We start from the raw sequence: 57,671 nt of genomic DNA, 5'->3' as shown, positions 1-57,671 counted from the left end.
GTTTCAACAACCGCATCCAGGACGCGCATCGCCACCGCCATATCGCTGGGATGTGTGGCGATGCAGTGGCTACTTGTGCCGACGACCGCTAACTGACGGCTGTAGCCGTCAAGCGCCGAGCAGCCGCTGCCAGGTTCACGTTTATTACACGGCTGATTGGGATCGTAAAAATAGGGGCAGCGGGTACGCTGAAGCAGATTGCCCGCCGTGGTGGCCTGGTTGCGCAACTGGCCGGAGGCTCCCGCCAGCAGGGCGCGGGTCAACACCGCATAATCACGCCGGATGCGCAGGTCGGCAGCCAGATCGGTATTGCGCACCAGCGCACCTATCCGCAGGCCGCCCTCTGGCGTCGATTCAATCTGGTCCAGCGGCAGACCATTAACGTCGATCAGATGACCCGGCGTTTCGATTTCCAGCTTCATTAAATCCAGCAGGTTGGTGCCACCGGCGATAAACCGTGCGCCAGCATGCTGGGCTGCACTTGCCGCCGCCTGGCTAAGCGTAGTGGCGCGCTCATAGGTGAACGATTTCATTTTTGTTCACCCCCGGCAACGTCGCCAATGGCGGCCAGAATGTTACTGTACGCACCGCAGCGGCAGATATTACCGCTCATCCGTTCGCGAACCTCGTCAGCTGTCAGGCTGGAGGGGGCCAGGAGGTCATCGGTAACGTGGCTCGGGATGCCCGCTTCAATCTCTTTCAGCATCGCCACCGACGAACAAATTTGTCCCGAGGTGCAGTAGCCGCACTGGAAACCATCATGTTTGACAAATGCCGCCTGCATTGGATGTAAATCGTCCGGCGTGCCGAGACCTTCAATGGTGGTGATGTCGGCATCCTGATGCATTACCGCAAGCGTCAGACAGGCATTGATCCGCCGTCCGTTAACGATTGTGGTGCAGGCACCGCACTGACCGTGATCGCAGCCTTTTTTGCTGCCGGTCAGATGGAGATGTTCACGCAGGGCGTCGAGCAGGGTGGTGCGGGTATCAAGATCCAGTTCGTATCTTTCACCATTGACGGTGAATTTCAGATGCGCCGTTTCTACTGGCGACAGACAGCCAGTGGCGCTGGACGATTGCTTACACATAAAGATTCTCCAGTATTCAGGGAGCAAAAAACCAACAACTCAAGGGCGCGGTGCGCTATTTTTGGAATATCTTTAAGCGTAGTCGGCTTTTCCGGCTTGTGAGGCGGAGAAGGTAATGAGGGCGCGCCAGCGTCAATCAGGCGGCCCCGGTAGCGTTAGCGCTGTTCTTTTTTGCGCCGTAAGGTGAGCAGGGGCGTCACCGTAATGCCATGCACCAGGACGCTGATGGTGACAATGGTGATGGCGGTATCGGTCACCAGGCTCGCGCCATCCCCCTTAAATCCATGCATATACGCGAAGGCGATATAGTTCAGGCTGCCGATACCCCTGATCCCCAGCCAGCCGAGGCTAAGGCGGTGCAGCCACGCGCTTTTTGAGCGCAGGGTCACCAGTAATACGGCCAGCGGCCGGATGAGGAAGAAAATAATAAAGGCCAGCGGTAACGCGGCGCTGCTCCAGTGTTGCGCCAGGGTGACGCCAAGAATGATGATGAGCGCCGCGGCAAACAGGCGTTCCACGGTATCGCCAAAAGAGAGCGCATCGCCGATGATAAGCCCCACCGATTTGATCGGATTCTGCATGTTAAGACCGTGGCGGGTATGCGGATTCACCAGCATTTCAGCCGGTAAATCATCCTCGTCTTCCTTCTGATCGGCATGTCTTTTTTGTACGCTGATTTCGGTGCTGCGCAGCCCGACGCCGGCGGCAAACGCGGCCAAAAAACCGGATGCACTGACCCACTGCGCCAGCGCAAAACTCAGACAGATTAATGCCAGCGCGACAAAATCACTCGGCGCAACTTCGCCCTGCGCATGGCGTGAACGGGTTGCCATCATGCCGATGAAGCGTCCGAGCAGAAAACCAATCGCTAAACCGCCGACCAGCGCCCATACCAGATCGACGCTAAACCATTTCAGCAACTCTTCACCGCTTAGCGCGGACCCGGCGTTATTCCAGAGCAGCGCGAGGATCAGAAAGGGCAGGGCCGTGCCGTCATTAAGTCCCGCCTCGCTGGATAACGAAATTCGCAGCCGGTCGCCGTCCTGCGCATCGTTAATCGCCACCAGGCTCGCCAGTACCGGATCGGTGGGCGCCAGGATTGCGGCAAGCGCCAGCGACAGCGGCCATGAGATGCCGGTCAGGAAGTGCGAGACCACCATAATGCCGCCAATGGTGAGTAGCATCCCTGGCAGCGCCAGCATAATGCCGGTTTTCCAGAAGGCGAACCTCAGCGGCAGGCGGATTTTCAGCCCGGTAATAAATAACGACGCCGCCATCGCAATTTCCGTGATGCGGCTGGTTAACGACGCATGTTCAACAATATCAATCCGCAGTATCCCCAGTCCCCACGGGCCGCAGGCGATACCCACCAGTAAATACAGCCCGAAGACCGGAACCGCAAAACGGCTGATCCAGCCATAGGACAGGGACATTAAGAGTAATAAGACGCCCGTCGCCGCTGTCCACCCCAGATACCCCATACTTCACCTCTAAACGAACAGCTCAATCAATAGGTTATAGTTGGTAACGGAGGGATGTACCAGAAAGAGAGGACATTGCGGGGAGGAAGCCATAAGGCTGGCGTTGATCCGCCAGCCGTGCGGGAGGGATTACTGCTCTTTTCGGGCCATAAACAGCGCCAGATCAACCAGTCGATTAGAGAATCCCCATTCATTGTCATACCAGGCAAGGATTTTCACCATGTTACCGCCGATGACCAGCGTGGAGAGACCATCAATAATCGATGAGCGGGGGTCGCCCTGATAATCGCTGGAAACGAGCGGTTCATCGCTGTAGCCCAGAATGCCCTGTAACGGACCGGAGGTCGCCGCCTCACGAAACGCCGCATTGACCTCCTCCGGCGTGACATCGCGCTTGAGCGTGACGGTAAGATCGACAATCGACACCACCGGCACCGGGACGCGTAGCGAATAGCCCGTCAGGCGGCCATCCAGTTCCGGGATCACTTTCCCCAGCGCTTTAGCGGCACCGCTGGAATACGGCACGATGGACAGCGCTGCCGCACGCGCGCCGCGCAGATCTTTCTCCGGCTGATCGTGTAGTACCTGGCTATTGGTGTAGGCGTGAGTGGTGTTCATCAGCCCGTGTTCAATACCAAAATGTTGATGAAGCACCTGCGCCGCCGGAGCCAGTCCGTTGGTGGTGCAGCTACCGTTGCTGACCACGGAATGTTTGGCCGGATCGTAGTGTTGATGATTAACGCCCATGACGATCGTTAAGTCATCATTTTTGCCCGGCGCAGAGATAATCACCCGCTTCGCGCCACCGCTGTGAATATGCACGGCAGCCTGCTCACGTCCGGTAAAGAAGCCGGTGGCCTCAATAACAATATCCACATTCACGTCGCGCCACGGGATGTTGGCCGGATCGCGTTCGCTGAAAACGCGGATCCGCTGGCCGTCGACCAGCAGTGCATCATCAGCCGCCTCAACCGGGACGGGGAGCGTGCCGAGCAGCGAGTCGTATTTCAGCAAATGCGCCAGCGTCTTGCTGTCCGTCAGATCGTTGATTGCCGCGATCTGAATATTCGGGTTGCCCACTGCCGCGCGTAAGACGTTGCGTCCAATCCTGCCGAAACCGTTAATACCGACCTTAACCATAATCAATTCCTTCTCTCAGATGTCTGGAATTAATGTAGGACGCAGGTGATGTGGCGTAAATGACAAAAATAGATCACTTTACGCCATTTTACGGCAGTGGAAGCGCTGGCGGTAGTCACCGGGCGTCAGGTGAAGCTGCTTTTCGAAAATCCGGCGCAGGTTAATGCTGGTGCCAAAACCGGTTTGTTCGGCGATGCGATCCAGCGATTCCGTGGTTTGCTCAAGCTGTTGCCGGGCCGCGGCCAGACGCGCTTCCGCCACGTAACGAGCCGGGGAAACGCCGGTCTCTCTGGTGAAGACGCGGGTAAAATTCCGCGGACTCATTGACACCTGCTCAGCCAGCTTTTCAACGCACAGATCCGCCGCGATGTGCTGTAAAATCCAGCCCTGCAACTCGCTGATCGGGCCTGAGGTACTGGCCTGTTTGAGATTAAAGCGGCTGAACTGGAGTTGACCACCGGGACGGCGCAGGTACATCACTAAATCCTGAGCCACGTCGCGTGCGAGGGTAAAACCGTAATCCTCTTCAATCAGGGCGAGGGTTAAATCAAAGCCCGAACTGACGCCGCCAGAGGTCCATATCGGACCATCCTGAATATAGAGCGGCCCGCCTTCAACGTTCACCGCAGGGTAGGTCTTCTGCATCGTCTCCAGCAGCCGCCAGTGGGTCGTCGCACGCCGCCCATCCAGCAGGCCGCTTTGTGCCAGCAGCATCGCACCGCCGCAGATAGACGCCACGCGCCGGGCGTGGGGAGCGGCGAGGTTGAGCCAGTCAACGACCGCCGTGCCTTCCTGAGCATTTAAACCGCGCCCGGTGATGATGATGGTGTCGAGGGGTTCTCGCGGATCAATATCCGGCAGGCGATGGTCGGCCAGCAGATTTAATCCGGATTGACCGTGGATCACCTGATGCGGCTGGGGAGTGGCAAGGGTGATGCTGTAGCGCGGGCGTGCAAACTCATCCTGATGCAGACGATTGGCCTGCATCAGGATGTCAGCGATACCGGCGGCTTCGAACAGCATCCCGCCATCGGGAACAATAATCAGTATTTTCTTCATGTCCTGAAAAGTACATCCTGTATAAAATAAGTCAACTCTGGTTGCGTAAATTTTGGCGCATTAGCCGGGTAAATTCGTTACCATACCGGTCAACCTTAATGCACCTCCGGGTTTCAAGCAGGAGAACGCCAGTGCAGCAAACGATTTCACTGCCAATGTACAGATCGCAAAGCCACGAGACACGCGCATTGCTTCAGACTATTCAGCAGTTGTTAGCGAAACGAAACATCATCGCCAGCCTGGCTTTTCCGGCATCTGATTTACTCACCCACTGGCGTGGTAGCGATGTGTTGTTAAGTCAGACCTGTGGATTTCCGTTAATGACCGCGCTGCCGGACGTGCAGGTAGTGGGCGGGTTTCATTATTCCGCGCCAGGGTGCGACGGCGTTCATTATCGTAGTGCGCTGGTGGCTCGTCGCGAAGACCAGAATAAGACGCTGGCGGATTTTTTCGGCAGGCGCGCAGCCTGTAATGCCGTTGATTCGCAGTCTGGTTTTAACGCATTGAGGAAAATGGTCACGCCGCTGTCGCAGGAGGGCGCTTTTTTCTCCCGGGTCGTGATAAGCGGCAGTCACCAGCAGTCGCTGGTGGAGATCGTCGACCAGCGTGCGGATCTCGCGGCCATCGACTGCGTGACGCTGGCGCTGTTACGGCGCGCTGAACCGCAACGAATGCGTGAACTGGCGGTGATTGGCTATACACCCTCTACGCCGGGACTGCCGCTGATTACCGCGGCGCAGACGCCACGCGAAACCGTACAGAGCTTACGCGAGGTCCTGCATACTCTGGTCACCTCTGCCCGCTACGCTGAAATATGTGCCTCGACGTTGATTGCCGGATTCAGCGAACTGCCGCGCGATGCGTACAGGGTATTGCTGAACTGACCCGGCGGATATACGCCGGGAATAACCGGCAACAGAGCATTGGCTATTTCTCAAATAAAACTTTTCTTTGCCGGTTTTTGCATTTCAGCATTATTGTATACATTGGTATTCTTTTTCGGTTCCTTATTCATCGCTGACAAAAGGCTTCCGTCGAACGCAGTATTTAACCGCCTGTGAAGCCGCTATTTTATGAGCCGGAGCCGTATTACCTATGTTGAATCTGATAATCAAACGCCTGTTGCAGGCATGCCTGGTGGTTTGGTTAATGGCGACGCTGGTCTTTTTCGCCCTGCACGTTATTGGTAGTCCGGTCGATATTTTATTGTCTCCCGATGCCACCGAGCGGGATCGGCAACAGCTGATTGCCGAACTTGGGTTGAATCTTCCGCTGTGGCAACAGTACGGGCTTTTTTTACACGGCCTGCTGCACGGTGATTTGGGGAGCAGCTACGTCTTTAATCAGCCTGCGCTTACGCTGATCCTGCAGCGCTTCCCGGCCACGCTGGAACTGGCGGTCAGCGCGACGCTGCTGGCGATTATTATCGCGTTGCCGCTCGGTCTTTATGCGGGATTAAAGCCTGATAGCTGGCTGTCAAAAACCATTATGGCGGGCAGTATTCTGGGCTTTTCTCTGCCGACATTCTGGGCCGGTTTGCTGCTGATTATGTTTTTCTCGGTCGGCATGGGATGGCTGCCCAGCGGTGGACGCGGCGAGATGAAAACCTTCCTCGGCGTTCAGTGGTCTTTCCTGACCAGCGACGGATTACGCCACTTATTACTCCCGGCCATTAATCTGGCCTTATTTAAAACCTCGCTGTTATTGCGTCTTACCCGCGCGGGCGTGCGGGAGGAGATGTCGGCGAATTATATGCGGCTGGCTAAAGCGCGGGGTTTATCTGGCCTGAGAATAACGTTTATTCACCTATTAAAAAATATCGTGATCCCGTTGATTACCGTGGTGGGAATGGAATTTGGTTCGATTATCTCATTTTCAGTCGTCACCGAGACCATATTTGCCTGGCCCGGTATGGGAAAACTGATTATCGACAGTATTAATATGCTCGACCGGCCGGTTATCGTCGCGTATCTGATGATCATCGTCACCCTTATTGTCGTCATCAATCTCGTTGTGGATATTCTTTCATCGCTGCTTAATCCGCGGATCAGGTTAAATGCAGGAGAAAACGCGCATGGCTGAGGCAAATATGGTAATACCGTCAACGCCGCAGCGCAGCCTGGGCTTACGGCAATTTCTGCAGCTATACGCCCGTTCAAAAAGCGCGCTGGTCGCTGCGCTGCTGGTAGGGCTGATTATTATCGTTGCCTTTGCCGCGCCGCTGCTGGCCCCGCAAAATCCTTACGATCTTCAGCAACTCAGCATTATTGACGGGCAACTGGCACCGGGCGCGCAGAGCAGCACCGGCATCCCGTTCTGGCTGGGGAGCGACGATCAGGGACGGGATATGTTATCGGCGATACTGTACGGATTGCGTATTTCGCTGGGCGTCGGTTTTGTTTCCGTTTTTTGCGCGGCCATTATCGGCGGGTCGCTGGGGCTGCTGGCCGCCTACCGCGGCGGTAAAACCGATGCGCTTATTATGCGGCTGGTGGATTTACAGCTCTCCTTTCCGGCCATCCTGGTGGCCTTGATGCTGCTGGCATTCCTCGGCAAAGGCATCGGCAATGTGGTGCTGGCGCTGGTCATCGTGGAGTGGGCGACTTACGCCCGGGCTACGCGCAGCACCGCGCTTGTTGAAAGTAAGAAAGGCTATATCGAAGCCGTGGTTTGCCTTGGCTTGCCCTTACACCGCATTCTGTTTCGCCATTTGCTGCCGCAGTGTATGCCGCCGCTGATTGTCATTTCCACCGTACAGATCGCGCGTGCGATTGCGCTGGAAGCGACCCTCTCTTTTCTGGGCTTAGGCGTGCCGGTAACGGAGCCGAGTCTCGGCATGCTTATCGCCAACGGATATCAATATATGTTATCGGGTGAATACTGGATCTGCTTTTACCCTGGCATTGCGCTGATGGTGACCATCGTCGCTATTAATATGGCAGGGGATCGCCTGCGGGATGTGCTCAATCCATGGACACGATAAACGGTTTAGCCCGGCGGGGAGAAGCATGATGAGGCCAGTTCTTGAAGTTGAAAATCTGAGCGTGGACATTCAGTCCGACGGCGAGTGGCGGTCTGTCGTCAGGCATATTTCCTTCACGCTGGACGCCGGGCAAACGCTGGCGTTGGTCGGCGAGTCGGGATCGGGGAAAAGTGTTACCGCGGCGGCGATCATGCGCATCTTACCGGCGCATAACGTCCGCGTTACCGGCAGCGTTTTGCTGAACGGGCAGGCGCTGTTGCCGCTGAGCGAAAAACAGATGCGTGCGGTGCGCGGCGGTGATATCAGTATCGTTTTTCAGGAAGATTGTCTGAACCCGGTTTTCACCATTGGCTATCAGCTTACGGAACATCTGATTCAGCACCAGCAGCTGAGCCGCCGTCAGGCGCGGCAGGAAGCCATCGCCCTGCTGAAGAAAGTCCGGCTGTCGGCTGCGGAAAAGCGGATGGATGACTATCCGCATCAGCTCTCCGGCGGGATGCGCCAGCGGGTGATGATTGCGCTGGCGCTGGCGGGACGCCCGAAAGTGCTGATTGCCGACGAGCCCACGACCGCACTGGATGTCACCATCCAGGCGCAAATTATGGCGCTGCTTAAGCTATTGCAGCGTGAAGAGGGAATGGCTGTGCTGTTTATCACTCACGATATGGGTGTGGTGGCAGAAATGGCCGACAGAACCCTCGTGATGCAGGCGGGGGAAGTAAAAGAAACGAATTCCACCGCTGCGCTGTTTGCCCGGCCGCAGGATCCCTATACGGCGCGGTTGCTGGCGGCTGCCCGTCATGACGCGCGTCCTCCCACCGCGCCCGCTGCCGCAAACCCGCTGCTGGAAATTGAGGGACTGTCCTGCCGTTTTAACCTCCGTGGCGGCCTGCTGGGACGAGTGAAACAGCGCGTGCATGCCGTTGAGCAAATCTCCTTACAGCTCAGGCGCGGTGAAACGCTGGCACTGGTGGGCGAGTCGGGTAGCGGCAAATCCACGCTGGGACGTGCGCTGGTGGGGCTGGTTGCGCCGCAGGCTGGTCGCGTCCTCCTTAATGGCGAACCGATCGTTGCACCAGGACTGCCGTTACGAACCGATCTTGCGCGCCGCGTGCAGATGATCTTCCAGGATCCGTGGTCCAGCCTGAATGCCCGCATGACGGTCGGCGAGGCGATTGCCGAACCGTGGATTTATCACCGGCTCGGCGATCGGCGTCAGGCGCGTGAAAGAGTGGCCGGGCTGCTACAGCTGGTGGGGCTTACGCCGGACATGGCGACGCGGTATCCCAATGAATTTTCCGGCGGCCAGCGCCAGCGTATTTGCATCGCCCGGGCGCTGATACTGGAGCCGGAGGTGATTATTGCCGACGAATCAGTTTCCGCGCTTGACGCATTAGTGAAAATGCAGGTCATGCAGTTGCTGAGCGAGCTACAGCAGAAGCTCGGTACGGCCTTTCTTTTTATCTCCCATGATATGTCGGTGGTCAGACAGTTCAGCCACCGTGTCGCCGTCATGCAACGCGGCGTTATTGTCGAAACGGGGCGTAACGAGGATATTTTTCAGCGGGCGCAGCACCCCTATACCCGCCGTTTACTCAGTGCGGTTCCCGTCGCCGATCCGTCCCGACGCAGCCGGGCACCTGAACTGGATAACAGCGAGGTAGCGCATGCCGTCATGCCGGTAAATACCGCCGTTCCGCCGTTAGTCTATCGGCAAATTGCGCTGGAGCATCAGGTCGTGGTGAACCGCTGATATGACGATGATGCTGACCCGCGAACTGGGCGATATGATTGCGTCCGCCCGCCAGATACCACCCGGCGACGATGCTTTGCATTACGCCAGACGTGACCTGATCGATACGCTGGCGGTGATGCTGGCGGGCAGAAACGAGGATACCGTCATCCGGCTGACGCAAACGCAGCGCCTGCTGGCGGACGCGGCGTCGCCGGATATTCTGGCCTTCGCGCTACAGGCGGGCACGGCGGCGCACGTGCTGGATTATGACAACGTCGCGCTGGGCGGGCATCCGGCCGCCGTGCTGATCCCGGCCCTGCTGGCGCTGGCGCGCCGCTTTCCGCTGTCCGGGCGTGCATTCCTGATTGCTTATGCCACCGGCTATGAAGTGTGGGGCGAATTACGGCGGCGGCATCCGGTGCTGGCGCACGCGGCGGGCTGGCATCCCAGCGGGTTAATCGGACCCATAGCGGCCGCCGCGGCCTGCGCCTCGGCGTTTGAACTTGATGCGGTTAAGGCCCGGCACGCGCTGGCGATTGCGGCGTCGCAAAGTGCGGGACTGATGGCGAATTTCGGCACGCCCGTTAAGGCGTTGCATATCGGCTTCGCCGCCAAAGCCGGTCTGTTTGCCGCACTGCTGGCGCGCCAGGGCATCACCGGCAATGACGCTATTCTGGAGCAGGACAACGGCTGGCTGACGACCTGGTCGCCGCATCATCCCGCCGACAGGACGACGGCGCTGGCATTACGCCAGCAGGACTGGCTGCTGGCGCGCCAACCCGCGGCAATTAAATATTACCCGGTGTGCTATGCCGCTCACCGGATCGTGGATGCTGCCCGCCAGCTCTATTCGCAGACCGCCGAACGCCATGCGGATATCGTGCGCATCCGCCTGATGACCAGCCAGCGTCACAGCGATATTTTGCGTTTTCGTGAGCCGACGGACCGCACCCAGAGTGCCTTTAGCCTGGAGTTTGTGGCCGCAAGCGCCCTCATCGATGGCGAGCTGACGCTGCGTTCTTTACAGGATGAAAAACGTGAACGTGCAGAGGTAGGGCGGCTGATGGCCTGTTGCGAACGTATTGCCATTGCAGAAAGCGATCCCGGTCGCGAAGGCTTCGCGCCAGAGGATCGGATCGAGATTGGTTTTCGTCAGGGAGATACGCTTTTCAGCCCGCCGGTGCGTTATGCCACGGGCGATACACGATCGCCGTTAAGCGCGGAGCAACTGCGTGAGAAATTTATTGAGTGTCTGCACTGGGGAGGCGTAACAGAAAATACCCACACGCTGTGGACGTCCTTACAAAATATAGCGCAGTTATCCTGCATCGATGAATTAGATATTTATCGGCTGTTGCCGTGTTGTAAATAATAACGACTAATCAATATTACACATATTTATAGCGATATTGGTTATTAAAATATTTCAGCCTGATGATTTAGTCTGTAACCGGTACGGGAAAGAAATTTTTATCTTGCTGATTAAATCAAATCAATAAATACAATTTGCTAAAAGTAAACCACCAGGAGACAGTCATGAGTATTAACAGAAGACAATTTCTCTTCCGTACCGGCGCGCTGGCGGCGGCGTCGTTTATTCCCGCTGCTGTCACCTGGCCGGTGACAGGCTGGGCCGCCCAGTCGGTAGACAGCCTGGTGCTGGGGTTCAGTAATGAACCGTCGTCGCTCGATCCGCACTGGCATATTGTCAGCGCTAACGCGGCGCTGACCACCTATTTATTCGACCGGCTGGTAAGATCGGATAATAAACAGCGCCCGCAGCCGGGGCTGGCAAAATCATGGAAGGTCATTGATGACACGACCTGGGAGTTCGAATTACAGCCGAACGTGAAGTTTCATAACGGTGCACCGTTAACCGTCGATGATGTTATTTTCTCTTTTGATCGCGCCAGTCATATTGTTGGTTCGCCTTTTGCGTTACGAACTTATTTACATGATAAAACCGTCATTAAAGTCAGTGACACGGTATTAAGAATAAAAACTCTGGCACCAAATCCGATTGTCCCTAATGAGCTGGCGACAGTCGCCATTATTAGCCGCAGCATCGGCGAGGCGACTACCGCCGACTATAACAGTGGCAAAGCCGTCATCGGCACCGGCCCTTATAAGCTGGTCAATTATATTCCCGGTAACCGGATTGTGCTGACCCGCAATGATGACTACTGGGGCGACAAGCCGCAGTGGAAGGAAATTACCATCCGCCCGATTAGCGCGGATGGTGCGCGCGTGGCGGCGCTCCTCTCAGGGGACGTCAGCGTCATTGAAAAAGTCGCACCCACTGATATCGCCCGTCTGAAAACCAACGGCACGATTAATTTAACCCGCAGCGTGACCAACCGGGCTATTTTTCTCAGCTTCGATCACGGGCGTAAACGTTCGCCGTTTATTCGCGACAACGCCGGTAAGCCGATTGATAACCCGCTGCTGGATTTGCGGGTGCGCCAGGCGTTTCAACTGGCGATTGATACGCGACTGATCGTTAAACACATTCTCACCGACGCCGCGGAAGTGGCCGATCAACTGGTGCCGGAAGGCATTTTCGGCCACAGCAACGCCATTAAACCCGTCACCGCGGATGCGGAAAAAGCCAGGGCGCTGCTTAAAGCCGCTGGGTATCCGCAGGGCTTTCGCATTACGCTGCATTCGCCGAACGATCGGTTTATTCGCGACAGCGCCGTTGCTCAGGCTGTGGCGCAGATGCTGACGCGGGTCGGCATCAAAACCGAGGTGGAGACCATGCCCAGCAGCGTATTTTACAAGCGGGTTACCGGCGACGCGCAGGGTAGCGAATTCAGCTTCTTTCTCGTCGGTTACGGGAGCGCCACCGGTGAATCTTCCTCGCCGCTGCGCTCGTTGCTGCACACCATCGACAAAGAGAAAGGCTACGGCTCAAGCAACCGCTCTTTCTACAGCAACAAAAAAGTGGATGAGATTATCGAGCAGGGGCTGGTGACCCTTGACGATGCCAAACGCGAAGCGCTTTTCGCTTCGGCCATTGAACTTGCCATCGCGGATGTGGCGTTGCTGCCGCTTTATCATCCCATCAATGTCTGGGGACTGCGTAAACCGCTGAGCTATCCAGGACGCAGCGATGAGCAAACTATTGCCATGGAGATCGGCGCAGGGGCGCAAACATGAAACCAGGCATCGCTGTGGGCGTTATTACAGGCGCTTGATGTGAAGTCTCGCAGAGCGGCGGGCCGCCTGCTGTCAGTGCATGAATGAGCTAACTATACGGAAACAGGTTATGTCGCAAAGAGGAACCCGAATTGCTGTCGATATCGGCGGCACATTCACCGATATTGTATTGCAGCGCGCCGACGGCACGCTGGTGTCGGCCAAACGTCTGACGACCCATGGCGCGCCGGAAGAGGCGGTATTAGTGGGCATTGATAATTTGCTCAATGAGACGGCGACGGCGGCGACGGAAGTCCGCGCTGTCGTGCATGGCACCACGCTTGCCACTAACGCGCTCATTGAGCGCAAAGGCGCACAAACGGCGTTGATCACCACCCAGGGGTTTCGCGACACGCTGGAAATCGCCCACGAACATCGGTTTGACGTTTCCGACCTGTACATGAAACGCCCGGAGCCGCTGGTGCCGCGCGCGCTGCGCTTTGAGGTTGTTGAGCGGCTGGCCGCCGACGGCAGCGTGCTGACGCCGCTGGACCTGCACTCGCTGGAAGCTCTGCTGCCGCAGCTCGATGCTCAGGGGATCACCTCGGTGGCGATAGGTTTTCTGCACAGCTATGTCAACGGTGAGCACGAACGCCAGGCCGCGGAATTTCTCCGCCGGGCGCGCCCGGGTCTTTCGATCACCCTGTCGCATGAGGTCTGTCCGGAGATCCGCGAATACGAGCGACTCTCCACCGCCTGCGCTAACGCTTATGTGCAACCGACCATTGCCCGCTATCTGCAACGACTGGATCACGGGCTGTGTCAGCGCGGCATCGCCGGGCAGACGCTGCTGATGATGTCGAATGGCGGTCTGACCTCGCTTGAGCAGGCCTGCCGTTTCCCGATACTACTGGTGGAGTCAGGCCCGGCCGGCGGGGCGGTGTTTGCCGCGCATATCGCCCGTGAAGCAGGGATCGCCGAAGCCATTGCCTTCGATATGGGTGGCACCACGGCGAAAGTGGTGTTTATTGATGACGGTGTGCCGCAATACGGCCGCGAGCTTGAGGTGGCGCGGGCGTATCGCTTTCTGAAAGGCAGCGGTATGCCGCTGCGTATCCCGGTGGTGGATATGGTTGAAATCGGCGCTGGCGGCGGCTCGCTGGCGAAGCGTAACGCGCTCGGTCTGATCGACGTGGGTCCGGAAAGCAGTGGCTCAGAGCCGGGGCCCGCCTGCTATGGTCGCGGTGGCGAGTTGCCGGCGATTACCGATGCCGACCTGCTGCTGGGCAAAATCGATGCCTCGCGCTTTGCCGGCGGCAAAATCGCCCTGTCGCGGGACAATGCCGTTCACGCTTTACAGACGCATCTCAGCGATGAAACCGACCGCGACGGACAGCAGGCGGCGATGGCGATGGTCGAAGTAGTTGATGAGAATATGACCAACGCCGCGCGGGTGCATGCGACCGACCGGGGCTTAACCATTGAAGGCCGGACGCTCATCGCTTTTGGCGGCGCGGCACCAATGCATGCGGCGCGCGTCGCGCAAAAGCTCGGCATCGATCGAGTGATTATTCCCAAAGGCGCGGGCGTCGGTTCGGCGCACGGCTTTTTACTGGCTCCGCTGGCCTGCGAAGTAGTGAAGACGCAGCTTCTGGCGCTGAAGGCGTTTGATGCAGTGCAGGTGAATGCCATTTTCGGCCAGCTGTACCAGCAGGCGAAGACTACGCTGGCGGTCGGCCCACAGGATGAGGCGGCGCTGCATCAGGAACATACCGTCTATATGCGCTACCGCGGGCAGGGGCATGAAATCCCGGTCCGCCTGAGCGGAAAAACGCGCTATCAAGAACACGACGCCGCCTGGCTTACTACTCGCTTCGAAGAGGAGTACGCCCGCCACTTTCACCGCATCATTCCCGGCATGCAGATCGAGTGTCTGACGTGGGGCTTAAGGCTGAGCCGTGAAACCGACGCGCCACCGGTGCCCATAGCTACGGACCGCGAGGCGTATACGCCTGTGCCGCAGCGCGAGCAGACGCTGGTCGACCTGGCCACGCTGTCGGTGCAGCAGGCAGGGGTCTATCCGCGCGAAGATTTACGCATCGGCGCACAACTTGCAGGCCCGGCGATTATCGCAGAGAGCGAAACGAACACCGTTGTCCCACAGGGGTTCAGCGTCACCCTCAGCCGCCAGCAACATCTTATTTTGCAAGCCAACCGGGAGGGAAAATGAGCGCTGCTATCTCCGACATTCAGCTACAGGTCATCTGGAGCCGCCTTATCGCGGCGGTAGAGGAGCAGGCCAGAAGTCTGATCCGCGCCGGTTTCAGCACCTCGACACGGGAAGCGGGCGATGTTTCCGCGGGTGTATTCTCCCGCGAGGGCGAAATGCTGGCCCAGGCGGTGACCGGCACGCCCGGACATGTGAATTCGATGGCCCGTTCGGTGAAACACTTTCTGGCCGCTTATCCGCTGGACACCCTGGCACCAGGCGACGTGCTCATCACTAACGATCCGTGGAAAGCGACGGGGCACCTGTCCGATATTTCAGTGGTCACGCCGGTCTTTCGTCATGGACGCGCCGTGGCGCTGTTCGCCTGTACCACGCACGTGGTGGATATCGGCGGCAACGGACCGTCACCAGAATCACGCCAGGTGTTCGGTGAAGGGCTGTTTATTCCCATTATGAAGCTGGCCGCGGGAGGCGTGGTTAACGAAAGCCTGCTGCAAATCGTCCGTGCCAACGTCAGGGAGCCGGTGCAGGTCGAGGGCGATATTTTTGCTCTGATGGCCTGTAATGACGTGGGTAATCGACGCCTGCAAAAGGTCATGGATGAGTACGCGCTGGATGACTTTTCCGCTATCGGCACGCGCATTCTGGCCTTCAGCCAGCGGGCGATGATGGCGGCCATCAGGGAACTGCCCCACGGTACGTGGCGCAACAGCATGCGCGTCGACGGCTATGAACAGCCGATCGATCTGGTGGCCGCTGTCACCATTGACGACAGCGGCATTCATATCGATATGGAAGGTACCTCCGGGCCGTCGCGCTACGGCATCAACTGCCCGCTGTGCTACACCGAAGCCTACGCGGCATTTGGCATTAAAAGTCTGATTGCGCCCGCGCTGCCAAACAACGCGGCGACGCTGGGCTGCATTACGCTACGTGCGCCGGAAGATTGCATCGCCAACGCCCACTGGCCGCGCCCGGTGGTGGCCCGTTCTCTGGTCGGCATGTTTCTGCCGGATCTGATTTTCGGCTGCCTGCGCCAAATCCTCGCCGATAAAACCCCGGCGGAAAGCACCGGCAGCCTGTGGAACGTGCGGCTGGCCGCGCCTGCTTCCGAATGGGGAAACGCCTATATGACCACCAGTTTCCACAGCGGCGGCGCGGGAGCGAGGCCGCAGAGCGACGGGCTTTCCGCCACGCCGTTTCCCTCCGGCGTGAAAAATGTGCCGGTGGAGATCACCGAAGCCATGACAAGTATTGTGGTATGGGAGAAATCTCTGCTTCAGGATTCCGGCGGCGCGGGACGGTACCGTGGTGGACTGGGACAAAAAATGGTGATCGGCAATCGTTTTCCGGTGCCGCTGGCGCTCTACGCCCGCTTTGATCGGGTCATCCATCCCGCGCGCGGCAGTGAAGGCGGATTGCCGGGCCGCACGGGACGACTTTATCTGGCTTCGGGTAGGGCGCTGAACGCCAAAGGCATCCAGGAGATCCCCGTTGAGGATCGGCTGGTGCTGGAAATGCCCGGCGGCGGCGGGTGGGGTGATCCGCAGCAGCGGGCAGAGAGCGAGATCCTTGCTGACATTGAAGCGGGATATATTAGTCAGGAACAGGCCATCGCCGTTTATGGCATTGACGCGCAGCGCCTGAAATAAGTTATTAACGTTGTTAGTAGACTGTCTCATTCAGATGAATGGGACGGTAATTTTATGACCTAAACTCTGGGAAAGTTAATGAAAAAAATAATTCTTATGGCGTTATTTGTCAGCGCCTCCTCTGCCCACGCGGCGGAAATCTTTAATAAGGACAAAAATAAACTGGATCTGTATGGCAGCGTCCGGGCCAGACATTATTTCAGCGATAGCGACAGCGTTGATGGCGATGCGTCTTATGTCCGGTTGGGATTTAAAGGCCAGAGTCAAATTAACGACAGCCTGACCGGATTTGGCCAGTGGGAATATAATTTCCAGGCCAATAACTCCGAGGGCAGCGACGCGCAGGACGGTAATAAAACGCGTCTGGCTTTTGCCGGTCTGAAGTTTAGCCGCTTCGGCTCCATCGATTATGGACGTAACTGGGGCGTGACGTATGATGTGGCGTCGATCACCGATAAAGCGCCGATCTTCGACGAGCTGACCTACAGCACCGCGGATAACTTTATGACCGGGCGTTCTACCGGCTTACTGACCTGGCGTAACAGCGACCTGTTCGGTGCCGTTGATGGACTGGACGTGACCGCGCAGTATCAGGGGCGCAATTCAGACCGGTCGGCTACCGCCACTAACGGCGATGGCTACGGTTTCTCGCTGAGTTATGAGCTGGTCGATAATCTTACCGTTCTCGGGACGTACAGCGCATCGAAAAGAACCTCGGCTCAGCAACAGCTGCGATGGGGCGAAGGCGACCGCGCCGAGATTTGGGCCGCCGGCATTAAATACGACGATAACGATTTATATCTGGCCGCACTCTATTCCAACAGCCATAACCTGAACAAAATCAGTTCATCCGGTTATGCTAACGAAGCGAACAGTTTTGAAGCGGTTGCCTCATACCTGTTCTCTTCCGGCATCAAACCGTTCGCGGGTTATTTCCAGTCGCGCGGTGAAGATATTGAAGGAGTAGGGAAGGCGGATATCGTTAAATATGTTGATGTCGCGCTCTCCTGGTTCATTAATAAAAACATGCTGGCCTATGCCGATTATAAAATCAACCTGCTGGACGATGATAATCCGCTGGGGGTGAGTAGCGATGATAAATTTGGTGTCGGGTTAACGTACCAGTTCTGATATCACTGTTATCAACTGACATAACGCAGGCGTTAATAAAAGGGTGGCGGCATGAATAATGAAAAAATGCATAGCTCGCACTGGGGCGTTTTTCGCGTCTCCGAGGAGAAACACGGGCTAAACGTGAAAGCCTGGGATGACGATCCTGACCCCAGTCCGCTATTAGCGAATTTTATTGATTCTGCCGACCACCCGGTGCGAATTACGAAGCCCGCTGTACGACGCGGCTGGCTTGAGAATGGTCCTGGTCCTGACAATCGCCGGGGTGCGGATGAATATATTGAGATGGAATGGGAGCAGGTCCTTGACCTTGCCGCCGATGAACTGGCGCGGGTCAATCGCCAGTTCGGGCCAGAGGCGGTTTTTGGCGGCTCCTACGGCTGGTCGAGCGCCGGGCGCTTTCATCACGCGCAAAGCCAGGTGCATCGCTTTCTGAACACCACCATCGGCGGCTACGTGCGTTCGGTCAACAGCTACAGTTCAGGGGCAGCGGCGGTGATCCTGCCGCATATTATCGGCGAGTTAAACGAGGTGGCGCGGCGCGGCGTTAGCTGGGACGATATCGCCGCACATAGCGATATCATTCTCTCTTTTGGCGGTATGGCGCTGAAAAATTCGCAGGTAGCCAGCGGTGGCATCAGCCGACATACCGAACGGGAGTTTATGCGTCAGGCCGCCGCAAGAGGGGCCCGTTTTATCAATTTCAGCCCGCTGCGAACGGATATGCCGTCAGAGGCCCGCGCCGAATGGTGGTCGGTTGCCCCCGGCAGCGATGCGGCGCTGATGCTGGCGCTGATCCACGAGATTGTCGTCAGCGGTAATGCCGACCGGGCGTTTCTCGAACGTTACTGCGAGGGCTGGCCGCTATTCGAAGCCTATATACTGGGTAATGCCGACGGCCAGGCAAAAACGCCACGCTGGGCGGCGGAGATTTGCCGGATCCCTAAAGACGAGATTGCCTCGCTGGCCCGTGACCTTGCCGGGAGGCGGGTGCTGGTGACGGTCTCGCACTCCTTACAGCGCGCAGAGCATGGGGAGCAGCCTGTATGGCTGGGGCTGGCGCTGGCGGCGGTATTAGGCCAGCCCGGATTACCCGGCGGCGGCTACGCCTATGCGCTGGGAGCGATTGGGCATTACGGTAAACATCATAATGTGGTTGCCTTCCCGCCGTTTCCGCAGGGGGTGAATAAGGTGAGTACCTTTATTCCGGTGGCCAGAATCGCCGATATGCTGCTTAACCCCGGCGAGCGCTATGATTTTAACGGTCAGCGACTGACCTATCCGTACATTAAGCTGGCATGGTGGGCGGGCGGCAATCCGTTCCACCACCATCAGGATCTGGGCAGGCTGCGTCGCGCCTTCAGCCGTCTGGATACGCTTATCGTCCATGAACCGTTCTGGACCGCCACGGCGCGTCATGCCGATATTGTTCTGCCTGCCACAATGACCCTTGAGCGTGACGATATCGGCGGCACGCCGACCGATCCTCTGCTGGTGGCGATGCAGAAAGTAAGAGCGCCGCAGGGCGAGGCGCGGGATGACTATGCGATTTTTACGACACTGGCGCGACGTTTGGGCGCGGAACTCGCCTTTACTGAAGGGCGCAGCAGCCAGCAATGGCTGCATCATCTTTACGGCCAGATGCAGGAAAAACTGCGTGGGCACGGTATTAACGTGCCGGACTTCGACGCCTTCTGGCAGGCAGGAACGCTGCTGTTACCGCAGATCCAGGACGGCGATCGCCTGATGCGGGACTTTCGCGCCGATCCGACCGCCGCGCCGCTGCCCACGCCCAGCGGGAAAATCGAACTCTTTTCCCGCACCATTGCGCGTTTCGGTTATACGGATTGTCCGGGGCATCCGGCGTGGCTACCGCCGACGCAGCAACCCGACGCGCATCATTCTCTGTGGCTTATCGCGAATCAGCCAGCCACGCGTCTGCACAGCCAGCTTGATTTTGGACAGTGGAGCGCGCGGCACAAGCAAAAAGATCGAGAAATATGCCAGATGCATCCGCTGGACGCCGCGAAGAGAGCGATCCACACGGGCGATATCGTGAAGATTTTTAATCAGCGTGGGGCGCTGCTGGCCTGCGCAAAGGTGACAGAGGACATCATGCCGGGCGTGATTCAGGTTCCAACCGGGGCCTGGTTCGATCCGCTGGAGCCGCTGGCTGACGCACCGTTTTGCGTCCATGGTAACCCGAATGTCGTCACCCTCGATGAAGGTACGTCATCGCTGGCGCAGGGATGTACCGGGCAGATCGCCACCGTAGAGATGGTAAAATATGAAGGCGTTGCGCCACCGATAAAGGCGTTTATTCCGCCGCGGCTGTCCTGAAACTTTTCACACCATGTCACGCCAGTAAGTTATCAGTAAGGATCTCGCCTTCATGATGCTATTTTCCCTACTCTCAGGAAATCATCATGCGCTGTCGTTCCCTTTTTCCCTCTGGTTGCGCCGCCGGGCGCGGGATTGCTGTTACATTGTTGATTAACGGAACGTTAATGTTCTTACCGGCAACCCAGGCCAGTGAAACAGATCCACAAAAAGCGACTGTCTGGGGACTGGGGGTTGGCATTACCAGTAGTCAGAAGCCCTATATTGACGTTGATCGTGATACTTCCGTCCTGCCTTTGCTGCATGTTGAAAACCGCTATGTCAAATTCTTTGGCACAACCCTTGAGGCCAAACTTCCAGTCATTACTCTGAGCGAAACGAATACCCTTCATTTTGGCATTGTCGGCAGATGGGACGGTGCCGGATACGAATCCGATGACTCATGGATGCTGGAAGGGATGGAAAAGCGAAAGGGCGGGTTTTGGGCTGGCGGAAAAATAGAATGGCAAACCAGCCTGCTTAATATGAATGCTGACTGGACACACGATGTTTCAGGCAACAGCAAAGGACAACAACTTTCGCTTGTCCTGGACAGATCCTGGCAAATCGGGGACCATTTATCGATAACGCCTCGCATTGGCGCAACATGGTACGACAGCAAATACGTGGATTATTATTATGGTATACGTTCGCATGAAGTCAGAGCCGGGCGCCCCGAGTATCACGGCGGGGCAGGGATCGGCGCTGAAGCCGGCCTGCAGAGCGTCTACAGCTTCAATACTCACCATTCTTTAATACTGGATGCACAAATGAGTCGTTTTTCCTCTGACGTTAAAGACAGTCCGCTGGTGGATCGTTCCAGTAGTCATCGCCTCTCCCTTGGTTATGTGTACTATTTCTGATGGCAAGGATCCTGCTTGTTGAAGACCACGACCCTATTGCCCGGCTCATTATCAAAGGCCTGGCGAAGGCCGGTATCATGGCAGATGTGGTCGAGCGTGGCGACGCAGCGTGGAGCGCGGTCAATCAGATAACCTATCAAGGACTGTTGCTGGACCGCGGATTGCCCGATGGTGATGGCCTGGCGCTGCTGCAAAAATTGCGGCGGGCCGGAGTGACAATACCTTGCCTGATGTTGACCGGCCGAGATGCTTTGCACGATCGGGTCGAGGGGCTGGAGGCCGGGGCTGACGACTATTTAACCAAACCTTTTGCGATGGCTGAACTGGTCGCACGCGTGAAGGCGCTGCTTCGACGCCCTTTAGTCAGTCATCCGCCGCACCCTTTTTTCGGCGATTTAATGCTTTCTCCGGAGTCAGGTATGGCCTGCCGCGGCGATGAAAAGATCTTACTCGCGCCTGCGGAAATGCAAATTTTGCTGGCGCTGGTACGTAAGCAGGGCGGTATCGTTCGTCGCAGCACGCTGGAATCGGCAGCCTGGGGATTTAGTGAGGCGGTAACGCCAAATGCGCTGGATGTCGCGTTGCATCGGATACGCCGTAAGCTGGCGATAATAGCGTCGGAACTGCAACTGGTAAATATAAGGTCACAAGGCTATGCCCTGCAAAAAAGGCAGCTGGTTTAACACTCTGGCGCTAAAAATCTTAGCCGCTTATATTGCGGGCGCGCTGCTCAGTATTGGTTTAATGCTGGCGTTTGGGGCCATAGTACAGGATCGCCTGCCGGGAATGTCAATGATGGATCGGGCGCATAATTTTGCTAGCCAGTTGCGATTTGACAATAACGGTATGCCCGTAGGTTTTAAGGGTAATACTGAACATCCCTCCTGGCTTTACGACAGCCTGAGTAATGAAACGGCGTATAGGGTGCTTGATGCGTCAAGTCATGTGGTTCTGGCGTCTGCCGGTGCAAAAAACTGGCCGCCTCAGACCGAACTTACACAACGGCGTTTTGCGCTACGGCTGAACGGCGTGCTTTACGACGGCGCGTCGGTACCGGTGCAAAAAGAGGGGAAAACCTGGTTTGTTCAGCTCACCGTAAGCTCGCAAATAATCGAATTTCTTCATCAGGGCTTTGCACTTCCTTTTATCAAACAGGGTGTTATTACATTTAGTCTGGTCCTCCTTGTTGTCTTCGGCGCATGCGCATACATTACGTTGGCGTATTCGCTGCGCCCTTTAAGAAAAGCCTCCGTGGCAGCGGCTCATATCACGCCGCAATCGCTCGACGGACGGCTGGATGTTGATCGGGTGCCCGCAGAAATTATGCCGCTCATCTACAGCTTTAATCAGACACTGAACAGACTTGAAACAGGGTTCAAAGCCCAACAGGCGTTTCTGGCAAAAGCGGCGCATGAGCTAAAAACTCCGCTTACCCTTATTCGTGCAGAAGTTGAATTGTTTGAGGGTGATATATCCTTTCAGGAACAATTGCTGGCCCATATAAACCATCTGAGCCGTCATGTTCAGCAACTTCTTATACTGGCTGAAGTCAGCGAACCTCTGGGTTATAAACCCGCTGGCGTTAATGTGAATGAGGCCGTTCAGGATGCCATCGCTTACCTTGAGAAAATCGCTATGGAGGCGGATGTTGACATCGTGATTAACAGCAAACATGACATGATAATATGGCGATCAGATCGCGGCGCCTTCTTCACGTTATTAAAGAATATTATTGAAAATGCGATTCAGCATGCGCCGCCGGGCACGCCTGTTTTTATTGACATCGATCGCGACAACATTAGCGTGCGGGACTTTGGCCCTGGCGTCGCACATGAGCAGCTCGACATTTTGTTTACCCGCTTCTGGCGGGGGGCGCATCGTCGGGATCATGGTGCCGGGCTGGGACTCGCCATTTGTCAGGAAATAGCTAATGCGCATGGATGGACTATTGTCGCTGAAAATGCGCTGCCCGGGTTAATGATCACGGTCCGACGACCGGATCTTACCGAACACGAATCCGCGGTTATCCGGAATTGACGCCTGTGAGGTGCGGCTGAACGCAATTCTGGCGTCGCCGCTCTCTCAACGGTATCCTTCTCTGTGACCGAATTACCCCGGCGCTAACAAGTCATATATTCGTCACTCTGGGCCATTAACTCATCAGGCAGCGATATACTGCAAAATCATTTGCTTGACCAAATGGAATGCTTCATTCTCATTATCTTTACGGTAAATGATATAAAGATAATTAGATAAATTTTGTGTCGTATCTAAAGGAATATATTTCACATTATCAAATTTAAATGTAGCGGCGCTTTGCGGGACCAGGGCCAGCCCAAACCCTACATTCACCAGCGAAAGAATATTAACGGTATTGGATTCATATTGCACATAATTGGGTTTGACCTGTTCAACGTCAAACGCGTGGGTCAGCAAATCATAAATCGGCTTCCAGGCGACGGAGTACATAATCGCTGGTTGATTATCAAAATCCTTTAATTGCAGAGACTCACCTGTTGCCAGCGGATGCTGGCGCGGTACTGCGGCGACAAAAGTTTCATCTACGCAGAGTACGCTTTCCAGCGCGTCATTATCTGGTACGACACGCACGATCCCCAGATCTATCTGGTGGTTAATAACAGCTTCAACCTGCTGGAATGTAGTTGATTGTTGCAGCGAAATATTAATAAAAGGGAATGCCTCTTTTAACAGGGAAAGCAGCTCAGGCAAGAAGTGATAAAAGGCATTGGCGACAAAACCGATGGTAACTGACCCCACTTCACCGCTGGCGACCCGTTTTGTATATTGCTCGATTCGATGAATATGTTCGATCAACTCAAGCGCTTCCTGATAAAACGCCTTTCCGGCGGCGGTCAGGGTTACGCTGCGCTTATCCCGGTTCAGCAATATAGTCTCTAAATGTTGTTCCAGAAGCTGTATTTGTCGGGTTAATGGCGGCTGGCTCATATGTAATGACTGAGCAGCGCGGCGGAAACTTAACTCAGTCGCCACCGCAATAAAACATCTTACCTGATTTAAGTTTAACATCTGCTGCTCCGATTAAATTGCCTTTCTCGACGGTCAATATCTTGCTGAATTACTAAAAAATTTCCACGCATTTTTGCCAGGCATAAAAAGAAAAGCATAATAATGTGACTGGCATCATAAAAAATCTTCAAGGAAATTTATGTTTTGAGGACGCCTTTGTTTTTATTAATCCATTGATTTTAAATGATTTTTCACAATCTATGATAATTTAGGATTAGAGGTTTATGTGAGCCAGGTATAATTTTTGGCGTAAAGGCCATTGCGGTTGATATCTTTTTTATATCAGGCAATGCTTTATCTAAAATTGACTCTTAATTTAATCAGAATCATTCTACATCATAGCTGGCGAATAAACGTATTTGCTTAAGGGTGAAGCCATATTTTTATCAGGGGGAAGTTGCTATGCCTGTAATTGAACGAGTAGAAGTTATTGACTTTAAATACGATGTAAAAGATATGGGGTCGTCTTTTACTAATGCGCATAATCACGTTGGATATGTGGAAGGATCTACGCTTTCATTATCGAAATATGCCATTGTGGTTGAATGTTCTGACGGTTCCCGCGGCGAATATGTCGCATTATGGGGCGGCACCCGACCGGCGTTGGCGCAGACATTAATGCTGGCAGGCGATTTACCCGGTCGCGATTCCGATCGGCGCGAAGCTTTTTATACTGAGTGGAACCGCAGGTTATGCCATATGGATCATATGGGGCAGGGACCGGTAGATATCGTTCTTTGGGATCTGGCCGGTAAGCAGGCGGGTAAATCCATTTCCAGGATGATCGGTCAATATCGCAACAAATTACCCACCTATGCCAGCACCTATCATGGTGATGAAGGCATGCTGAATGATAATAAAGCCTTTACCGACTTCGCGCTGCAATGCTATGAAATGGGCTATCGCGCCTTTAAGCATCACGGCTGGTTTGATGGCGATGCGCAAAAAGAAGCTTCGCTGATCCTGGCCCTGGGGGAAGCGGTAGGCGATAAAATGAAGTTAATGTATGACGCCGCTTCCGATCTCAAAACGTTTGCGGATGCCCTGTACGTTGGACGTGCGTGTGATGATGCTAATTTCTTCTGGTACGAAGATCCTTACCGGGATAATTCGCTTTCCGCATTTTCGCATAAAAAACTGCGCTCCATGATCAAGACGCCGTTGCTGATTACCGAGCATGTTCGTGCGCTGGAAGCAAAATGCGATTTCATCATGGCGGGGGGAACGGATTTTGTGCGCGTCGATCCGGAATACGATATGGGCATTACCGGCGCATTAAAAACGGCGCATATGGCGGAAGCATTTGGACTGGATGTTGAAATCCATGCGCCTGGACCCGCGCATCGTCAACTTATGGCCAGCATCAGGAATACCAATTTTTATGAAATGGCCGAAGTGGGACCGAAACTGGGGAATATTTTGCCGCATTGCTATGCCTGTGGTTACAAAGATGAGCTGGATTCGATTGATGAAAACGGCTGCGTCACCGTCCCTGACGGCCCGGGTCTGGGCGTGACCTATGACTGGGACTGGATTAATTACCACGCCACCGATCGCTTCGTGTTTGGTAAGAAATAAATATCGCGGCTTCTACGTTTTAGCTCACTCCGCCAGAATAAAGTTATTCTGGCGGCGAGGAACATCACATGCAGAATGCTTTATATGCTGGCGTTAATGCCGCGGCATTAACCTCATTTAACAGCGATTTGACGCTGAATTACGATAAAACTATCGCGCATTGCCATTATTTACTCAATAACGGTTGCAACAGCCTGGCAGTCTTAGGGACCACATCGGAAACCAATTCACTCAGCGTGCAGGAGCGTGAAACGCTGTTAGAACGTCTCGCCAGCAGCGGGATTGCGCCAACTAAGATGCTGCCCGGCACCGGCGCTTGCGATATTCCCACCGTTGTTCGGCTTTCGCGTCATGCGGCAAAAGTAGGGTGCCCAGGAGTCCTGGTGCTACCACCATTTTATTATAAATCCCCTTCTGAAGAGGGCTTGTATCAGTTTTATAGCGCTCTGGCCGAGCAATTAGGCGATGTGGTGAAGCTTTATTTCTACAACTTTCCGCAGCAGACAACCATTCCGTTAAGCACCGTTCTGATTGGACGACTGTTGAAAAATTACCCCGGCGTGTTTCAGGGCATTAAGGACAGCAGCGGTGATTTTGCCAATTCGCTGTCCTATATCGAGGCGTTTGCTAACCAGGGATTTGAAGTCTATTCCGGCGCGGATGCTACCTTCGCCCGTTTTATGCAGGCGGGCGGAGCAGGTTGTATTACCGCAACCACCAATATCGCCTCGTCGCTTACCGCGTCTATCTACCGCAACTATGCCAACGACCAGGGGATCGCCGCGCAGGAAAAGCTCAGCCGTCTACGCAGCATCGTAGCGATGGGAGATACGATTCCGGTGGTGAAAACCCTGCTGGCTTACCATACTCAGGACCCTTCATGGGAAACGCTGCGCCCGCCGCTGTGCGTGCTTTCTTCAGACTCCCGGCAAGCGCTCATTGAGGAATACCGCGCCCTTTTGCTGCAGTAATCAATCGATTTCTGGAGAATATGAAATGAAAAATACAGATAAAAAAACAAACGTCCGGTATCTGATGTTGGTTTTTATGGGTGTGGCGATGCTCGTTAATTTTATCGATCGTGCAACGTTGTCGGTTGCCGCCCCGGTGATGAGTAAAGAACTTAATTTTAACGCAGCGGATATGGGGTGGGCATTTTCTGCATTTGGCTGGGCGTATATGATTTTTCAGATCCCCGGCGGAATTTTACTGGATAAATTCGGGTCCCGGCTGGTGTATGGCCTGGCAATGATTGTATGGTCAGTTTTCACTTTTCTTCAGGGCGGTGTTTATCTTTTTCCCTCCGTCTTTGTTGCGCTTTTTATTCTCCGCTTCCTGATGGGAATGGCGGAGGCGCCCGCCACGCCCGCCAGCAGCCGCCTGTCCGTGCAGTGGTTTCCTGACCGGGAACGGGGTTTCGCCACCTCCATCTATCAGACGGCACCTTACGTGGCGCTGGGCGTCTTCACACCGGTGCTCTCCTGGGTCATCAGCATCTATAGCTGGCATTACGTTTTCTACAGCGCGGGTTTATTAGGTATTGTCTTTGGCGCGTTCTGGTTGATGTTCGTGCGCGATCCGCTGAAGCATAAATCGATTAATACGCAGGAGCTTGACTACATTCGTAATGGCGGAGGCATCCCGGAACTGGGGTCTGCGGAGCGTAAATCACAGCAGAAAGTGAGCTGGGGACAAGTGAAAAGTATGTGTTCAAACAGAATGATGATTGGCGTTTATATCGGTCAGTTCTGCCTCACGTCGATCACGTGGTTTTTCTTTACCTGGTTCCCGACCTATCTGTACCAGGAAAAGGGGTTGTCGATTATCAAAGTAGGGCTGGTGGCTGCGATCCCGGCTATCGCCGGCTTCGTGGGTGGGATTATTGGCGGTATGCTTTCCGATTATTTATTGAGGAAAGGCTACAGCTTGACCTTCTCGCGCAAGTTGCCGATTGTCTCGGGCATGTTGCTATCCTGCTCGATCATCGTGGCAAACTATACCCAGTCAATTCCAGTAGTTATCTTCGTGATGAGTCTGGCGTTCTTCGCTAAAGGATTCAGCAACCTGGGCTGGTGCGTATTGAGTGATACCTCACCAAAAGAAGTTCTCGGTCTTGCCGGCGGGATATTTAATACCTTTGGCAATGTGGCAGGGATTCTCACGCCGCTGGTGATCGGTTTTATTATTCAGGCGACCGGATCGTTTGACTGGGCCATTATTTACGTGGGATCGATGGGGATAGTTGGTGTTATTTCCTATCTCTTTATTGTCGGCAAATTGCAGAGAATGACGCTGGGGCCAGCGTCTGAAGTCTCCGTCAGCAAAACAGCAGTACATAACTAACTCCTGAAGCACTTGGGAAGATTTTCCTGAGCCAGCCATGTTGACGCCTTACAACATGGCTTTTTTATTAACGGCCAAAAAAAGCGCGCGATTTTACATAAATTAGCGACGCCGCCGTCAACCAGCAACTCGGTGCCCACCATAAAGCGTGATTCAGCAGACGTAAAAAAATCCACGCAATTGCGTGGATTTTATAGTTTTTTCGATTCTTCTAAGATTATCTGAAACCTCAGGAGAAAACAGATTTTATTTAGACGTTGAACAGGAAGTTCATCACATCGCCATCTTTAACGATATAGTCTTTGCCTTCCGCACGCATTTTGCCGGCTTCTTTCGCGCCCTGTTCACCTTTATAGGTGATGAAATCTTCAAAGGCGATGGTCTGTGCGCGGATAAAGCCTTTTTCAAAATCGGTGTGGATTTTACCGGCGGCCTGCGGTGCGGTAGCGCCGACAGGGATGGTCCACGCACGTACTTCTTTCACGCCTGCGGTGAAGTAGGTTTGCAGGTTCAGCAGCTCGTAGCCCGCACGGATCACGCGGTTCAGGCCCGGTTCTTCAATGCCCAGTTCAGCCATGAATTCGTCGCGGTCGGCGTCGTCCAGTTCGGCGATGTCAGATTCGACGGCGGCACATACGGCAACGACCACAGAACCTTCTTTCGCGGCGATTTCGCGGACTTTATCCAGATACGGATTATTTTCAAAACCGTCTTCGTTGACGTTGGCGATGTACATGGTCGGCTTCAGGGTCAGGAAGCTCAGGTAGCGGATAGCGGCTTTATCTTCATCCGTTAACGCCAGCGCGCGCAGCATACCGGCGTTTTCCAGCTGCGGCAGGCATTTTTCCAGCGCCGCTTGCTCAGCTTTAGCGTCTTTATCGCCGCCTTTCGCTTTTTTCGACACGCGGTGCAGGGCGCGTTCGCAGGTATCGAGATCCGCCAGCGCCAGTTCGGTGTTGATGGTGTCGATGTCTTCTGCCGGATCGACTTTACCCGCCACGTGGATGATGTTGTCGTTTTCAAAGCAGCGCACAACGTGCCCAATGGCTTCGGTTTCGCGGATGTTGGTCAGGAACTGGTTACCCAGACCTTCGCCTTTGGACGCGCCTTTTACCAGACCGGCGATGTCCACAAACTCCATGGTGGTCGGCAGAATGCGCTGTGGTTTAACGATTTCGGCCAGCTTATCCAGACGCGGATCGGGCATCGGAACCACACCGGTGTTCGGCTCAATAGTACAGAACGGAAAGTTTGCCGCTTCAATACCGGCTTTGGTGAGCGCATTGAACAGAGTGGATTTTCCGACGTTAGGTAAGCCGACGATACCGCATTTGAATCCCATGATGTAAATCACCTTAATATCTTGATAATCAATCTGTTATCAATAACAGATTGTAGAAAAGTAAATAACTTAGCCTATTATACACGGAGCCAGACAAAAATACCGCACATCGCGGCCTATTGCGCCCGGAAAGCGTGTAAGCGATTCGTGGCTTTGGTCAGACCTTCTTTAAGCCACACCTCAGTACAGCGCGCCGCTTCGTCAATCGCATCATCAATCAGCTTTTGCTCCGCTGCCTGCGGCTTGCCGAGCACAAAACCGACAACTTTGTTTTTATCGCCCGGATGACCGATACCGAGGCGTAAACGGTGAAAACCAGGGTTATTGCCTAACTTGCTGATAATGTCTTTCAGGCCGTTATGGCCGCCATGCCCGCCGCCGAGTTTAAATTTTGCCACTCCTGGTGGCAGATCCAGCTCGTCATGCGCCACCAGAATTTCATCAGGATTAATGCGATAAAAGGTCGCCATCGCGGCGACGGCTTTACCGCTCAGGTTCATAAACGTGGTGGGGACCAGCAGACGCACATCTTCCCCCGCCAGAGTAAGGCGCGAGGTATAGCCGAAAAATTTGCCCTCTTCACGCAGCGGGGCGCGATGACGCTCTGCCAGCAGATCCACATACCAGGCACCCGCGTTATGGCGCGTTGCCGCATATTCCGCACCGGGGTTAGCCAGGCCGACAATCAGTTTTATGCTCACGTAATTCTTCCTGAAGGGTCGATATTTTGCGCGTAGTGTACTGTCTGTGCGGGGCAATGACAAAATTACGCGACGGTGAAGTGAAAAGAGCATTAATTGCCAAAATGAACTATTAGAATTTGATGTGATTCAATAGCTTATTTGTAAATTTATGTTGACTTTATGTTCATTAATGTGATCCGTTACGCAATCCTTGCCGGGGTGGGTGGCTATACTTTATCCACAAGGAAAAGGGGTTTTCCCTTCCACCCAACGATCCGGAGGTTCATATGAAACGTAAAAACGCTTCGTTATGCGGTAATACTCTTATGGTGTTGGGCCTGGTTGTGATGGTTGTCGGCGTGGGATATTCCATACTGAATCAGTTACCTCAGCTTAACCTGCCGCAGTTTTTCGCGCATGGTGCGGTCTTTAGCATTTTCCTCGGCGCTATCCTGTGGCTGGCCGGGGCGCGTATCAGTGGACATGAGCAGGTCAGCGATCGTTACTGGTGGGTACGCCATTATGATAAACGCTGTCGTCGCGACGGTCGCCACAGTTAACTAGGATTAAAAAAAAACGGCCCTCATTAGAGAGCCGTTTGGGGAGCGTTAGCTGGACGTCGGTACATCTTCCAGCGCGGCATCACGATTAGGATAGAACGCCAGACGACCCGGGATCGGTTTTATTCCGGATCGTGCCATCGTGCGCAGCGGCTGGAATTCCAGGTTTGACACCCGCAACTCACATCCTTCCGGTAACTTATTCACAAAGCGCTGGAAAGCATCCAGACCACCTGCATCAAGAATCGGTACCGCATCCCACTTGAGCACGACGATGCGCTTGCCGACAATACGTGATTCCAGCTCGGTAAATAATCCTTCCGCCGCCGCGAAAAACAGCGGACCAATGACCCGCAGCACCAGCACATCGTCAGGGACGGTAACGTTAACCGGCGCGAAGCGGGTCATGCGGGCAATACGGCGCATAAACAGCAGCGAGGCCAGTACGATGCCAACGCTGATCGCGATGACCATGTCGAACAGCACCGTCAGTGACATACAAATTAGCATGACGATAATGTCGTCTTTTGGCGCACGGCGTAGCAGGTTAATGACCTTATGGGCTTCACTCATGTTCCACGCCACCATCAGCAGCAGCGCCGCCATCGCCGACAGCGGCAGCCAGGAGAGCAGCGGGGCCAGCACCAGCAGTGCCAGGATCACCAGGATGGAGTGGATCACCGCCGATACTGGAGAGGTGGCACCGGCACGCACGTTCGCCGCTGAACGGGCAATCGCGGCGGTGGCGGTAATGCCGCCAAAGAAGGGCGCGACAAGGTTGCCAAGGCCCTGGCCAATCAGCTCGCTGTTAGCTTTATGCTTGGTGCCGGTCATGCCATCAAGGACGACGGCACACAGCAGAGATTCAATCGCACCCAGCATCGCCATGGAGAACGCAGCGGGAAGCAGCGCGCGCAGCGAGTCCCAGCTCAGGGTAAAGGAGGAGCCGGGCAGATCCCAGGGCAGGATCAACTGCGGTAGCAGCTGTGGAATGCCGTTCCCTTTCGAACCATCCGCCAGCACATAGTGGAACTGCGAGCCAATCGTCGCCACGTTAAATCCCATCATGTTAACGATAGCCATCACCGCGCAGCCCGCCAGCAATGCCGGCAGGTGACCGGGCAAACGAATGCCAAGCCGCGGCCAGAAAATCAGCGTTCCCAGCGTCACAACGCCAATCGCGGCATCGCCCAGGTTGATGGTCGGTAACGCCATCACCAGTGCACCCACTTTTTGCAGATAGTGTTCCGGCACATGCGCCATTTGCAGGCCAAGGAAATCTTTGATCTGCATGGTGCCGATGGTGATGCCGATCCCGGAGGTAAAGCCGAGGGTGACGGAGAGTGGAATGTACTCAATCAATCGCCCAAACCGTGCCAGCCCAAAGAGCACTAAAAACAGACCGGAGATCAACGTCGCCATCAGCAGGCCGGAGAGACCAAACTGCTGCGCGACCGGATAAAGGATCACCACAAAGGCAGCGGTTGGCCCGGAGACGCTAAAGCGCGACCCACCGCTCAGGGCGATGACAATCCCGGCGACGGCGGAGGTATAGAGGCCGTATTGTGGTGCAACGCCGCTACCAATAGCCAGCGCCATCGCCAGCGGAATGGCAATGATACCGACGGTGATGCCCGCAATTAAATCGCGCGTAAAGCGTGAGGCGGTGTACTTCTCTTTCCAGCACGCATCAATCAGGGCGCGGAAAGGCATCACATGTGGAGAAAGAATATTTTTCACGATGGTGATCGTCCGTGAGCGCATCATCGGGGAATAAACAGACCGATGACGGAGGCATTAGTCATACAAATAAACATAACAGCAAAAAAAACCCGCCGTAGCGGGTCTTTTATACTGGCCCGATTAATGCTCGAACATAGCAGAAATGGATTCTTCATTGCTGATACGACGAATCGCTTCCGCCAGCATGCCTGACAGTGTCAGGGTACGCACGTTCGGTAAGGCTTTGATTTCATCAGATAGCGGAATAGTGTCACAAACCACAACTTCGTCAATGACGGAGTTGCGCAGGTTGTTCACTGCGTTACCAGAGAAAATCGGGTGGGTGGCGTAGGCAAACACGCGTTTTGCGCCACGCTCTTTCAGGGCTTCAGCCGCTTTACACAGCGTACCGCCGGTGTCGATCATATCGTCAACCAGCACGCAGTCGCGACCCGCTACGTCACCGATGATGTGCATCACCTGGGAAACGTTAGCGCGCGGACGGCGTTTGTCGATGATCGCCATGTCGGTATCGTTGAGCAGTTTGGCAATCGCACGAGCGCGAACCACGCCGCCGATATCCGGAGAAACCACAATCGGGTTGTCCAGATTCAGTTGCAGCATATCTTCGAGCAGGATCGGGCTACCAAATACGTTATCAACCGGTACGTCGAAGAAGCCCTGGATCTGTTCAGCATGCAGGTCAACGGTCAGTACGCGGTCAACGCCAACGCTTGACAGGAAGTCAGCGACGACTTTCGCGGTAATGGGTACGCGAGCAGAACGTACGCGACGGTCCTGACGGGCATAACCAAAGTAGGGAATAACGGCTGTGATGCGGCCTGCTGAAGCGCGACGCAGGGCATCGACCATAACAACCAGTTCCATCAGATTGTCATTGGTGGGAGCACAAGTGGACTGGATGATGAAAATATCACCACCGCGTACATTTTCGTTGATTTGTACGCTGACTTCACCGTCGCTAAAGCGACCAACAGCGGCATCGCCGAGAGAAGTGTACAGGCGGTTGGCAATACGTTGTGCTAGTTCCGGGGTAGCGTTACCAGCAAAAAGCTTCATATCAGGCACGAGAAGAACCTCAGGCATGCGTCCAGTGGTGGATGAAATGTGCCAAAAACTGTGCGGGCCAGGTACGATTTCATCCAGGCGGTGTATTAAAGAGCGCGATGCAACGTCTGAAACAAGGTGACGTTGTCACCGAAACTCAGTGTGCTCCGAAAGGGCTTGCTGTAGCAGTGAGTGGTTCATACCACGTGCTACAAAGCCTTGCAGCCATTCCGGGGCTTGCTCTAGCACCTGACGAGCAGCAGCTTCGGTCTCGAATTCAGCAAAGACACAGGCTCCTGTGCCAGTCAGGCGCGACGGCGCGTATTCTAACAGCCAGGAAAGCGCCGCATCAACCTCATGAAAACGTTTTCTTGCGATAACCTCGCAATCGTTGCTGAATTCACATTTTAATAACGCGTCAATTGACCTTTCTGGCGTATTACGCGGCAGGTCCGGGTCCTTAAAAATTACTGGCGTCGGAATGCTTACGCCGGGATGCGCGACCAGATACCATTTTTCCGCCACCGTCACCGGCGTCAGGACCTCGCCGACACCTTCGGCAAACGCCGCATGTCCGAGTACAAATACCGGCACATCCGCGCCGAGGGTTAATCCCAGCGTCGCCAGTTCATCTACCGATAGCCCGCACTGCCACAGCGCGTTGAGCGCCACCAGCACCGTGGCGGCATTCGACGAGCCGCCGCCGAGGCCGCCGCCCATCGGCAGGCGTTTCTCAATGCTGATATCGGCACCGCTACCGGTCGGCAGACGGTGGCTGTCTTTCGCTACCTGCATAAGCAGACGCGCAGCGCGCAGGATCAGGTTTTGTTCCTCTGGCACGCCACTCATCGGCGTCAGCAGGTGGACTTGCCCGTCCTGACGCAGATGAAAGGTGAGCGTATCGCCGTAGTCGAGAAACTGAAACAGCGTTTGCAGGGTGTGGTAACCGTCCGCCCGCTGTCCGGTAATGTACAAAAACAGATTCAGTTTGGCGGGCGAGGGCAAGCGTAGCGTCATTTAACGATCCAGTTGTCCATTTTCAGCTTAATGCGCTGCGTGCCCTGGGTCAGCTCCATATTGGACGGCAGCGCAGGCTGGGTTTTACTGTCGTAGCCGCTGTAAACCACTTTCCAGGTCTTACCGTTCTGGGTGTAGTTCAGCTCGCTTAAGCGGTACTGACTGTCAAGTTTATAATCCGTTGCATCGCCCGGCAGGCCAAGGATCCACTGACGCAGACTGTTAAGCGGAATCGGCATGCCGGTCAGTTTGCCGATCATCTCTTCCGCATCGTCAGCGTTATAGTGCTGGCCTTTATTGTCGACCAGTTCAACAGAACCCGGTTTGGCATTCAGTTCAAGCTCGGTGCTACCTAATGGGTTGGTTAGCAGCAGGCGATAGTTGTCCTGGCCGGTTTGCTGCCAGAAGAAGCGGGCATACACTTTTTGCTGTTCAGAAATATAGGCAAACGCACCGCGGGTCTGGTATTGATTCAGTTGACGGATTTCCTGCTGGTGCTGACGCCACTGTGGCGCATCAGGGCTGGCACCCGGACCTTTCGGCGGGTGAGTCATACAGGCGCTCAGAACCAGCGCGGTCAGCGGTAGCAGGCGAAGTAAACGGCTTTTAATCATCCTAAATCCTTGATGTGCGTTGCGGAGTTAACGCTTAATGCTAGCGTTACAGTAAGATACCGTCTACGTTCACGTTATCTTAAATCGCATTATCACCAATTACTCCGAAAGGATAGCGTCTCTTTTATTGACCTCGCGCATCCTGTATGATGCGCTCAGACTAACCTTATCAACGCTGGTACTACTCCCGCATCCATGACCCTTTTAGCGCTTGGCATCAATCACAAAACCGCTCCTGTCGCACTACGCGAACGCGTGGCGTTTGCGCCGGATACGCTCGATCAGGCGCTCGAAAGCCTGCTGGCGCAGCCAATGGTGCAGGGTGGGGTGGTGCTGTCGACGTGCAACCGGACCGAGCTTTATCTCAGCGTTGAGGAGCAGGGCGATTTGCGCGAGGCGCTGATCCGCTGGTTGAGCGATTATCACAATCTCAACGAAGAGGATCTGCGCAACAGCCTCTACTGGCATCAGGATAACGACGCGGTCAGCCATCTGATGCGCGTTGCCAGTGGTCTGGATTCGCTGGTGCTGGGCGAGCCGCAAATCCTCGGCCAGGTGAAAAAAGCCTTTGCCGATTCCGAGCGCGGACACCTTAACGTCAGCGAACTGGAGCGGATGTTCCAGAAATCGTTCTCGGTGGCCAAACGCGTGCGTACCGAAACCGACATCGGGGCCAGCGCGGTATCGGTGGCGTTTGCCGCCTGCACTCTGGCGCGGCAGATTTTCGAATCCCTCTCCACGGTGACGGTGATGCTGGTCGGCGCGGGTGAAACCATTGAACTGGTCGCCCGTCATCTGCGCGAGCATCGCGTGAGCAAGATGATTATCGCCAACCGTACCCGTGAACGCGCGCAGGCGCTGGCGGAAGAGGTTGGTGCGGAAGTGATTGCCTTAAGCGATGTTGATGCGCGCTTACAGGATGCCGATATTATTATCAGTTCCACCGCCAGTCCGCTGCCAATTATCGGCAAAGGGATGGTTGAGCGCGCGCTAAAAGCGCGGCGCAATCAGCCGATGCTGCTGGTGGATATCGCCGTGCCGCGCGACGTCGAGCCGGAAGTCGGCAAATTGTCTAACGCCTATTTGTACAGCGTTGACGATCTGCAAAATATTATTCAGCACAACCTGGCGCAGCGTAAGGCGGCGGCAGTGCAGGCTGAGACTATCGTGGAACAGGAAGCCAGTGAGTTTATGGCGTGGCTGCGCGCGCAAAGCGCCAGCATCAGCATCCGCGAATACCGCAGCCAAGCCGAATCAGCGCGTGATGAACTGACGGCCAAAGCGCTGGCGTCTCTGCAACAGGGAGGCGATCCGCAGGCCATTATGCAGGATCTGGCGCGTAAATTGACCAATCGCCTGATCCACGCTCCAACCAAATCTCTTCAGCAGGCTGCCCGTGACGGGGACGAAGAACGCCTGCATATTTTGCGCGACAGCCTCGGGCTGGAGTAGCACAACCATTCTTATAACAGGGTGCATTAACGCCTATGAAGCCTTCTATCGTTGCTAAACTGGAAGCTCTGCACGAGCGCCATGAAGAAGTTCAGGCGCTGCTGGGCGATGCGGGAACCATCGCTGACCAGGAGCGGTTCCGGGCGCTGTCGCGCGAATACGCGCAGCTTAGCGATGTTTCACGCTGCTTTACTGACTGGCAACAGGTTCAGGAAGATATTGAAACCGCGCAACTGATGCTCGACGATCCTGAAATGCGCGACATGGCGCAGGAAGAGATGCGCGATGCGAAAGAGAAAAGTGAACAGCTTGAGCAGCAGTTACAGCTGTTGTTACTGCCAAAAGATCCCGATGACGAACGCAACGCGTTTGTTGAAGTCCGTGCGGGAACTGGCGGTGATGAAGCCGCACTGTTTGCCGGCGATCTGTTCCGCATGTATAGCCGCTATGCAGAGTCCCGCCGCTGGCGTGTGGAGATCATGAGCGCCAGCGAAGGCGAGCACGGCGGTTATAAAGAAGTCATTGCTAAAGTCAGCGGCGACGGCGTTTATGGTCGCCTGAAATTTGAGTCCGGCGGACATCGCGTCCAGCGCGTTCCCACAACGGAATCTCAGGGGCGTATCCATACCTCCGCCTGTACCGTCGCGGTGATGCCGGAGCTGCCGGAAGCCGAAATGCCGGACATTAACCCGGCGGATCTGCGCATTGATACTTTCCGCTCCTCCGGGGCGGGTGGGCAGCACGTTAACACCACCGATTCCGCGATTCGTATTACCCACCTGCCGACCGGCATTGTGGTGGAGTGTCAGGACGAACGTTCTCAGCATAAAAACAAAGCCAAAGCGATGTCGGTGCTTGGCGCTCGTATCCACGCGGCGGAAACGGCCCGACGTCAGCAGGCGGAGGCGTCTACCCGTCGTAATCTGCTGGGCAGCGGCGATCGCAGCGACCGTAACCGCACCTATAATTTCCCGCAGGGTCGCGTGACGGATCACCGCATCAACCTGACGCTTTACCGTCTGGATGAAACCATGGAAGGAAAGCTGGATATGCTGATTGAGCCTATCGTGCAGGAATTCCAGGCCGATCAACTGGCGGCGCTGGCCGATCAGGAATGATGGATTTTAAACAGTGGCTGGATCGGGCCATTGGCCGTTTACGTGCCAGCGAAAGTCCCCGCCGCGACGCGGAGATTTTGCTGGGCTACGTCACGGGCAGGGCGCGAACCTATATTCTCGCCTTTGCCGAGACCACGCTGACATCTGCCGAGCAGGAACAGCTGGAGACGTTGCTGGTCCGCCGCGAGCGCGGTGAGCCCATCGCGCACCTCACCGGGCAGCGTGAATTCTGGTCGCTACCGCTGTTTGTCTCACCCGTGACGCTGATCCCGCGCCCGGATACCGAATGCCTGGTGGAACAGGCGCTGGCGCGTCTGCCCGCTGAACCATGCCGGATACTGGATCTCGGCACAGGTACTGGCGCGATTGCATTGGCGCTGGCGACGGAGCGCCCCGACTGTCAGGTGACGGCGGTGGATTTCGTAGCGGAGGCGGTAGCGCTGGCGATACGCAATGCGCAGCATCTTGATATTCGTAACGTCACTATCCTGCGCAGCGACTGGTTTCGCGCGCTGGCAGGGCAGCGTTTCACTGTTATCGTGAGCAATCCGCCCTACATTGATGAAACCGATCCTCATCTGGATCAGGGTGACGTGCGCTTTGAGCCGAAAAGCGCGCTGGTGGCGGATGAAAACGGACTGGCCGATCTGGCCCATATTATCGCTACCGCGCGCGATTACCTGCTGCCGGGAGGCTACGTACTGCTTGAACATGGCTGGCAGCAGGCCGCGGCGGTGCGTGAGTTGTTCACGGCGATGGGCTATCAACAGGTAGAAACCTGTCAGGATTACGGCGGCAATGACCGCCTGACGCTGGGACAGCTATGACGCTTTTCCTGCTGGTGTTTTATACGCACATCGTCGCGGTTACGCTGTCGATTAGCCTGTTTGTGCTGCGCTACTGGTGGCGCTATACCGCAAATACTCTTGCCGCGAAGCGCTGGGTTCGGGTGGTGCCGCATATTGTCGATACCGTATTGCTGCTCAGCGGCGTCGGGCTTATCGCTATAACGCACTATCTGCCCTTCACCGCGCACGGCGCGTGGCTGACTGAAAAGCTATTTGGCGTTATTATTTACATCGTTTTGGGTTTTGTTGCGCTCGGCCGTCGTTGTCCGCGCAGCCAGCAAACGGGTTTTATTGCGTTTATGCTGGGGCTGGTGGTGCTTTACATCATCATTAAACTCGCCACCACAAAAATACCGTTATTGGGGTAAGTTATGAGGTCGTTGGCCGATTTCGAATTTAACAAAGCATCGCTGGGCGAGGGCGTGATCCGCATTTCAGAGATCGTGCGCGCCGATTTTCCAACGCAGGCCGTTTATCACGAACTGGAAAATCTGGTCAGTCTCGCGCAGGAAGAGATCAGCGCGGCCTGGAGTGAAGAGCGGCAGCTTGAAAAGCTGCTGGAGCTATTTTTTGACGAGTGGGGATTTGGTGCCTGTCGTGGGATCTATCGCCTCTCTGATGCGCTGTGGCTGGACCAGGTGCTGCAAAAGCGTCAGGGCAGCGCGGTCTCTCTGGGGGCGATTCTGCTGTGGATCGCCCAGCAACTCTCGCTGCCACTGGCTCCGGTGATTTTCCCGACGCAATTGATACTGCGCGCTGAAACGTCTGAAGAGTTATGGCTGATTAACCCTTTCAATGGCGATACGCTTGACGAGCATACGCTGGAAGTGTGGCTGAAAGGCAATATTAGCCCGATCGCGGAACTTTTTAATGAAGATCTGGACGAAGCTGATAATTCCGAGGTCGTGCATAAGCTGCTGGATACCCTGAAAGCGGCGCTGATGGAAGAAGGGCAGATGGAAATGGCGCTGCGTGCCAGTGAAGCGCTGCTGGCGTTCAACCCGGAAGATCCGTATGAAATCCGCGACCGGGGTCTGATCTACGCGCAGTTGGAATGCGATCACATTGCATTGACGGATTTAAACTATTTCGTCGAGCAGTGTCCGGAAGACCCGATCAGCGAAATGATCCGCGCACAAATTAACGCGATTTCGCATAAACACATTACGTTGCATTAATCTGGAATGAATCCGATTTAACCCTGATAAGGCGATCCTATGAAACAAAAAGTGGTTAGCATTGGCGATATCAACGTCGCAAACGACCTGCCGTTCGTGCTGTTTGGCGGGATGAACGTCCTTGAGTCGCGCGATCTGGCGATGCGCATCTGTGAACACTACGTGACCGTGACGCAGAAACTGGGCATCCCTTACGTGTTCAAAGCCTCTTTTGATAAAGCCAACCGTTCCTCTATTAGCTCTTACCGTGGTCCGGGCCTTGAAGAAGGCATGAAGATTTTTCAGGAACTGAAGCAGACCTTCGGCGTGAAAATCATTACTGACGTACACGAAGCCAGCCAGGCACAGCCGGTTGCGGATGTGGTTGACGTGATCCAGTTGCCCGCGTTCCTTGCTCGCCAGACCGATCTGGTGGAAGCGATGGCGAAAACCGGCGCGGTGATCAACGTGAAAAAACCGCAGTTCGTCAGCCCGGGTCAGATGGGTAATATTGTCGACAAGTTTATTGAAGGCGGTAACGATCAGGTGATCCTCTGCGATCGCGGAGCAAACTTCGGTTACGACAACCTCGTTGTGGATATGCTCGGCTTCGGCGTCATGAAAAAGGTATCTAACAACTCACCGGTGATTTTTGACGTGACCCATGCGCTTCAGTGCCGCGACCCGTTTGGCGCAGCATCTGGTGGTCGTCGTGGTCAGGTGGCTGAACTGGCCCGTGCCGGGATGGCGGTCGGTCTGGCCGGTCTGTTTATCGAGGCGCACCCGGATCCAGCCAATGCAAAATGCGACGGCCCGTCCGCGCTGCCGCTGGATAAGCTGGAACCGTTCCTCAAGCAAATGAAAGCGATTGACGATTTAGTGAAAGGTTTTGACGAACTGGATACCAGCAAGTAAACAGCATCTGAATAAAAAACCCGCTACGGCGGGTTTTTTATTGGCATGAGCACAAGGATGCCTGGCGGCGCTTCGCTTGCACAGGCCTACGGGTGGTAGGGCATTTGCTGTGTGCGCGGGATGCCTGATGTTTGATGGATAATGGGATAGGTATTGAGGATCGGGTAGGCCGGGTAAGCGAAGCGCCACCCGGCATCACGCCACGCTCAGGCAAAGATCGTCATCAAATAGGCGATAAATAACGCCAGATGCGCCGCGCCGTTCAGGACATTGGTACGCCCGGTGGAGAAGGAGAGCTGGCATAGCATCAGGGAGGCGATCATAACAACCATTTCCGGCGCGCCCAGCGCAAAGACCAGCGTATTGCCCGTCAGGAAGGCGATCAGCGTTACCACCGGCACGGTCAGGGATATCGTCGCCAGCACCGAGCCGAAGAAAAGGTTCATCGCACGCTGCACCTGGTTATTCAGCACCGCTTTCATCGCGCCAAGCCCTTCCGGTGACAGGATCAACAGCGCGACCAGAAAGCCGGTAAAGGCCACCGGCGCATTAAGCTCGGTTAACAGCGCCTCCAGCGGATGCGCGTTCATTTTGGTCACGGCAATCACCGCAATCAGATGCACGATCAGCCAAACGGTATGCCAGAGACTACTGTGTGCAGACGGCTTACCGTGGTGCGGATCGTCATCGTCACCCTCATCTTCGTGCTCATAAACAAACAAGCTCTGGTGCGTTTTAGTCTGGATTAACAGAAAGACGCCGTACATGGCGGCGGAAATCAGCGCTGCCAGCAACGCCTGAGCGGTCGTAAAATTGCCGCCAGGGAGCGCCATCGGAAATACCAGCACAATAATCGCCAGTGGAAACAGGGCGATCAGATACTGTTTTATACCGAACAGGTTGACATATTGGGTGGCAAATTTACGTCCACCGAGCAGAAGCGCGACCCCAACCAGCCCGCCGGTTACAATCATAATGATGGAATAAAGCGTATCGCGCATTAGCGTCGGCGCGGCGTCGCCGGTGGCCATTAATGCAGAAATAAGGCTGACTTCAAGAATAACGACTGAAAGGCTTAAAATAAGGGAGCCAAAGGGTTCACCCAGGCGGTGTGCAAGGACGTCTGCATGTCGAACGACGCTGAAGGCGCTGGCCAGGATGCCGACTAATGCCAGCGCATTAATACCGATGACCGCTGGCAGTGACTGACTGTTCCCCCATAACAGCAGCACTGCCAGGGCAAGCACCGGGAAAATAAGCGAGGTCTCCTTGTGGCGGGTTTTAACCGCCTCTGCGTTGTGAGGCATAAACCATCTCCATATATGTATTGTAATTATAGATAACCGAAAGCCATAACGTAGCAGAATATGGGCGTTTTTGAGTGGTTTTTTACTTTTATTTACTACTGAATCAAAAAACGGTTTGAAGGGCTTTATTTCTATCTTTATAGGATATTCATACGTGATTACAATGCATTATGCTTACCTCATTATCACTTTCCTCTCTCACTGGCAGGCAGAGCATTCCTGAACCAGGCTTATTGTTTACCGTTAAGAGGAGAAGAGTATGCCGTACAAAAACAAAAGCGATCTGCCCGATAACGTGACCAACGTACTGCCGGCCCACGCGCAGGAGATCTACAAAGAGGCTTTTAATAGCGCCTGGGATCAATATAAAGATAAAGAAGACCGCCGTGGAGATGCCAGCCGGGAAGAGACCGCCCATCGCGTTGCCTGGGCTGCGGTGAAAAATGACTATGAAAAAGGAGATGATGATAAGTGGCATAAGAAAAAATAGCCGCTGACCTCCGCCACGAGTGATTTTCCTGCGCTGTCAAAGTGAGACGGTTGCATCCGGCCTGCATTTTGCATATCGTGAGGACAGGCTGAGTAATAAATCATCAGCGTAAGGATGACCGAATGTGGCAGGGTGCCGTAGTCGTGGTGGAGGTAGAATAACGTGTTAACCCGTGATTTCCTGCTGAACGCAGATTGTAAAACGGCATTTGGCGTGATTGAGGAATCGCTGTTGTGGAGTGCGGAACAGCGGGCATCATCGCTGGCGGCGACGCTGGCCTGTCGGCCCGACGACGGCCCGGTATGGATTTTCGGCTACGGTTCGCTGATGTGGAACCCGGCGCTGGAGTTTACCGAGTCAGCGACCGCCACCCTGCCGGGATGGCATCGCGCCTTTTGCCTGCGCTTAACCGCCGGACGCGGCACCGCCTGCCAGCCAGGTCGCATGCTTGCACTGAAAGAGGGCGGGCGCACCACCGGGGTCGCTTACCGTCTGCGTAATGACGTTCTGGAAGAGGAGCTAACCCTGCTGTGGAAGCGGGAGATGATCACCGGCTGTTATATGCCCACCTGGTGTCAGCTTACCTTGGACGATGGCCGCAAGGTCAACGCGCTGGTGTTCATTATGGATCCGCGTCACCCACTTTATGAATCCGATACCCGCGCCCAGACTATCGCACCATTAATTGCGGCAGCCAGCGGCCCGCTGGGCACCAACGCACAGTATCTTTTCTCACTGGAAGAAGAACTGGTCAAATTAGGCATGCACGATGATTGTCTGAATGAACTGGTAGGGAAGGTGCGCACGCTGCTGGGGGGGACGAGGCTGTCAGGCCTGGCCTGAAAATGATGCCCGGTAAGCGCTACCGGGCACAGACATCATGCAGCGACGTAACTGATAGAGTGCTCCAGCGACTGACTGTGGCTATCGATCAGGACGTTCCAGGTTCCGCTGTACGGTACGGTCAGATAAGCGTTTTCGCGATCCTGCACGCTAAGAATATCCGATTGCAAATCCTGAGTGCGCTCTTTCGCACTCATTAAATGAATATGACAACGTTCGGAACAACGAACGACCACCGTATCTCCACCAAACAATCTTAAACTTGCTTTCACCAGTGCCATTTTATACCCCATCAAAAGTATCAACGCTTTCCCTGCCGGAAAATCCTGTCTGTGATGTTGTTCACAATTCACTCTCTGCATAACACCAAATGGGGAGGCGACAAATGCTGATTTTGATCAAAAAAAAGGATAAAGCTTAAACAAAAATGACAAAATGCCTGAAACGTTTCCGCTGACGCGCAAATAACCGAAAATTGCGCGCCAGCGTAAAATTAAATGCGGAAATGCCCCGCCGTTTCAGCAAGGTCGCCCGCCTGGCCCTGTAACGCTCCGGCAGCCGCAGCGGATTCCACCACCAGTTCCGCATTCTGCTGCACCATGCGGTCAAGATCGTTTACGGCATGGTTTATCTCCCGGATCCCACGCATCTGCTCGCTGCTGGCGACGCTGATTTCGCGCATAATGCCCGATACGCTACCGATGCTGGCGACGATTTCCTGCATACTTTCGCCTGCCAGCCGGACATAGCGTGAGCCGGTGGCAACGCTGTCGGTGGTCGCGTCGATAAGCGATTTGATCTCCTTCGCCGCCTGCGCGCTGCGGCTGGCTAAATTACGCACTTCACCTGCCACCACGGCAAAGCCGCGTCCCTGTTCTCCCGCCCGCGCCGCTTCCACCGACGCATTCAGCGCCAGGATATTAGTCTGGAAGGCTATGCCATCAATCACGCTGGTGATATCGCCGATTTTGGTCGACGCGCTTTCAATAGATTGCATCGTCTCAATGGCGTGAGATACCACCTCGCCACCGTGCGATGCGGCCTGGCTGGCTTTTTGCGCCTGCTCATTGGCATCGGCAGCGGATTCGGTGGACTGGGTAACCGAGGCGGTGATCTGCTCAATGGCGCTGGCGGTTTCACGCAGGCTGGAGGATGCTTGCTCGGTGCGGGTCGACAGATCCTGATTACCGGCGGCGATTTCGCGCGCTGCGGTCTGGACCGAGGCACTGGCGTCGCGAAGTTGTACCATCACCACCGCAAGCTTATCGCTGAAGGCGTTAAACGCATGGGCAATTTGCGCGATTTCATCGCGCCCCTTTTCCGGCAGACGCTGCGATAAATCGTTGGTGCCATTGCTGATAGCGAGCATCGCATCGCGGATGGTCAGCAGACGTTTCAGGAGTGCCGCAACAATAGCATGCACCACCGCGCCACCCAGCAGCACCAGGATAATGAGCGATAACGCCGAGGCTTTCAGCAGCGAAACCATTCCGGCGGTGGCATCTTTACGATCGAGGGCGATGACTAACCGCCAGTGGGTACCCTTAACCGGAGTGGCGGACAATATTTTGTCCTGACCGCCAAGCTGACCCTCAACGGTTTTGCCTGCCGCGAGTGCGGCAACGTCCGCACCGCTCACCATTTCGCTAAACGGTTTTAAGGTCAGTTTCGGATCGCTGGCCGCAATAATGGTGCCGTCGCTGTCGAGCAGAAGCCCGCTGCTGGCGGGGGTAGGATGGATTTCCCGCACATTGGCGACGACGTTATCCATCGAAACATCCCCGGCGACAACCGCTTTCAGTTCACCATTTTCCGTGACCGGAACGGCGAATGTCACCACCAGCTTACCGGTTCCGGCATCGACATAGGGTGCCGTGACGACAGGAGCGTTATCTTTTGCCGCCTGCTGATACCACGGGCGGATCGTCGGATCGTAATCCGCAGGAATGCCGTTAGCATCGGAGAATTTTGCCGTATGGCTGGCGTAGCCGACATAAACGTTAATAAATCCACCCGCGCGGGCGATCTGCGACAGCACAGGGATCGGGTCGGCAGACAGGGCCGCCGATTGCAGGGAGGCGATCATCGCCAGTTTACTGCTGGCCCAGTCCGTAATCGCCATGCCATGACTGTCCTGAGCACTGGTGATTATCTCCTGCTGCGAACGCTGATTATTATGCTGTGTGACCTGGTAATTGATTACGGTGTTAAGAAGAAGGGCAATGGCTAAACAGGCAGCCGTTGCGGCAATGATGCGAGTGCGAATAGACCTGAACATAATAATTTTACCTGCGGTGTTGTTTCGAAATTTATCGGCAACACGGCAGGTAAACTTGATGCTCTGACTTAAGTAATAAGAAAAAAATATGAAGCAGCGCTACAGAATTAAAAGGTTAATACTTTGTCTGCTTCCAGCGTCCAGCTTGCCAGTTCAACAAGGGTGCCGATTTCCACGCCGTCAATCAGCGGCAGGGCCGTTATTCCACGACCGTCGGTACAGGTTTTACACAGCTTCACCGGCACGTTCTGCGCAGTGAGAATTTCCAGCATTTGCTGGATATTATAGCCTTCAGCCGGTTTTTGTCCGCGCAGGCCCGCCGTCACGGCGTCTGACATCAGGAACAGGCGTAAATCCAGATCGGACTGCTGCTCACGCAGGGCAATGGCCAGACGCAGACTGTTAAACAGCGACTCGCTGCCGTAAGCGGCTCCGTTAGCGATAATCACAAGGCGTTGCATCGTTATTCCTCTCATCGGGTAAGGGGTTGAAAGCCTTATGCTACCGCTAAACAGGCGGGCACAACACCCCTTGCTACTGACCGAAGCGCCCAATTAAGCCCGCTGCCGCCAGCGTCTTGCCTTTCAGCTTGTCGAAAAGCTGGTCGCGGGTTAATCCTGCCGGGAGATCGGGAGCGAGTGAGGTGGCAATAAGCGTAAAGGTATAGTGGTGAGCGCCACTGCCCGGAGGCGGACAGGGACCGTGCCAGCGATCGTTACCCGGGGTGTTTTTACCGCCGGTAAACCCTTTGCCGTCACGCAGCGCGTTGGTAGTAAACCCGGTTGCCGAGGCGGGGATGTTATATGCCACCAGATGCGTCACCCCTAATCCTTTTGCGCCTTCAGGGTCGTGGACAATCAGCGCCAGGCTTTTGGTTTCCTGCGGTAAGTTGCTCCACACCAGCGGCGGAGAGTTATTTTCACCAGTACAGTTGGGATTATCTTTGGCATTGCCGGCAAATTTTTTATCCATCATCCCGTTGTCGGTAAAGGCGGGAGATTGCAGCATAAAAAGAGAATCGGCCGCAGCGCCGCCAGCGTAAATCAGTAATGCGCTGCACAACAAAGGTTTCAGCATTGTTAGCATGATAATGCTCTCCAGAGGGTCACGCCTTAACTGTAGTTAAACCGCAGCGGCAGGGTTAGGGATTTTCCTGAAATTTCGGGCAGGGATGAAAACCCGCAGGAAAAAGGCTAAGGTAAGGGTATGCCATTGCCTGCTTTTACCTCTACGAGGTTAATGTCCAGAGAATTCCTCTTTTTATCCCCCGCGACCTTACTCTTGCTGCTGGCAGGGGGTGTTGCTCATGCCCAGGGTGCATTCGTCGAGCAGGCGGAAAATCCGCTGGATAATAATCAGGATGGTCTGCCGGATTTAGGTCTTGCTCAGCCCACCCATGAAGGTGAAAAAAGCCTCGCGGAAATGGCGAAGGCGTTTGGCGAAGCGAGTATGGTCGATAATGGGCTGGATGCCGGAGAGCAGGCCAGAACCTTTGCCCTCGGGCAGGCGCGTGACGCATTGAGTTCCGAGGTCAATGAGCAGTTGCAGAGCTGGCTGGCGCCGGGAACCAATGCCAGCATTGAACTGCGCGTTGATGATGAGGGCGACTTTTCCGGTAGTCGCGGTAGCTGGTTTTTCCCGTTGCAGGATCTTGAGCACCGTCTGAGCTGGACCCAGTTTGGTGTCACTCGCGAGGACGAGGGACTGGTGACTAACGCGGGCATCGGTCAGCGCTGGACTGCCGGACACTGGCTACTCGGCTACAATACCTTTTACGACAACCTGCTCGATGAAAACCTGTCAAGGGCTGGTCTGGGCGCGGAAGCGTGGGGCGAAAATCTGCGTCTGTCGGCGAATTATTACGAACCGTTGCAAAGCTGGCATAACACTTCTATGACCCTCCAGCAGCGGATGGCCCGCGGTTACGATGTGACCGCTGCCGCCCGCCTGCCGTTTTATCAGCATTTGAATACCAGCCTTAGCCTGGAGCAGTATTTTGGCGACAGCGTCGATTTGTTCAGCAACGGTACGGGCGAGCATAACCCGGTGGCGGTGAAGCTGGGGCTGGATTACACCCCGGTGCCGCTGGTAACGCTCAGCGCACAACATAAGCAGGGCGAGGGGGGCACCAGCCAGAATGATGTCGGGCTGAAGCTTAATTATCGTTTTGGCGTGCCGCTGAAAAAGCAGCTTGAGGCTAATGAAGTGGCGGCCAGTCGCTCGCTGCGCGGCAGTCGCTACGACGAAGTGCAGCGAAGCACATTGCCGGTGATGGAATCGCGCCAGCGTAAAACGCTGTCGGTATACCTGGCGACCCCGCCATGGGATCTGAAGCCTGGCGAGACGGTGGCGCTTAAGTTACAAATCCGCAGCAGCTTTGGCATCAAAACGCTGGAGTGGCAGGGCGATACGCAGCCGCTCAGCCTGACGCCGCCGGCCAACGGCAACTCCGCCGACGGCTGGACCATTATTATGCCGGCGTGGGATTATACCGAGGGTGCGGAAAACCGCTGGAGACTGGCGGTAACGGTAGAAGACCAACGCGGGCAGCGCGTCTCATCCAATGAGATCGTGCTGGCGCTGACCGAACCGCTGGTGACTTTCAAAAACGAGAATATGCCCTAGCGCGATTAAAAAATACGCTCCTGATGCACCCAGACGGCAGCCTCGACGCGGGATTTAAGCTTCATTTTCTTCAGCATGTGTTTGACATGAACCTTCACGGTACTCTCAGTAATATCCAGACGGCGGGCGATCATTTTATTCGGCAGGCCCTGAGCGATGAGCTTCAGGATATCGCGCTCGCGTGGGGTTAACTGGGTAACATCGCGGTCGGAGGTCGCCCGGTTCGCCCGCAGGCTGGCGGCCAGTACCGGGGTTAACGCCTCACTCAATACCATCTCTCCGGCAGCGGCCTGCTGAAGCGCTTTCAACAGATCCTCCGGTTCCATATCTTTCAACAGATAACCGTCCGCGCCGCGTTTCAGCGCCGTGACCACATCCTCTTCGTGATTTGACACGCTGAACACCACGATGCGCCCGGACAGCGTTTTCTCCCGCAGTTTGTCCAGCGTTTCAAGACCATTCATGCCGGGCATATTCAGATCGAGCAGAATAAGATCCGGATCCAGCGACTCCGCCAGCTCGATGCCCTGCTCGCCATTGCTGGCTTCGCCAACCACCTGAATATCCTGCGCCATGCTAATAAGCTGTTTGACGCCGGTACGTAGCATCGGATGATCGTCAATGAGCAGGATAGTGGCTCGCTCCTGATTGTTCATGGGTATCTCCTTGTTGTAATGAGAGTGATTTTTCGGGGATAAAATTGACCACGACCTCGGTACCGCCCGTATCGCGACGGCGCACCTGACAATCACCGCGCAGGCTTTGCGCCCGGTCGCGCATAATAATCAGACCATAGTGATTCGTCCGCTCGGCGCTGTCCGGCACGCCGCAGCCGTTGTCGGACACCACCAGTTTTACCTGATTGTCTTTCTGCGTTACGGCGACACTAACGTCACTCGCCCCGGCATGTTTCAGACAATTGCTCAGCGCCTCACGGGTGATTTGCAGCAGGTGGATCGCCTGATGGGAGGGCACGAAGCGTGGCGGCAACTGGTAATCCAGCTGAACCGGGAAACCAAAATGGGCGCTGTATTCGAGGCAGCTTGCTTCCAGCGCCGGGCGCAGGCCCGATTCAGTGAGTTGCAGACGGAAGGTGGTCAGCAATTCGCGTAATTGCGCCCACGAGGTATTCAGTTCATGACGGATTTGGCCCAGTAACTGACGACTGCTTTCCGGCAGGCTGTCGCCCTGCATTTGCAGGCAGCTAATCTGCATTTTCATACAGGAAAGAGACTGAGCAATAGAGTCGTGCAGTTCGCGGGCAATCGTCGCACGCTCTTCCATCACAATGAGCTGCTGCTGATGCTCCTGATGTCGATCCAGTGCCAGCGTGGCGGTGAGTTGCTCGACCAGCGTATCTACCAGTTGTTGCTGATCGTGGCTCAGATGGCAGCCTGCGGGGAGGGTTGCCAGCAGGATCCCGTACTGATTGTGGGCGTCGGTTAACCGCCATTTTAGCGTGGTGCCGCCGCCGGGAGTGGAGGGGATATCGCGCGGACAGAGATGGCAACCGATGTCATCGCAGCGGATGCTGGAGTTACAGGTAAATTCCTGATGGTTCTCTTCGTCTTCCCTGTCGTAAACGCGAACTTCAATCCCACGTAATAACGTCAGCCCCTGTAAACCGTTGAGGACCGGAGAGAGACGCTCGCACAGCGAAGCCTGTGAATGCAGACGGCGGTTGGCCTGCCATAAGAACGAGAGGATCTGGTTTTTTTGCTCCAGTCCGGCGGTTTTTTCCCGCACCCGCTGCTCAAGCACCGCATAGCTTTCGGCCAGCTCTGCCGACATATTATTGAGCGAGGTGCCTAACGTCGCCATTTCGTTACGTCCGCTGATAGCGACCCGCTGGGTAAAGTCGCGCTGACTGACGGCGCGAGCCATTTGCAGTAGCTGCCGCCACGGGCGTAACAGGCGCGCACGCAGCCAGATAATCGTAAACACCAGCAGCAGCGCCATAAACACCGCCATTGCCCGCTGTAGCCAGACCACTCGCTGAATACGCGTTTCGGTGGTGCGATCGAACGAGGTGACCAGATCGTCGATCCGCGCCACGTAGTTGACAATATCGCCGCGCACGGTTGCCGGATCGCGCGCGCGCTGAATATCGGGGGCCAGTTCGCTTTGCCAGTATTGCTGGATCGCGGTCAGTTGCTCAACCTGACCATCACGACGGGCCGCCTGCACCAATTCCTCACTAAACGCGGTGCGCTGCATGTTGGTAAGCAGGGAGCGATCTTCCGCACGCAGGGGAATTGCCGACAGCAGGCGATAACTTTGCATTCGCAGCGAGCCAGCTTTATTAATAGCATGTGCGCTCCCCTGAACTCCCTGGATCAGCCAGCCGGAAATCGCCATATTGGCAAGGCCAATGGCGGTAGAGAGCAGGACAATCAGCACCAGCTGATTAACCAGCGTCAGCGGGGTGAACAGGCGTTTAAACATGATGGTATGACTCCTGACCGGGATCGTTTTCCGGGCGTGCGGCTATTCTGAGACATCACCCGGAGTATACCCATACCCCTAAAGGATTACTCCTTTATTGCCGTCGGGGGAGGGGGCAGGAAGGATTATTCGCCAAAAACCATCAGCACCGTGAAAAACCACATCTTTTTTACCGGTTTACTCTACCTATTTAGAAGGATGATGATTTTTTCGCAAAGATAACCCCGGCTTTTCCTTTGATTTATATCAACTTACCGCCAGCGAGAAACCCTATCGTGGCTGCGGTGAATATAAATAATCAGAGGTGTCTATGAGTCACTCAAGCGTCCCAGTCCGGGAAACTGGCTCGGTTATTACCGACTGGCGTCCGGAGGAGCCGCAGTTCTGGCAGCAACGCGGTCACCGTATTGCAAGCCGCAATTTGTGGATTTCGGTCCCCTGTCTGTTACTGGCGTTTTGCGTATGGATGTTGTTTAGCGCGGTTGCGGTTAATCTTAACAAAGTAGGATTTCATTTCGAAACCGATCAGCTGTTTATGCTGACGGCATTACCGTCAGTATCTGGAGCATTGCTTCGCGTGCCATATTCCTTCATGGTACCGGTCTTTGGCGGTCGCCGCTGGACGGCGTTTAGCACCGGCATTCTGGTTATTCCTTGTCTGTGGCTGGGGTTTGCCGTTCAGGATACGTCTACGCCGTTCAGCACCTTTATTATTATTGCGCTGCTGTGCGGTTTTGCCGGGGCAAACTTTGCGTCCAGCATGGCGAATATCAGCTTCTTCTTTCCGAAGGAGAAACAGGGCGGGGCGCTGGGCATTAACGGCGGGTTTGGTAACCTCGGCGTGAGCGTTATGCAGTTAATCGCCCCGCTGGCCGTTTCGCTTTCCATGTTTGCGGTTTTTGGCGGCACTGGCGTCGATCAGCCGGATGGTTCGCGTATTTATCTGGAAAATGCGGCCTGGATTTGGGTTCCCTTCCTGATTGTATTTACCCTCGCGGCCTGGTTTGGCATGAATGAGCTGGCGACCTCAAAGGCGTCACTCAAAGCGCAGCTACCGGTACTGAAGCGTGCGCATTTATGGATCCTCGGTTTCCTGTATCTGGCAACGTTCGGCTCGTTTATCGGCTTTTCTGCCGGGTTTGTGATGCTCTCTAAAACTCAGTTCCCGGACGTGAATATCCTGCACTTCGCCTTCTTCGGACCGCTGGTCGGCGCGCTGGCGCGTTCGGCTGGCGGGGCAATGTCCGATCGTCTGGGCGGTATTCGCGTTACGCTGGTTAACTTTATTTTTATGGCATTGTTCAGCGGGCTGCTGTTCCTGACGCTGCCTTCTGCGGGGAGCGACGGTAACTTTATCGCCTTCTTTGCCGTGTTCCTGCTGCTGTTCTTAACCGCCGGGCTGGGAAGTGGTTCCAGCTTCCAGATGATTGCCTTTCTCTTCCGCAAAATGACAATGGTGCGGGTGAAAGCGGCGGGGGGGACAGAAGAACAGGCAATGCGTGAAGCGGCAACCGACACAGCAGCCGCGCTGGGCTTCATTTCGGCCATCGGTGCCATTGGCGGCTTCTTTATTCCAAAAGCCTTCGGGACGTCGCTGGCGCTAACCGGATCGCCGGCCGAAGCGATGAAAGTTTTCCTCGTGTTCTATATTGCCTGCGTTGGGATCACGTGGGTGGTATACGGACGTAAAAAATATAATAACAAGTAACGTTTGATTATCCTGCGCGGTGAAAGCCGCGCTTTTTTTTATTATTAATTAGTTACAACATACTATTTAATGGTTGCAATTTGATCGTCTCATGCATCGCAGAAAATCCTTTCTGGCAGGCGGCCTACCCCCTAATACCTGCGAAAGCGATTTATAGCCGTTTTGTTAAAGGCTTGCGGTTGAAATTCTTTTAAAATCAATAAATTGAAAAATAATTTTTTATACCGCTTTGGTGGTATTCGCTGATTTACGCTCATTCAGTAACCCTTCGCATCTTGATCGCCGTCAATTCCCCCACTGTTTCAGAAGGTTAATTTCGCGGCATATGCAGCAATGTCGATTTACCAGAGAGCCGTCAGGCTCCATACAGGAGAGACCAGATGAGTAAATTCCTGGACAGGTTTCGCTACTTCAAACAGAAGGGTGAGACTTTTGCCGATGGGCATGGACAGCTTCTTGAGACCAACCGCGACTGGGAGGAAGGCTACCGCCAGCGCTGGCAGCATGACAAAGTGGTGCGTTCTACCCACGGCGTCAACTGCACCGGCTCCTGTAGCTGGAAGATCTATGTGAAAAGCGGCCTGGTCACCTGGGAGACGCAGCAGACCGACTACCCGCGTACCCGTCCGGATATGCCGAACCATGAACCGCGCGGCTGTCCGCGTGGCGCAAGCTACTCCTGGTATCTCTACAGTGCCAACCGCCTGAAATATCCGCTGATGCGTAAACGCCTGATGAAAATGTGGCGCGAAGCGAAAGTCCAGCACAGTGATCCGGTTGATGCCTGGGCGTCGATTATTGAAGACAGCGATAAAGCCAAAAGCTTTAAGCAGGCGCGTGGTCGTGGTGGATTCGTGCGCTCCTCCTGGCAGGAAGTGAATGAGCTGATCGCGGCCTCTAACGTTTACACCGTGAAAACTTACGGCCCGGACCGCGTCGCGGGCTTCTCGCCGATCCCGGCGATGTCGATGGTCTCTTACGCCTCCGGCGCACGCTATCTTTCGCTGATTGGCGGCACCTGTCTGAGCTTCTACGACTGGTATTGCGACCTGCCTCCGGCCTCGCCAATGACCTGGGGCGAGCAGACCGACGTGCCGGAATCTGCCGACTGGTATAACTCCAGCTATATCATCGCCTGGGGCTCAAACGTCCCGCAAACCCGTACCCCGGACGCCCACTTCTTTACCGAAGTGCGCTATAAAGGCACCAAAACCGTGGCCGTCACGCCGGACTACGCAGAAATCGCCAAACTGTGCGATCTGTGGCTGGCACCGAAGCAGGGGACCGATGCGGCAATGGCGATGGCGATGGGCCACGTGATGCTGCGCGAATTCCATCTTGATAACCCAAGCCAGTATTTTACCGACTACGTGCGCCGCTATACCGACATGCCGATGCTGGTCATGCTGGAAGAGCGCGACGGCTACTATGCCGCGGGCCGCATGTTGCGCGCCGCCGATCTGGTGGATGCGCTGGGTCAGGAAAATAACCCTCAGTGGAAAACCGTGGCCGTCAACAGCACTGGCGAGATGATTGCGCCGAACGGCTCAATTGGCTTCCGCTGGGGCGAAAAAGGCAAATGGAACCTCGAACAACGCGACGGCACCTCTGGCGATGAGACTGAACTGAATCTCAGCCTGCTGGGTAGCCATGATGAAGTCGCTGAAGTGGGTTTCCCATACTTCGGCGGTGAAGGCACCGAGCACGTCAATAAAGTTGAACTGCAAAATATTCTGCTGCACAAACTGCCGGTGAAACGCCTGCAACTGGCGGATGGCAGTAGCTCGCTGGTCACCACCGTTTATGATTTGACGCTGGCTAACTACGGGCTGGAACGCGGCCTCGGCGATGATAACTGCGCCAGCAGCTATGACGAGATCAAAGCTTATACGCCAGCCTGGGCGGAAAAAATCACCGGCGTCCCGCGCGCCCATATTATTCGCACCGCCCGCGAGTTTGCCGATAACGCCGATAAAACGCACGGTCGCTCAATGATCATCGTTGGTGCCGGGATGAACCACTGGTATCACATGGACATGAACTACCGCGGTCTGATCAACATGCTGATTTTCTGCGGCTGTGTCGGTCAGAGCGGCGGCGGCTGGGCACACTACGTCGGTCAGGAAAAACTGCGTCCGCAAACCGGCTGGCAGCCGCTGGCGTTTGCCCTGGACTGGCAGCGTCCGCCGCGTCATATGAACAGCACCTCCTATTTCTATAACCACTCAAGCCAGTGGCGCTATGAGTCACTGACGGCAAAAGATCTGCTTTCGCCGCTGGCCGATCCGTCACGCTATACCGGCCATCTGATTGACTTCAACGTGCGCGCCGAGCGGATGGGCTGGCTGCCGTCTGCGCCGCAACTGGGCACCAACCCGCTGCGCATTGCCGCAGACGCGGAAAAAGCCGGGATGTCGCCGGTGGATTACACCGTCAAATCGCTGAAAGAGGGTTCTATCCGCTTTGCCGCCGAACAGCCGGAGAATGGTAAAAACCATCCGCGTAACCTGTTTATCTGGCGCTCCAACCTGCTGGGTTCCTCCGGTAAAGGCCATGAGTACATGCTCAAGTATCTGCTGGGGACTGAAAACGGCATCCAGGGCAAAGATCTTGGCAAGCAGGGCGGCGTGAAGCCGGAAGAGGTGGAATGGCATGATAACGGCCTCGACGGCAAACTGGATCTGGTTGTGACGCTGGACTTCCGTCTGTCGAGCACCTGCCTCTACTCCGACATCGTGCTGCCGACCGCGACCTGGTATGAAAAAGACGACATGAATACCTCGGATATGCATCCGTTTATTCATCCGCTGTCTGCCGCTGTTGACCCGGCGTGGGAATCGAAAAGCGACTGGGACATCTACAAAGGCATCGCGAAGAAATTCTCTGAAGTTTGCGTGGGGCATCTCGGTAAAGAGACCGACATCGTTACGTTGCCAATCCAGCACGACTCCGCCGCCGAACTGGCGCAGCCGCTGGACGTGAAAGACTGGAAAAAAGGCGAGTGCGACCTGATCCCCGGTAAAACCGCGCCGCATATTATGGTGGTCGAGCGTGATTATCCGGCGACTTACGAACGCTTTACCTCTATCGGTCCGCTGATGGACAAAATCGGTAACGGCGGGAAAGGGATCGCCTGGAACACCCAGAGCGAAATGGATCTGCTGCGCAAGCTCAACTACACCAAAGCGGAAGGCCCGGCGAAAGGCCAGCCGATGCTGAATACGGCGATTGATGCGGCAGAGATGATCCTCACCCTGGCACCGGAAACCAACGGCAAGGTGGCGGTTAAAGCCTGGGCCGCGCTGAGTGAATTCACCGGTCGCGACCATACGCACCTCGCGACCAATAAAGAAGAGGAAAAAATCCGCTTCCGCGATATTCAGGCCCAGCCGCGCAAGATTATTTCCAGCCCGACCTGGTCCGGTCTTGAAGATGAGCACGTCTCTTACAACGCCGGGTATACCAACGTTCATGAGCTGATCCCGTGGCGCACCCTGTCCGGTCGTCAACAGCTGTATCAGGATCACCAGTGGATGCGTGATTTCGGTGAAAGCCTGCTGGTGTACCGTCCCCCCATCGACACCCGTTCGGTGAAAGCGGTAATGGGCGAGAAATCCAACGGCAATCCGGAGAAAGCGCTGAACTTCCTGACGCCGCACCAGAAATGGGGCATTCACTCTACTTACAGCGACAACCTGCTGATGCTGACCTTGTCACGCGGCGGTCCGATTGTCTGGATGAGTGAAATCGACGCCAAAGAACTGGGGATCGAGGATAACGACTGGATCGAAGTGTTCAATAGCAACGGCGCGCTGACCGCACGTGCGGTAGTGAGCCAGCGTGTACCGTCCGGCATGACCATGATGTACCACGCGCAGGAACGTATCGTGAACCTGCCGGGGTCGGAAATCACCGGTCAACGCGGCGGCATCCATAACTCGGTCACCCGTATCAGCCCGAAACCGACCCATATGATCGGCGGCTACGCGCAGCTGGCTTACGGCTTCAACTACTACGGCACCGTAGGCTCCAACCGCGATGAGTTCGTGGTGGTACGCAAAATGAAAAACATTAACTGGCTGGATGGCGAAGGCAATGACCAGGTACAGGAGAGCGTAAAATGAAAATTCGTTCACAAGTCGGCATGGTGCTGAATCTTGATAAATGCATCGGCTGCCACACCTGTTCTGTGACCTGTAAGAACGTCTGGACCAGCCGCGAAGGAATGGAGTACGCGTGGTTTAACAACGTCGAAAGTAAACCCGGTACCGGTTATCCGAACCAGTGGGAAAACCAGGACAAATGGAAGGGCGGCTGGATCCGTAAAATCAACGGCAAACTGCAACCGCGTATGGGTAACCGTGCGCTGCTGCTGGGGAAAATCTTTGCTAACCCGCATCTGCCGGGCATTGATGATTACTACGAGCCGTTTGACTACGACTATCAGCACCTGCACAACGCGCCGGAAGGCAAACATCAGCCGATCGCCCGTCCGCGCTCGCTGATCACCGGCCAGCGGATGAACAAAATCACGACCGGCCCGAACTGGGAAGAGATCCTCGGCGGTGAGTTTGAGAAGCGCGCTAAAGATCAGAACTTCCACAACATGCAGAAGGCGATGTACGGCCAGTTCGAAAACACCTTCATGATGTACCTGCCGCGCCTGTGCGAGCACTGCCTTAACCCGGCGTGCGTCGCCACCTGCCCAAGCGGAGCCATCTATAAGCGTGAAGAAGACGGCATTGTGCTGATCGACCAGGACAAGTGCCGTGGCTGGCGGATGTGCATCACCGGCTGCCCGTACAAAAAAATCTACTTTAACTGGAAGAGCGGCAAATCCGAGAAGTGCATTTTCTGCTATCCGCGCATCGAAGCCGGTCAGCCGACCGTCTGTTCAGAAACCTGCGTGGGTCGCATTCGTTATCTCGGCGTGCTGCTGTATGACGCCGACGCCATTGAGCAGGCGGCGAGCACCGAGAATGAGAAAGATCTCTACGAGCGTCAGCTCAGCATTTTCCTCAATCCGAACGATCCGGCGGTGATTGCACAGGCGCTGAAAGACGGCGTGCCGCAGAGCGTGATTGACGCCGCGCAACAGTCGCCGGTGTACAAAATGGCGATGGACTGGAAGCTGGCGCTGCCGCTGCACCCGGAATACCGCACGCTGCCGATGGTCTGGTACGTGCCGCCTCTGTCACCGATTCAGTCCGCCGCCGATGCGGGTGAACTGGGCAGCAACGGTATTCTGCCGGACGTGGACAGCCTGCGTATCCCGGTCGAGTACCTGGCGAATATGCTGACCGCAGGCGACACCAAACCGGTGCTGCTGGCGCTGAAACGTATGCTGGCGATGCGTCACTACAAACGCGCAGAAACCGTGGACGGCAAGCTGGATACCCGCGCGCTGGAAGAGGTGGGTCTGAGCGAAGCCCAGGCGCAGGAGATGTACCGCTATCTGGCGATTGCCAACTATGAAGATCGCTTTGTGATCCCGAGCAGCCATCGTGAACTGGCGCGTGACGCTTTCCCGGAGAAAAGCGGCTGCGGCTTCACCTTTGGTGACGGCTGCCACGGTTCCGACAGCAAATTCAATCTGTTTAACAGCCGTCGCATTGATGCCATCGATGTG

The 57,671-nt window shown here is 55.3% G+C and carries 48 protein-coding genes (2 of these 48 running past the window's edge); 29 read left to right on the top strand and 19 right to left on the bottom strand.

Annotated elements, in window-relative coordinates:
• From ACMGGS_RS19275 to ACMGGS_RS19255, 5 genes are all read right to left on the bottom strand, one after another.
• Nucleotides 1–533: the 5' portion of an FAD binding domain-containing protein gene (locus ACMGGS_RS19275; protein WP_414163962.1), read on the bottom strand. It extends 418 nt beyond the left edge of the window; only the first 533 of its 951 coding nucleotides appear in the window; its start codon is at nt 531–533; the stop codon falls past the left edge of the window.
• A complete protein-coding gene (paoA, locus tag ACMGGS_RS19270) occupies nt 530–1,090 on the bottom strand; it encodes an aldehyde dehydrogenase iron-sulfur subunit PaoA (RefSeq protein ID WP_414163961.1) in 561 nt (186 codons plus the stop codon). The genes ACMGGS_RS19275 and paoA overlap by 4 nt, the downstream gene beginning before the upstream one ends.
• 155 nt (nt 1,091–1,245) lie before the next feature.
• On the bottom strand, nt 1,246–2,571 hold the full coding sequence (locus ACMGGS_RS19265) for a cation:proton antiporter (protein ID WP_414163960.1): 1,326 nt from the start codon (nt 2,569–2,571) through the stop codon (nt 1,246–1,248).
• Between the two features lie 129 nt (nt 2,572–2,700).
• Entirely contained in the window at nt 2,701–3,711 is a 1,011-nt protein-coding gene (gene gap / locus ACMGGS_RS19260) for a type I glyceraldehyde-3-phosphate dehydrogenase (protein ID WP_414163959.1), read from the bottom strand.
• A 78-nt stretch (nt 3,712–3,789) separates the two neighbouring features.
• Nucleotides 3,790–4,770: a GlxA family transcriptional regulator gene (locus tag ACMGGS_RS19255; RefSeq protein WP_414163958.1), complete on the bottom strand. Its 981-nt coding sequence runs from the start codon at nt 4,768–4,770 to the stop codon at nt 3,790–3,792.
• A 131-nt stretch (nt 4,771–4,901) separates the two neighbouring features.
• Here ACMGGS_RS19255 and ACMGGS_RS19250 point away from each other — a divergent pair, with 131 nt between their 5' ends.
• The 13 genes from ACMGGS_RS19250 (at nt 4,902) to ACMGGS_RS19190 (ending at nt 22,918) form a co-directional block, all read left to right on the top strand.
• Nucleotides 4,902–5,654 (top strand): phosphate/phosphite/phosphonate ABC transporter substrate-binding protein, encoded by a 753-nt coding sequence (locus ACMGGS_RS19250; RefSeq protein WP_414163957.1) that lies wholly within the window; start codon nt 4,902–4,904, stop codon nt 5,652–5,654.
• 211 nt (nt 5,655–5,865) lie between these two features.
• Nucleotides 5,866–6,852, top strand: a complete 987-nt coding sequence (locus ACMGGS_RS19245) for an ABC transporter permease (protein ID WP_414163956.1) — start codon at nt 5,866–5,868, stop codon at nt 6,850–6,852.
• A complete protein-coding gene (locus tag ACMGGS_RS19240; protein ID WP_414163955.1) occupies nt 6,845–7,753 on the top strand; it encodes an ABC transporter permease in 909 nt (302 codons plus the stop codon). Before ACMGGS_RS19245 ends, ACMGGS_RS19240 begins: the two co-directional genes overlap by 8 nt.
• Nucleotides 7,754–7,778: 25 nt before the next feature.
• Entirely contained in the window at nt 7,779–9,506 is a 1,728-nt protein-coding gene (locus ACMGGS_RS19235; protein WP_414163954.1) for an ABC transporter ATP-binding protein, read from the top strand.
• Between the two features lies 1 nt (nt 9,507).
• Nucleotides 9,508–10,860: an MmgE/PrpD family protein gene (locus tag ACMGGS_RS19230; RefSeq protein ID WP_414163953.1), complete on the top strand. Its 1,353-nt coding sequence runs from the start codon at nt 9,508–9,510 to the stop codon at nt 10,858–10,860.
• Nucleotides 10,861–11,024: 164 nt separating this feature from the next.
• On the top strand, nt 11,025–12,647 hold the full coding sequence (locus ACMGGS_RS19225) for an ABC transporter substrate-binding protein (RefSeq protein WP_414163952.1): 1,623 nt from the start codon (nt 11,025–11,027) through the stop codon (nt 12,645–12,647).
• Between the two features lie 109 nt (nt 12,648–12,756).
• On the top strand, nt 12,757–14,856 hold the full coding sequence (locus tag ACMGGS_RS19220; RefSeq protein ID WP_414163951.1) for a hydantoinase/oxoprolinase family protein: 2,100 nt from the start codon (nt 12,757–12,759) through the stop codon (nt 14,854–14,856).
• A complete protein-coding gene (locus ACMGGS_RS19215) occupies nt 14,853–16,508 on the top strand; it encodes a hydantoinase B/oxoprolinase family protein (RefSeq protein ID WP_414163950.1) in 1,656 nt (551 codons plus the stop codon). Before ACMGGS_RS19220 ends, ACMGGS_RS19215 begins: the two co-directional genes overlap by 4 nt.
• Nucleotides 16,509–16,586: 78 nt before the next feature.
• The gene (locus ACMGGS_RS19210; RefSeq protein WP_414163949.1) at nt 16,587–17,639 is read left to right on the top strand and encodes a porin; all 1,053 of its coding nucleotides are present in this window, start codon (nt 16,587–16,589) and stop codon (nt 17,637–17,639) included.
• Nucleotides 17,640–17,690: 51 nt separating this feature from the next.
• Nucleotides 17,691–19,979, top strand: a complete 2,289-nt coding sequence (locus ACMGGS_RS19205) for a molybdopterin-dependent oxidoreductase (RefSeq protein ID WP_414163948.1) — start codon at nt 17,691–17,693, stop codon at nt 19,977–19,979.
• A gap of 86 nt (nt 19,980–20,065) precedes the next feature.
• A complete protein-coding gene (locus tag ACMGGS_RS19200) occupies nt 20,066–20,881 on the top strand; it encodes a MipA/OmpV family protein (protein WP_414163947.1) in 816 nt (271 codons plus the stop codon).
• On the top strand, nt 20,881–21,564 hold the full coding sequence (locus tag ACMGGS_RS19195) for a response regulator transcription factor (protein ID WP_414163946.1): 684 nt from the start codon (nt 20,881–20,883) through the stop codon (nt 21,562–21,564). The genes ACMGGS_RS19200 and ACMGGS_RS19195 overlap by 1 nt, the downstream gene beginning before the upstream one ends.
• A gap of 109 nt (nt 21,565–21,673) precedes the next feature.
• Complete coding sequence (locus tag ACMGGS_RS19190) at nt 21,674–22,918, top strand: sensor histidine kinase (protein ID WP_414163945.1); 1,245 nt, start codon at nt 21,674–21,676, stop codon at nt 22,916–22,918.
• Nucleotides 22,919–23,041: 123 nt separating this feature from the next.
• Here ACMGGS_RS19190 and ACMGGS_RS19185 read toward each other — a convergent pair whose 3' ends face one another.
• Complete coding sequence (locus ACMGGS_RS19185) at nt 23,042–23,929, bottom strand: LysR family transcriptional regulator (protein WP_414163944.1); 888 nt, start codon at nt 23,927–23,929, stop codon at nt 23,042–23,044.
• A 402-nt stretch (nt 23,930–24,331) separates the two neighbouring features.
• On the opposite strand from ACMGGS_RS19185, the gene ACMGGS_RS19180 reads away from it, so the two are divergent.
• The 3 genes from ACMGGS_RS19180 to ACMGGS_RS19170 all read left to right on the top strand — a co-directional run bounded on the left by ACMGGS_RS19180 (nt 24,332) and on the right by ACMGGS_RS19170 (nt 27,850).
• Nucleotides 24,332–25,507: an enolase C-terminal domain-like protein gene (locus tag ACMGGS_RS19180; RefSeq protein ID WP_176917863.1), complete on the top strand. Its 1,176-nt coding sequence runs from the start codon at nt 24,332–24,334 to the stop codon at nt 25,505–25,507.
• Nucleotides 25,508–25,575: 68 nt separating this feature from the next.
• Nucleotides 25,576–26,478 carry a dihydrodipicolinate synthase family protein gene (locus ACMGGS_RS19175; protein WP_414163943.1) on the top strand — a complete coding sequence of 301 codons (903 nt, stop codon included), beginning with the start codon at nt 25,576–25,578 and terminating at the stop codon, nt 26,476–26,478.
• A 25-nt stretch (nt 26,479–26,503) separates the two neighbouring features.
• Nucleotides 26,504–27,850 carry a D-galactonate transporter gene (locus ACMGGS_RS19170; RefSeq protein ID WP_176917865.1) on the top strand — a complete coding sequence of 449 codons (1,347 nt, stop codon included), beginning with the start codon at nt 26,504–26,506 and terminating at the stop codon, nt 27,848–27,850.
• Nucleotides 27,851–28,100: 250 nt separating this feature from the next.
• Here ACMGGS_RS19170 and ychF read toward each other — a convergent pair whose 3' ends face one another.
• Together ychF and pth are read right to left on the bottom strand one after the other, a co-directional pair.
• Nucleotides 28,101–29,192, bottom strand: a complete 1,092-nt coding sequence (ychF, locus tag ACMGGS_RS19165) for a redox-regulated ATPase YchF (protein ID WP_176917866.1) — start codon at nt 29,190–29,192, stop codon at nt 28,101–28,103.
• Nucleotides 29,193–29,308: 116 nt separating this feature from the next.
• Nucleotides 29,309–29,893, bottom strand: a complete 585-nt coding sequence (gene pth / locus ACMGGS_RS19160) for an aminoacyl-tRNA hydrolase (protein WP_194206725.1) — start codon at nt 29,891–29,893, stop codon at nt 29,309–29,311.
• Between the two features lie 269 nt (nt 29,894–30,162).
• Between pth and ychH the strand changes: the two genes are divergently transcribed.
• Nucleotides 30,163–30,435: a stress-induced protein YchH gene (gene ychH / locus ACMGGS_RS19155; protein ID WP_176917868.1), complete on the top strand. Its 273-nt coding sequence runs from the start codon at nt 30,163–30,165 to the stop codon at nt 30,433–30,435.
• Nucleotides 30,436–30,483: 48 nt separating this feature from the next.
• Here the strand turns inward: ychH and dauA are convergent, their stop codons facing one another.
• From dauA to lolB, 4 genes are all read right to left on the bottom strand, one after another.
• Nucleotides 30,484–32,148 (bottom strand): C4-dicarboxylic acid transporter DauA, encoded by a 1,665-nt coding sequence (gene dauA / locus ACMGGS_RS19150; protein WP_414166318.1) that lies wholly within the window; start codon nt 32,146–32,148, stop codon nt 30,484–30,486.
• A 150-nt stretch (nt 32,149–32,298) separates the two neighbouring features.
• Entirely contained in the window at nt 32,299–33,246 is a 948-nt protein-coding gene (prs, locus tag ACMGGS_RS19145) for a ribose-phosphate diphosphokinase (protein WP_003856663.1), read from the bottom strand.
• A gap of 126 nt (nt 33,247–33,372) precedes the next feature.
• The gene (gene ispE / locus ACMGGS_RS19140; protein ID WP_414163942.1) at nt 33,373–34,242 is read right to left on the bottom strand and encodes a 4-(cytidine 5'-diphospho)-2-C-methyl-D-erythritol kinase; all 870 of its coding nucleotides are present in this window, start codon (nt 34,240–34,242) and stop codon (nt 33,373–33,375) included.
• Nucleotides 34,239–34,856 (bottom strand): lipoprotein insertase outer membrane protein LolB, encoded by a 618-nt coding sequence (gene lolB / locus ACMGGS_RS19135; RefSeq protein ID WP_176917870.1) that lies wholly within the window; start codon nt 34,854–34,856, stop codon nt 34,239–34,241. Before lolB ends, ispE begins: the two co-directional genes overlap by 4 nt.
• A 195-nt stretch (nt 34,857–35,051) precedes the next feature.
• On the opposite strand from lolB, the gene hemA reads away from it, so the two are divergent.
• From hemA to kdsA, 6 genes are read left to right on the top strand one after another with little or no spacing between them, the layout of a single operon-like run.
• Nucleotides 35,052–36,308, top strand: a complete 1,257-nt coding sequence (hemA, locus tag ACMGGS_RS19130) for a glutamyl-tRNA reductase (protein ID WP_414163941.1) — start codon at nt 35,052–35,054, stop codon at nt 36,306–36,308.
• Nucleotides 36,309–36,343: 35 nt separating this feature from the next.
• Entirely contained in the window at nt 36,344–37,426 is a 1,083-nt protein-coding gene (prfA, locus tag ACMGGS_RS19125; protein ID WP_414163940.1) for a peptide chain release factor 1, read from the top strand.
• Nucleotides 37,426–38,253 carry a peptide chain release factor N(5)-glutamine methyltransferase gene (gene prmC, locus ACMGGS_RS19120; protein WP_414166317.1) on the top strand — a complete coding sequence of 276 codons (828 nt, stop codon included), beginning with the start codon at nt 37,426–37,428 and terminating at the stop codon, nt 38,251–38,253. Before prfA ends, prmC begins: the two co-directional genes overlap by 1 nt.
• The gene (gene sirB2, locus ACMGGS_RS19115; RefSeq protein WP_414163939.1) at nt 38,250–38,642 is read left to right on the top strand and encodes an invasion regulator SirB2; all 393 of its coding nucleotides are present in this window, start codon (nt 38,250–38,252) and stop codon (nt 38,640–38,642) included. The genes prmC and sirB2 overlap by 4 nt, the downstream gene beginning before the upstream one ends.
• 3 nt (nt 38,643–38,645) lie before the next feature.
• Nucleotides 38,646–39,452 (top strand): invasion regulator SirB1, encoded by an 807-nt coding sequence (gene sirB1, locus ACMGGS_RS19110; protein WP_414163938.1) that lies wholly within the window; start codon nt 38,646–38,648, stop codon nt 39,450–39,452.
• Between the two features lie 39 nt (nt 39,453–39,491).
• Nucleotides 39,492–40,346 carry a 3-deoxy-8-phosphooctulonate synthase gene (kdsA, locus tag ACMGGS_RS19105; RefSeq protein ID WP_414163937.1) on the top strand — a complete coding sequence of 285 codons (855 nt, stop codon included), beginning with the start codon at nt 39,492–39,494 and terminating at the stop codon, nt 40,344–40,346.
• 206 nt (nt 40,347–40,552) lie between these two features.
• Here the strand turns inward: kdsA and chaA are convergent, their stop codons facing one another.
• Nucleotides 40,553–41,653 (bottom strand): sodium-potassium/proton antiporter ChaA, encoded by a 1,101-nt coding sequence (chaA, locus tag ACMGGS_RS19100; RefSeq protein ID WP_414163936.1) that lies wholly within the window; start codon nt 41,651–41,653, stop codon nt 40,553–40,555.
• A 259-nt stretch (nt 41,654–41,912) separates the two neighbouring features.
• On the opposite strand from chaA, the gene chaB reads away from it, so the two are divergent.
• Nucleotides 41,913–42,143: a putative cation transport regulator ChaB gene (gene chaB / locus ACMGGS_RS19095; RefSeq protein WP_194206732.1), complete on the top strand. Its 231-nt coding sequence runs from the start codon at nt 41,913–41,915 to the stop codon at nt 42,141–42,143.
• A 162-nt stretch (nt 42,144–42,305) separates the two neighbouring features.
• Nucleotides 42,306–42,986 (top strand): gamma-glutamylcyclotransferase, encoded by a 681-nt coding sequence (locus tag ACMGGS_RS19090; protein WP_414163935.1) that lies wholly within the window; start codon nt 42,306–42,308, stop codon nt 42,984–42,986.
• A 35-nt stretch (nt 42,987–43,021) separates the two neighbouring features.
• Here ACMGGS_RS19090 and ACMGGS_RS19085 read toward each other — a convergent pair whose 3' ends face one another.
• The 4 genes from ACMGGS_RS19085 to ACMGGS_RS19070 all read right to left on the bottom strand — a co-directional run bounded on the left by ACMGGS_RS19085 (nt 43,022) and on the right by ACMGGS_RS19070 (nt 46,341).
• The gene (locus tag ACMGGS_RS19085) at nt 43,022–43,267 is read right to left on the bottom strand and encodes a DUF1883 domain-containing protein (protein ID WP_176917879.1); all 246 of its coding nucleotides are present in this window, start codon (nt 43,265–43,267) and stop codon (nt 43,022–43,024) included.
• Nucleotides 43,268–43,479: 212 nt separating this feature from the next.
• Nucleotides 43,480–45,264: a methyl-accepting chemotaxis protein gene (locus ACMGGS_RS19080; protein WP_414163934.1), complete on the bottom strand. Its 1,785-nt coding sequence runs from the start codon at nt 45,262–45,264 to the stop codon at nt 43,480–43,482.
• Nucleotides 45,265–45,371: 107 nt separating this feature from the next.
• Complete coding sequence (locus ACMGGS_RS19075; RefSeq protein ID WP_414163933.1) at nt 45,372–45,725, bottom strand: DsrE/DsrF/TusD sulfur relay family protein; 354 nt, start codon at nt 45,723–45,725, stop codon at nt 45,372–45,374.
• Nucleotides 45,726–45,798: 73 nt separating this feature from the next.
• The gene (locus ACMGGS_RS19070) at nt 45,799–46,341 is read right to left on the bottom strand and encodes a YbhB/YbcL family Raf kinase inhibitor-like protein (RefSeq protein ID WP_414166316.1); all 543 of its coding nucleotides are present in this window, start codon (nt 46,339–46,341) and stop codon (nt 45,799–45,801) included.
• Between the two features lie 162 nt (nt 46,342–46,503).
• Here ACMGGS_RS19070 and ACMGGS_RS19065 point away from each other — a divergent pair, with 162 nt between their 5' ends.
• Nucleotides 46,504–47,889 carry a YchO/YchP family invasin gene (locus ACMGGS_RS19065; protein ID WP_414163932.1) on the top strand — a complete coding sequence of 462 codons (1,386 nt, stop codon included), beginning with the start codon at nt 46,504–46,506 and terminating at the stop codon, nt 47,887–47,889.
• A 5-nt stretch (nt 47,890–47,894) separates the two neighbouring features.
• Here ACMGGS_RS19065 and narL read toward each other — a convergent pair whose 3' ends face one another.
• Nucleotides 47,895–48,545: a two-component system response regulator NarL gene (gene narL / locus ACMGGS_RS19060; protein WP_194206737.1), complete on the bottom strand. Its 651-nt coding sequence runs from the start codon at nt 48,543–48,545 to the stop codon at nt 47,895–47,897.
• The gene (narX, locus tag ACMGGS_RS19055; RefSeq protein WP_414163931.1) at nt 48,508–50,334 is read right to left on the bottom strand and encodes a nitrate/nitrite two-component system sensor histidine kinase NarX; all 1,827 of its coding nucleotides are present in this window, start codon (nt 50,332–50,334) and stop codon (nt 48,508–48,510) included. Before narX ends, narL begins: the two co-directional genes overlap by 38 nt.
• Nucleotides 50,335–50,644: 310 nt before the next feature.
• Between narX and ACMGGS_RS19050 the strand changes: the two genes are divergently transcribed.
• From ACMGGS_RS19050 to narH, 3 genes are all read left to right on the top strand, one after another.
• Nucleotides 50,645–52,042 carry a NarK family nitrate/nitrite MFS transporter gene (locus tag ACMGGS_RS19050; RefSeq protein ID WP_414163930.1) on the top strand — a complete coding sequence of 466 codons (1,398 nt, stop codon included), beginning with the start codon at nt 50,645–50,647 and terminating at the stop codon, nt 52,040–52,042.
• A 380-nt stretch (nt 52,043–52,422) separates the two neighbouring features.
• The gene (locus tag ACMGGS_RS19045; protein ID WP_414163929.1) at nt 52,423–56,166 is read left to right on the top strand and encodes a nitrate reductase subunit alpha; all 3,744 of its coding nucleotides are present in this window, start codon (nt 52,423–52,425) and stop codon (nt 56,164–56,166) included.
• Nucleotides 56,163–57,671, top strand: the 5' portion of a protein-coding gene (narH, locus tag ACMGGS_RS19040) for a nitrate reductase subunit beta (RefSeq protein ID WP_176917888.1). The gene runs 27 nt beyond the window's last position; only the first 1,509 of its 1,536 coding nucleotides appear in the window; the start codon lies at nt 56,163–56,165; its stop codon lies beyond the right edge, outside the window. The genes ACMGGS_RS19045 and narH overlap by 4 nt, the downstream gene beginning before the upstream one ends.

This window comes from Superficieibacter sp. BNK-5, from assembly GCF_047456055.1.
In the GTDB taxonomy this organism is placed as follows: Bacteria; Pseudomonadota; Gammaproteobacteria; order Enterobacterales; family Enterobacteriaceae; genus Superficieibacter.
The sequence above is the reverse complement of the archived record's forward strand: the minus strand, read 5'-3'. Positions and strand labels throughout refer to the sequence as shown.

What these genes read in the sequence shown, in the direction of transcription:
- ACMGGS_RS19045 (WP_414163929.1), top strand. Translation starts at nt 52,423, where the DNA reads ATGAGTAAATTCCTGGACAGGTTTCGCTACTTCAAACAGAAGGGTGAG.
- ACMGGS_RS19185 (WP_414163944.1), bottom strand. Translation starts at nt 23,929, where the DNA reads ATGTTAAACTTAAATCAGGTAAGATGTTTTATTGCGGTGGCGACTGAG.
- ACMGGS_RS19190 (WP_414163945.1), top strand. Translation starts at nt 21,674, where the DNA reads ATGATGGATCGGGCGCATAATTTTGCTAGCCAGTTGCGATTTGACAAT.
- ACMGGS_RS19245 (WP_414163956.1), top strand. Translation starts at nt 5,866, where the DNA reads ATGTTGAATCTGATAATCAAACGCCTGTTGCAGGCATGCCTGGTGGTT.
- ychH (WP_176917868.1), top strand. Translation starts at nt 30,163, where the DNA reads ATGAAACGTAAAAACGCTTCGTTATGCGGTAATACTCTTATGGTGTTG.
- ACMGGS_RS19215 (WP_414163950.1), top strand. Translation starts at nt 14,853, where the DNA reads ATGAGCGCTGCTATCTCCGACATTCAGCTACAGGTCATCTGGAGCCGC.
- ACMGGS_RS19200 (WP_414163947.1), top strand. Translation starts at nt 20,066, where the DNA reads ATGCGCTGTCGTTCCCTTTTTCCCTCTGGTTGCGCCGCCGGGCGCGGG.
- ACMGGS_RS19085 (WP_176917879.1), bottom strand. Translation starts at nt 43,267, where the DNA reads ATGGCACTGGTGAAAGCAAGTTTAAGATTGTTTGGTGGAGATACGGTG.
- ACMGGS_RS19195 (WP_414163946.1), top strand. Translation starts at nt 20,881, where the DNA reads ATGGCAAGGATCCTGCTTGTTGAAGACCACGACCCTATTGCCCGGCTC.
- ACMGGS_RS19175 (WP_414163943.1), top strand. Translation starts at nt 25,576, where the DNA reads ATGCAGAATGCTTTATATGCTGGCGTTAATGCCGCGGCATTAACCTCA.
- narL (WP_194206737.1), bottom strand. Translation starts at nt 48,545, where the DNA reads ATGAACAATCAGGAGCGAGCCACTATCCTGCTCATTGACGATCATCCG.
- chaA (WP_414163936.1), bottom strand. Translation starts at nt 41,653, where the DNA reads ATGCCTCACAACGCAGAGGCGGTTAAAACCCGCCACAAGGAGACCTCG.
- ACMGGS_RS19235 (WP_414163954.1), top strand. Translation starts at nt 7,779, where the DNA reads ATGATGAGGCCAGTTCTTGAAGTTGAAAATCTGAGCGTGGACATTCAG.
- ispE (WP_414163942.1), bottom strand. Translation starts at nt 34,242, where the DNA reads ATGACGCTACGCTTGCCCTCGCCCGCCAAACTGAATCTGTTTTTGTAC.
- dauA (WP_414166318.1), bottom strand. Translation starts at nt 32,148, where the DNA reads ATGCCTTTCCGCGCCCTGATTGATGCGTGCTGGAAAGAGAAGTACACC.
- sirB2 (WP_414163939.1), top strand. Translation starts at nt 38,250, where the DNA reads ATGACGCTTTTCCTGCTGGTGTTTTATACGCACATCGTCGCGGTTACG.
- ACMGGS_RS19210 (WP_414163949.1), top strand. Translation starts at nt 16,587, where the DNA reads ATGAAAAAAATAATTCTTATGGCGTTATTTGTCAGCGCCTCCTCTGCC.
- ACMGGS_RS19075 (WP_414163933.1), bottom strand. Translation starts at nt 45,725, where the DNA reads ATGCAACGCCTTGTGATTATCGCTAACGGAGCCGCTTACGGCAGCGAG.
- ACMGGS_RS19230 (WP_414163953.1), top strand. Translation starts at nt 9,508, where the DNA reads ATGACGATGATGCTGACCCGCGAACTGGGCGATATGATTGCGTCCGCC.
- ACMGGS_RS19180 (WP_176917863.1), top strand. Translation starts at nt 24,332, where the DNA reads ATGCCTGTAATTGAACGAGTAGAAGTTATTGACTTTAAATACGATGTA.
- paoA (WP_414163961.1), bottom strand. Translation starts at nt 1,090, where the DNA reads ATGTGTAAGCAATCGTCCAGCGCCACTGGCTGTCTGTCGCCAGTAGAA.
- ACMGGS_RS19225 (WP_414163952.1), top strand. Translation starts at nt 11,025, where the DNA reads ATGAGTATTAACAGAAGACAATTTCTCTTCCGTACCGGCGCGCTGGCG.
- ACMGGS_RS19205 (WP_414163948.1), top strand. Translation starts at nt 17,691, where the DNA reads ATGAATAATGAAAAAATGCATAGCTCGCACTGGGGCGTTTTTCGCGTC.
- hemA (WP_414163941.1), top strand. Translation starts at nt 35,052, where the DNA reads ATGACCCTTTTAGCGCTTGGCATCAATCACAAAACCGCTCCTGTCGCA.
- ACMGGS_RS19065 (WP_414163932.1), top strand. Translation starts at nt 46,504, where the DNA reads ATGTCCAGAGAATTCCTCTTTTTATCCCCCGCGACCTTACTCTTGCTG.
- kdsA (WP_414163937.1), top strand. Translation starts at nt 39,492, where the DNA reads ATGAAACAAAAAGTGGTTAGCATTGGCGATATCAACGTCGCAAACGAC.
- sirB1 (WP_414163938.1), top strand. Translation starts at nt 38,646, where the DNA reads ATGAGGTCGTTGGCCGATTTCGAATTTAACAAAGCATCGCTGGGCGAG.
- ACMGGS_RS19255 (WP_414163958.1), bottom strand. Translation starts at nt 4,770, where the DNA reads ATGAAGAAAATACTGATTATTGTTCCCGATGGCGGGATGCTGTTCGAA.
- ACMGGS_RS19170 (WP_176917865.1), top strand. Translation starts at nt 26,504, where the DNA reads ATGAAAAATACAGATAAAAAAACAAACGTCCGGTATCTGATGTTGGTT.
- chaB (WP_194206732.1), top strand. Translation starts at nt 41,913, where the DNA reads ATGCCGTACAAAAACAAAAGCGATCTGCCCGATAACGTGACCAACGTA.
- gap (WP_414163959.1), bottom strand. Translation starts at nt 3,711, where the DNA reads ATGGTTAAGGTCGGTATTAACGGTTTCGGCAGGATTGGACGCAACGTC.
- lolB (WP_176917870.1), bottom strand. Translation starts at nt 34,856, where the DNA reads ATGATTAAAAGCCGTTTACTTCGCCTGCTACCGCTGACCGCGCTGGTT.
- ACMGGS_RS19220 (WP_414163951.1), top strand. Translation starts at nt 12,757, where the DNA reads ATGTCGCAAAGAGGAACCCGAATTGCTGTCGATATCGGCGGCACATTC.
- narX (WP_414163931.1), bottom strand. Translation starts at nt 50,334, where the DNA reads ATGTTTAAACGCCTGTTCACCCCGCTGACGCTGGTTAATCAGCTGGTG.
- ACMGGS_RS19070 (WP_414166316.1), bottom strand. Translation starts at nt 46,341, where the DNA reads ATGCTGAAACCTTTGTTGTGCAGCGCATTACTGATTTACGCTGGCGGC.
- prmC (WP_414166317.1), top strand. Translation starts at nt 37,426, where the DNA reads ATGGATTTTAAACAGTGGCTGGATCGGGCCATTGGCCGTTTACGTGCC.
- ychF (WP_176917866.1), bottom strand. Translation starts at nt 29,192, where the DNA reads ATGGGATTCAAATGCGGTATCGTCGGCTTACCTAACGTCGGAAAATCC.
- ACMGGS_RS19050 (WP_414163930.1), top strand. Translation starts at nt 50,645, where the DNA reads ATGAGTCACTCAAGCGTCCCAGTCCGGGAAACTGGCTCGGTTATTACC.
- ACMGGS_RS19240 (WP_414163955.1), top strand. Translation starts at nt 6,845, where the DNA reads ATGGCTGAGGCAAATATGGTAATACCGTCAACGCCGCAGCGCAGCCTG.
- ACMGGS_RS19265 (WP_414163960.1), bottom strand. Translation starts at nt 2,571, where the DNA reads ATGGGGTATCTGGGGTGGACAGCGGCGACGGGCGTCTTATTACTCTTA.
- ACMGGS_RS19080 (WP_414163934.1), bottom strand. Translation starts at nt 45,264, where the DNA reads ATGTTCAGGTCTATTCGCACTCGCATCATTGCCGCAACGGCTGCCTGT.
- prfA (WP_414163940.1), top strand. Translation starts at nt 36,344, where the DNA reads ATGAAGCCTTCTATCGTTGCTAAACTGGAAGCTCTGCACGAGCGCCAT.